Annotated in this window: 42 protein-coding genes (1 of these 42 running past the window's edge); 23 read left to right on the plus strand and 19 right to left on the minus strand. The window is 61.0% G+C overall.

Going from position 1 to position 57,671, the window contains the following annotated elements; all coding sequences use genetic code 11:
• Window positions 1–565 precede the first annotated feature (565 nt).
• Window positions 566–1,195, plus strand: a complete 630-nt coding sequence (locus WG78_RS19255) for an MlaC/ttg2D family ABC transporter substrate-binding protein (protein WP_236692084.1) — start codon at window positions 566–568, stop codon at window positions 1,193–1,195.
• Here WG78_RS19255 and ypfJ read toward each other — a convergent pair whose 3' ends face one another.
• Window positions 1,196–2,113, minus strand: a complete 918-nt coding sequence (ypfJ, locus tag WG78_RS19260) for a KPN_02809 family neutral zinc metallopeptidase (RefSeq protein WP_053939470.1) — start codon at window positions 2,111–2,113, stop codon at window positions 1,196–1,198.
• Window positions 2,114–2,290: 177 nt separating this feature from the next.
• On the opposite strand from ypfJ, the gene WG78_RS19265 reads away from it, so the two are divergent.
• Window positions 2,291–3,166 carry an SDR family oxidoreductase gene (locus tag WG78_RS19265; RefSeq protein ID WP_053939471.1) on the plus strand — a complete coding sequence of 292 codons (876 nt, stop codon included), beginning with the start codon at window positions 2,291–2,293 and terminating at the stop codon, window positions 3,164–3,166.
• A 39-nt stretch (window positions 3,167–3,205) separates the two neighbouring features.
• Here the strand turns inward: WG78_RS19265 and WG78_RS19270 are convergent, their stop codons facing one another.
• The gene (locus tag WG78_RS19270; protein ID WP_053939472.1) at window positions 3,206–4,240 is read right to left on the minus strand and encodes a helix-turn-helix transcriptional regulator; all 1,035 of its coding nucleotides are present in this window, start codon (window positions 4,238–4,240) and stop codon (window positions 3,206–3,208) included.
• A gap of 336 nt (window positions 4,241–4,576) precedes the next feature.
• Between WG78_RS19270 and WG78_RS19275 the strand changes: the two genes are divergently transcribed.
• Entirely contained in the window at window positions 4,577–6,619 is a 2,043-nt protein-coding gene (locus WG78_RS19275; protein ID WP_152969307.1) for a glycoside hydrolase family 3 protein, read from the plus strand.
• 244 nt (window positions 6,620–6,863) lie between these two features.
• Here WG78_RS19275 and WG78_RS19280 read toward each other — a convergent pair whose 3' ends face one another.
• Window positions 6,864–7,067 (minus strand): cold-shock protein, encoded by a 204-nt coding sequence (locus tag WG78_RS19280; RefSeq protein WP_053939474.1) that lies wholly within the window; start codon window positions 7,065–7,067, stop codon window positions 6,864–6,866.
• A 288-nt stretch (window positions 7,068–7,355) separates the two neighbouring features.
• Here WG78_RS19280 and WG78_RS19285 point away from each other — a divergent pair, with 288 nt between their 5' ends.
• Entirely contained in the window at window positions 7,356–8,837 is a 1,482-nt protein-coding gene (locus WG78_RS19285; protein WP_053939629.1) for a carboxypeptidase M32, read from the plus strand.
• Between the two features lie 456 nt (window positions 8,838–9,293).
• Window positions 9,294–9,605 carry an STAS domain-containing protein gene (locus tag WG78_RS19290; protein WP_161805158.1) on the plus strand — a complete coding sequence of 104 codons (312 nt, stop codon included), beginning with the start codon at window positions 9,294–9,296 and terminating at the stop codon, window positions 9,603–9,605.
• A gap of 183 nt (window positions 9,606–9,788) precedes the next feature.
• On the opposite strand, the gene WG78_RS19295 is transcribed toward WG78_RS19290, so the two are convergent.
• The gene (locus WG78_RS19295) at window positions 9,789–10,781 is read right to left on the minus strand and encodes a LysR family transcriptional regulator (RefSeq protein ID WP_053939476.1); all 993 of its coding nucleotides are present in this window, start codon (window positions 10,779–10,781) and stop codon (window positions 9,789–9,791) included.
• Window positions 10,782–11,070: 289 nt separating this feature from the next.
• Here WG78_RS19295 and WG78_RS19300 point away from each other — a divergent pair, with 289 nt between their 5' ends.
• The 4 genes from WG78_RS19300 to WG78_RS19315 all read left to right on the plus strand — a co-directional run bounded on the left by WG78_RS19300 (window position 11,071) and on the right by WG78_RS19315 (window position 18,236).
• Window positions 11,071–12,081 carry a zinc-dependent alcohol dehydrogenase family protein gene (locus tag WG78_RS19300; protein WP_053939477.1) on the plus strand — a complete coding sequence of 337 codons (1,011 nt, stop codon included), beginning with the start codon at window positions 11,071–11,073 and terminating at the stop codon, window positions 12,079–12,081.
• A gap of 138 nt (window positions 12,082–12,219) precedes the next feature.
• On the plus strand, window positions 12,220–13,413 hold the full coding sequence (locus WG78_RS19305; protein ID WP_053939478.1) for an efflux RND transporter periplasmic adaptor subunit: 1,194 nt from the start codon (window positions 12,220–12,222) through the stop codon (window positions 13,411–13,413).
• 207 nt (window positions 13,414–13,620) lie between these two features.
• A complete protein-coding gene (locus WG78_RS19310) occupies window positions 13,621–16,812 on the plus strand; it encodes an efflux RND transporter permease subunit (RefSeq protein WP_083459416.1) in 3,192 nt (1,063 codons plus the stop codon).
• Window positions 16,812–18,236 (plus strand): efflux transporter outer membrane subunit, encoded by a 1,425-nt coding sequence (locus tag WG78_RS19315; RefSeq protein ID WP_053939479.1) that lies wholly within the window; start codon window positions 16,812–16,814, stop codon window positions 18,234–18,236. The genes WG78_RS19310 and WG78_RS19315 overlap by 1 nt, the downstream gene beginning before the upstream one ends.
• 111 nt (window positions 18,237–18,347) lie before the next feature.
• Here the strand turns inward: WG78_RS19315 and WG78_RS19320 are convergent, their stop codons facing one another.
• The 3 genes from WG78_RS19320 to WG78_RS19330 form a co-directional block, all read right to left on the minus strand.
• Window positions 18,348–23,732 carry an autotransporter outer membrane beta-barrel domain-containing protein gene (locus tag WG78_RS19320; RefSeq protein WP_161805159.1) on the minus strand — a complete coding sequence of 1,795 codons (5,385 nt, stop codon included), beginning with the start codon at window positions 23,730–23,732 and terminating at the stop codon, window positions 18,348–18,350.
• Between the two features lie 308 nt (window positions 23,733–24,040).
• Complete coding sequence (locus WG78_RS19325; RefSeq protein WP_053939481.1) at window positions 24,041–24,709, minus strand: response regulator; 669 nt, start codon at window positions 24,707–24,709, stop codon at window positions 24,041–24,043.
• A 329-nt stretch (window positions 24,710–25,038) separates the two neighbouring features.
• A complete protein-coding gene (locus WG78_RS19330; protein ID WP_053939482.1) occupies window positions 25,039–25,287 on the minus strand; it encodes a hypothetical protein in 249 nt (82 codons plus the stop codon).
• Window positions 25,288–25,606: 319 nt separating this feature from the next.
• On the opposite strand from WG78_RS19330, the gene WG78_RS19335 reads away from it, so the two are divergent.
• Entirely contained in the window at window positions 25,607–26,104 is a 498-nt protein-coding gene (locus WG78_RS19335) for a Csu type fimbrial protein (RefSeq protein WP_201782494.1), read from the plus strand.
• Between the two features lie 15 nt (window positions 26,105–26,119).
• Here the strand turns inward: WG78_RS19335 and WG78_RS19340 are convergent, their stop codons facing one another.
• From WG78_RS19340 to WG78_RS19350, 3 genes are all read right to left on the minus strand, one after another.
• Entirely contained in the window at window positions 26,120–26,752 is a 633-nt protein-coding gene (locus WG78_RS19340; protein ID WP_053939484.1) for a peptidylprolyl isomerase, read from the minus strand.
• Between the two features lie 98 nt (window positions 26,753–26,850).
• Window positions 26,851–28,083, minus strand: a complete 1,233-nt coding sequence (locus WG78_RS19345; RefSeq protein ID WP_053939485.1) for a hypothetical protein — start codon at window positions 28,081–28,083, stop codon at window positions 26,851–26,853.
• A 175-nt stretch (window positions 28,084–28,258) separates the two neighbouring features.
• Window positions 28,259–28,546 (minus strand): hypothetical protein, encoded by a 288-nt coding sequence (locus WG78_RS19350; RefSeq protein WP_053939486.1) that lies wholly within the window; start codon window positions 28,544–28,546, stop codon window positions 28,259–28,261.
• Window positions 28,547–28,743: 197 nt separating this feature from the next.
• Here WG78_RS19350 and WG78_RS19355 point away from each other — a divergent pair, with 197 nt between their 5' ends.
• Window positions 28,744–30,108 carry an HdeD family acid-resistance protein gene (locus WG78_RS19355; protein WP_053939487.1) on the plus strand — a complete coding sequence of 455 codons (1,365 nt, stop codon included), beginning with the start codon at window positions 28,744–28,746 and terminating at the stop codon, window positions 30,106–30,108.
• Between the two features lie 44 nt (window positions 30,109–30,152).
• Here the strand turns inward: WG78_RS19355 and WG78_RS19360 are convergent, their stop codons facing one another.
• Complete coding sequence (locus tag WG78_RS19360) at window positions 30,153–30,389, minus strand: hypothetical protein (RefSeq protein WP_053939488.1); 237 nt, start codon at window positions 30,387–30,389, stop codon at window positions 30,153–30,155.
• A 293-nt stretch (window positions 30,390–30,682) separates the two neighbouring features.
• Between WG78_RS19360 and WG78_RS19365 the strand changes: the two genes are divergently transcribed.
• The 5 genes from WG78_RS19365 (at window position 30,683) to WG78_RS19385 (ending at window position 36,395) form a co-directional block, all read left to right on the plus strand.
• On the plus strand, window positions 30,683–32,674 hold the full coding sequence (locus tag WG78_RS19365; RefSeq protein ID WP_053939489.1) for an arylsulfatase: 1,992 nt from the start codon (window positions 30,683–30,685) through the stop codon (window positions 32,672–32,674).
• A 2-nt stretch (window positions 32,675–32,676) separates the two neighbouring features.
• Window positions 32,677–33,702 carry a formylglycine-generating enzyme family protein gene (locus tag WG78_RS19370; RefSeq protein ID WP_053939490.1) on the plus strand — a complete coding sequence of 342 codons (1,026 nt, stop codon included), beginning with the start codon at window positions 32,677–32,679 and terminating at the stop codon, window positions 33,700–33,702.
• Between the two features lie 4 nt (window positions 33,703–33,706).
• Window positions 33,707–34,468 (plus strand): MetQ/NlpA family ABC transporter substrate-binding protein, encoded by a 762-nt coding sequence (locus WG78_RS19375; protein WP_053939491.1) that lies wholly within the window; start codon window positions 33,707–33,709, stop codon window positions 34,466–34,468.
• Window positions 34,462–35,265, plus strand: coding sequence for a YkgJ family cysteine cluster protein (locus tag WG78_RS19380; protein ID WP_161805160.1), 804 nt, complete (start codon window positions 34,462–34,464; stop codon window positions 35,263–35,265). Before WG78_RS19375 ends, WG78_RS19380 begins: the two co-directional genes overlap by 7 nt.
• A gap of 206 nt (window positions 35,266–35,471) precedes the next feature.
• Window positions 35,472–36,395 (plus strand): LysR family transcriptional regulator, encoded by a 924-nt coding sequence (locus WG78_RS19385; protein WP_053939493.1) that lies wholly within the window; start codon window positions 35,472–35,474, stop codon window positions 36,393–36,395.
• Between the two features lie 3 nt (window positions 36,396–36,398).
• Here WG78_RS19385 and WG78_RS19390 read toward each other — a convergent pair whose 3' ends face one another.
• The 4 genes from WG78_RS19390 to WG78_RS19405 form a co-directional block, all read right to left on the minus strand.
• Window positions 36,399–39,236, minus strand: coding sequence for an ImpA family metalloprotease (locus tag WG78_RS19390; RefSeq protein WP_161805161.1), 2,838 nt, complete (start codon window positions 39,234–39,236; stop codon window positions 36,399–36,401).
• Window positions 39,237–39,436: 200 nt separating this feature from the next.
• The gene (locus WG78_RS19395) at window positions 39,437–40,753 is read right to left on the minus strand and encodes a methyl-accepting chemotaxis protein (RefSeq protein ID WP_308417201.1); all 1,317 of its coding nucleotides are present in this window, start codon (window positions 40,751–40,753) and stop codon (window positions 39,437–39,439) included.
• A gap of 160 nt (window positions 40,754–40,913) precedes the next feature.
• The gene (locus WG78_RS19400; RefSeq protein WP_053939496.1) at window positions 40,914–41,183 is read right to left on the minus strand and encodes a hypothetical protein; all 270 of its coding nucleotides are present in this window, start codon (window positions 41,181–41,183) and stop codon (window positions 40,914–40,916) included.
• Between the two features lie 231 nt (window positions 41,184–41,414).
• Complete coding sequence (locus WG78_RS19405) at window positions 41,415–42,548, minus strand: ABC transporter substrate-binding protein (protein ID WP_053939497.1); 1,134 nt, start codon at window positions 42,546–42,548, stop codon at window positions 41,415–41,417.
• A gap of 475 nt (window positions 42,549–43,023) precedes the next feature.
• Here WG78_RS19405 and WG78_RS19410 point away from each other — a divergent pair, with 475 nt between their 5' ends.
• On the plus strand, window positions 43,024–45,138 hold the full coding sequence (locus WG78_RS19410) for an acyltransferase family protein (RefSeq protein WP_053939498.1): 2,115 nt from the start codon (window positions 43,024–43,026) through the stop codon (window positions 45,136–45,138).
• Here WG78_RS19410 and WG78_RS19415 read toward each other — a convergent pair.
• Window positions 45,128–46,324 carry an MFS transporter gene (locus WG78_RS19415; protein WP_053939499.1) on the minus strand — a complete coding sequence of 399 codons (1,197 nt, stop codon included), beginning with the start codon at window positions 46,322–46,324 and terminating at the stop codon, window positions 45,128–45,130. The two genes, WG78_RS19410 and WG78_RS19415, sit on opposite strands and share 11 nt — an antisense overlap.
• 375 nt (window positions 46,325–46,699) lie before the next feature.
• Between WG78_RS19415 and WG78_RS19420 the strand changes: the two genes are divergently transcribed.
• From WG78_RS19420 to WG78_RS19430, 3 genes are all read left to right on the plus strand, one after another.
• Window positions 46,700–47,845 carry a coiled-coil domain-containing protein gene (locus tag WG78_RS19420; protein ID WP_152969311.1) on the plus strand — a complete coding sequence of 382 codons (1,146 nt, stop codon included), beginning with the start codon at window positions 46,700–46,702 and terminating at the stop codon, window positions 47,843–47,845.
• Between the two features lie 101 nt (window positions 47,846–47,946).
• Window positions 47,947–49,533, plus strand: coding sequence for an aspartate:alanine exchanger family transporter (locus WG78_RS19425; protein ID WP_053939501.1), 1,587 nt, complete (start codon window positions 47,947–47,949; stop codon window positions 49,531–49,533).
• A gap of 10 nt (window positions 49,534–49,543) precedes the next feature.
• Window positions 49,544–50,899 (plus strand): TAXI family TRAP transporter solute-binding subunit, encoded by a 1,356-nt coding sequence (locus WG78_RS19430; protein WP_053939502.1) that lies wholly within the window; start codon window positions 49,544–49,546, stop codon window positions 50,897–50,899.
• 25 nt (window positions 50,900–50,924) lie between these two features.
• Here the strand turns inward: WG78_RS19430 and WG78_RS19435 are convergent, their stop codons facing one another.
• Window positions 50,925–51,440 (minus strand): cupin domain-containing protein, encoded by a 516-nt coding sequence (locus WG78_RS19435; RefSeq protein WP_053939503.1) that lies wholly within the window; start codon window positions 51,438–51,440, stop codon window positions 50,925–50,927.
• Window positions 51,441–51,508: 68 nt separating this feature from the next.
• On the opposite strand from WG78_RS19435, the gene WG78_RS19440 reads away from it, so the two are divergent.
• Window positions 51,509–51,778: a hypothetical protein gene (locus tag WG78_RS19440; RefSeq protein ID WP_053939504.1), complete on the plus strand. Its 270-nt coding sequence runs from the start codon at window positions 51,509–51,511 to the stop codon at window positions 51,776–51,778.
• A gap of 23 nt (window positions 51,779–51,801) precedes the next feature.
• Here WG78_RS19440 and WG78_RS19445 read toward each other — a convergent pair whose 3' ends face one another.
• Complete coding sequence (locus WG78_RS19445; RefSeq protein ID WP_083459418.1) at window positions 51,802–52,407, minus strand: FxDxF family PEP-CTERM protein; 606 nt, start codon at window positions 52,405–52,407, stop codon at window positions 51,802–51,804.
• A gap of 48 nt (window positions 52,408–52,455) precedes the next feature.
• Complete coding sequence (locus WG78_RS19450) at window positions 52,456–54,360, minus strand: S53 family peptidase (protein ID WP_053939506.1); 1,905 nt, start codon at window positions 54,358–54,360, stop codon at window positions 52,456–52,458.
• A gap of 466 nt (window positions 54,361–54,826) precedes the next feature.
• Here WG78_RS19450 and WG78_RS19455 point away from each other — a divergent pair, with 466 nt between their 5' ends.
• Window positions 54,827–55,996 (plus strand): efflux RND transporter periplasmic adaptor subunit, encoded by a 1,170-nt coding sequence (locus WG78_RS19455; protein ID WP_053939507.1) that lies wholly within the window; start codon window positions 54,827–54,829, stop codon window positions 55,994–55,996.
• A 10-nt stretch (window positions 55,997–56,006) separates the two neighbouring features.
• Window positions 56,007–57,671 carry the 5' portion of an efflux RND transporter permease subunit gene (locus tag WG78_RS19460; protein WP_053939508.1) on the plus strand. Its footprint extends 1,500 nt past the window's final position, so 1,665 of the gene's 3,165 nt are visible here — the first part of the coding sequence; it begins with the start codon at window positions 56,007–56,009; its stop codon lies beyond the right edge, outside the window.

The raw sequence follows: 57,671 nt of genomic DNA on the forward strand, positions 1-57,671 counted from the left end.
ATACGACCAAGAAGAGTCGTTCCTGGCATGCTACTTTGGTTGGTGGGTCTCGACCCACCCTATGAAGATCTCTCCTCCATGCATAGGGTGGGTCACGAGCCACCTTTCAAAGCCGTAGCCAAAACAGTGTTCCTGGCATGCCACTTCGGTTGGTGGGTCTCGGCCCACCCTATGAAGATCTCATCGCCATGCATAGAGTGGGTCTCGACCCACCTTTCAAAGCCATAGCCAAGAAGAGTGTTCCTGGCATGCTACTTTGGTTGGTGGGTCTCGACCCACCCTATGAAGATCTCTCCTCCATGCATAGGGTGGGTCACGAGCCACCTTTCAAAGCCGTAGCCAAAACAGTGTTCCTGGCATGCCACTTTGGTTGGTGGGTCTCGACCCACCCTATGCGCAAATCGGGCGTAGGTAGATATCACCACCCTGATGTGTTGCTCGTCTCAAATCACGGGTGATTGATTACGCGAGGTAACATACAGTCACGCTTGTTTCATGCTTTTGCTGCACTCTAGCGGTCATAACCATTGCCGATCACCTGATCGCCACCACAAGGACCGCCGTCATGACCCGCATTACCCGCTGGATTGCTGTGACCGTACTTGCCGCGTTGCTACCCACTGCAGCCATGGCGGCGACGTCGGCCGATGCATTGGCCGCCGCCAGCCCGGAAGCCATCGTGCGTGGTGTCAGCAAAGATGTGCTTGATATCATCAGCGCCAATGACAAAGACCAGGCTAAGCAACATCAGTTGGCCGATGCGCGCCTGACGCCGCTGGCCGACTTTACCCGCATGACCGCGCTGGCCGTAGGGCGTTACTGGCGCACTGCCACGCCCGAGCAACAAGCCGCGCTGACCACGCAATTCCGCACCATGCTGGTCCGCACCTGGCTGTCGGTGCTTAGCAACCACAAAGACGCGCAGGTCGACGTCAAAGGCGCGCGCGCCGGTGATACGCCCGACGAGCAATCGGTGCATAGCGTGGTCAACCAGGCGGGGCAAAACCCGATTTCGCTGGATTTGATGTTTGAACAAACCGCGGCGGGCTGGAAGGTCTATGACATTTCGGTGGAGGGCATCAGCTTTATCAACAGTCACCGCAACCAGTTTGGCACTGTCATCCGCAGCGATGGCATTGATGGCCTGATCAAGCAACTGAGCGCCAGCAACGCCAAAGCAGCCAGCGCCCGCTGATTATCGGGCAGCGGCCGGGCCGGTGGCCGGTCTGGACCGCACAAAGGTATTGCAGGCGTCCACGCTGCCGCTGTCAAAACCTACCTGAAACCAGTGCTGCCGTTGCGCCGAAGACCCGTGAGTAAACGAATCCGGCGCAACGCTGCGGCCTGCATTGCGTTGCAGCGTGTCGTCACCAATGGCGTTGGCGGCCACGAGCGCCTGCTGCATTTCCGCGCCGGTGATGATATTGCGCTGCGCCGCTTCGTGGCCCCACACGCCAGCAAAACAATCGGCCTGCAGTTCCAGCCGCACCGACAGCGCATTGCGGCCGGTAGGGTTAAGCTGCTGCATGCGCTGATGCACTTTGTCCGAGATGCCCAGCAGGTTCTGCACGTGATGGCCGACTTCATGCGCCACCACATAGGCCTGGGCAAATTCACCCGGCGCGCCAAAGCGCTGTTTCAGCTCATCAAAAAATCCAAGATCCAGATACACCTTCTGATCGGACGGGCAATAAAACGGGCCGACTTCCGAGCCGGTAAAGCCACAGCCCGAATTGACGCCGCCGCGAAACAGCACCAGCCGCGGCGGCTGATAACTGCGACCGGATGCGGCAAAAATCTGTTTCCAGGTATCTTCAGTATCGCCCAGCACTTTTTTGACTTTGACGGCGGTCTGGTCGTTATCGCTGCTGCCGACCGGTGGCGTAGCGCGATGAGCGGGTGCGTGCTGCTGCGTGGGCGCGCCGTTTTGCAGGTTGGAGACCAACGCCAGCATTTCCATCGGGCTTTTGCCGAACAGCAGGCCGACGACCACCACCACCGCGATGCCGCCAAGACCCAGGCGCACACCGCCGCCGCCAAAGCCACCGCCGCCCCCGCCCTCCGCGCGCCGGTCCTCGACGTTTTGACTTTCCCGCATTTCATCCCAACGCATGGCGGCATTCCGATCTGTCTTGAAGAGTCCGAATCATAGACACCCGCAGTGGATGCCGGAAGTGCGACAGCACATACGCCGCCGTTCTCACGTGCGGCTGCGGCGTGCGCTTATAAACAGCGTGCGGCTGAAGCGCGACCATAGACGCCTTATTCGATCCACCACGAGGACCGCACCATGACCTTGCGCAACCCAGTCGATCTGTTCCCCAAGCCGCCTTTTCCCAAGCAACCGCAACAAGCGCCGGGGCTGGCGCGCGAGATGATCCCCAAGCCGGATCACGGCGAAACCAGCTATGTCGGGCACGGCCGGCTGCAAGGCCGCAAGGCCCTGGTCACCGGCGCGGATTCCGGCATCGGCCGCGCGGCGGCGATTGCCTATGCGCGTGAAGGCGCGGACGTGGTGCTTAACTATCTGCCCGAGGAAGAGCCCGATGCGCAAGAAGTGGTCAAGCTGATTGAAGCCGAGGGCCGCAAAGCCATCTGCATTCCTGGCGACATCAGCAGCGAGGCCTTCTGCCGCGAACTGGTCGGCCAGGCGCATGTGGCGCTGGGCGGGCTGGATATCGTGACCAATGTGGCGGGCAAGCAGGTGTCGGTGGACGACATCGCCGATATCAGCAGCGAGCAGTTTGACGCCACGATGAAAACCAACGTCTACGCCTTGTTCTGGATTTGCCAGGCCGCGGTGCCGCTGCTGCCGCCGGGCGCGACGATTATCAACACCACCTCGATCCAGGCCACCAAGCCGTCCGAGAGCCTGCTGGATTACGCCACCACCAAAGCGGCGATTTTGGCGTTTACCAAGGCGCTGGCCAAACAGGTGATCAGCAAAGGCATCCGCGTGAATGCGGTTGCGCCGGGCCCGATCTGGACCGTGCTGCAACCCAGCGGCGGCCAGTCGCAAGAAAAGGTGGAGCATTTCGGCGAACAATCGGTGTTCGGCCGCCCCGGCCAGCCGGTCGAACTGGCGCCGCTGTATGTACTGCTGGCCTCGGAAGAGTCGAGCTATGTAACGGGCGAGATTTACGGCATCACCGGCGGCACGGGCTAAGCCTTTGCGCCCTTGCGCTCCGGCCTGTTGGCGTGCGCATCATCCGTGCGCACGCTGGCGAAAGGCCAGCGGCGCCAGTTCATGCTGGCTTTTAAAGAAGCGCGTAAAGGCGCTTTGCGATGAAAAACCCAACTGCTCGCTGATCTGGCCCAGACTCCAGCGCGTCTGGCTTAACAGCCGACGCGCTTCGCTGACTTTAACGCGCGTTTCCAGCTCACTGAAATGCACGCCTTCTTGCTGCAATTGCCGATGTAGCGTCCAGCGCGACGTGCCCAATCGCTCGCAGATTTGCGCCAGCAACGATGCCTTGCGCACATCGCCACTGTCGGCATGTAGCAACTCGGCGATCACGTTTTCCACTTGCGCCGAAAACAGATGCAGTCGCTGGATGCGCGCCAGTTCTTGTTGCGCCTGGCCCAGCAAAAACGGCGCGAGCGAGGCGTTGTATTGCGCGAACGGGATATCCAGCTGCGCGCTGGATAAGGTCATGCGGTTAACCGCGGCATCAAAGCGCACCGGTGCGCCAAAACACTCGGCCAGATCGGCCATACCGATCGAGGGCCCGACCAGTTCCACCCGGAACAGCGTGCGCGCGCCCTGATCGTAACTTCGGATGAGTTGCGCCAGCACCAGAAAATTGGACAGCGCCTGAAACCCGGTATTGGGCGCGAATTCGGCGATGTATTCAAAGCTGCTCTGCCCGGCTTGCGGCCGGAACAGCAAAAAATCAAATTCCCCGATCAGCGCGCGGTAGTCCAGAAACGCCACGATGGCTTCGCGCGCGGTGCGGGCGTTCAGACACAAGCTGCCCAGTACCGGAAAATCGGGGAACAGCCCCATGCTTTGCGCAGTGTGCAAATCCAGACGCGGCCGCAGTTCGGCCATCAAATCGGTCATGCGCCGATGGCGTTCGGCGTCGATACGGCCTTTGGGGTCTTGCAGATCGGGGGCACTGATGCCGGTGCGCGCGGCAAACAACTGTGGGCCAACGCCCTGCTGTTCAGCCGCGTGCATGGCGTACAGCGCAATACGGTTGGACACCGTGCGGGCATGGTTGCCGAATCGGGCGGGCATGCGGCCTCCTGGCGTGCGTTGACTGTGTGTGATTTTGTTGTGCCATCGTGCCAGCCCGTAGCGCCGCTGCCATCAGGTAAAGCCTCTAGGATGCTGTCTTACCCTGAAAGATTTGAGAATCGCGCCAGGCCGCATCCAGCAAGGCTTTGCGACCCATACGCCTGTGTAGGCACCCCGTCCGCCTGCTGCGCTGCAGCATCGACGCTGCACCCGAAAGTTAAAAACATGTTGTCGCTGGTAAAGCACTACATAGTGCGCTGAGTACAGTGAGACACGGCTCGACATGAGCCGGACAAAACCAAAAATCGCATCCATCACGTATCAAGGAAAGCACCGATGACGACGACTGCCTCTCACCTCTCCCCGCATTTGCATCGTGCAATGCGCGCGTCTGCCGGCGCCGCAACCATTACCGTCCTGGCCTTCAGCCTGGCCGCCTGCGGTAGTGGCAACGACGATGAAAATATCAGCAATACGCCGCAGCTGGACCTGGGCTATACCTCGCTGAACCTGCTGACTGTCGAAGGCCTCAAGTTCAAGGACTTGAACAAGGACGGCAAGCTGGAACCGTATGAAGACTGGCGTCTGGGCGCCGACGTGCGCGCCAAAGACCTGGTCAGCCGCTTAACGCTGGCTGAGAAAGCCGGCCTGATGATGCATGGCACCGCGCCCGTGCTGAACGACACCACGGGCGTGGGCACCGGCACCTCGTACGATCTGACCACGCTGGGCACGCAGATCAACGACAAAGCCATCTTTACCTACATCACCCGCATGAGCGGCGACGCCACCACCATGGCCGAGCAATACAACAAGATCCAGACGCTGGCCGAGGCTTCACGACTGGGTATTCCGGTGTCGATCTCCACCGACCCGCGCAACCACTTTCAGTACACCGTCGGCGCCAGCGCCACGGGTACCGGTTTCTCGCAATGGCCTGAGACCCTGGGCTTTGCTGCGCTCAATGACGCGACTTTGACACGTAAATTTGGCGATATTGCGCGCCAGGAATATCTGGCCGTCGGCATTACCCAGGCGTTGTCGCCGCAAGCCGATCTGGCCACCGAGCCGCGCTGGGCGCGCATCAACGGCACTTTTGGCGAAGATGCCGATGTCGCCAAAGCGCAGGTCCAGGCGTATATCGAGGGCTTCCAGGGCGGCAGCACCGGCCTGACCAACAAGAGCGTGCTGGCCGTCGTCAAACACTGGGTGGGCTACGGCGCGCAAAAATCGGGCTTTGATAGCCATAACTACTACGGTCGTTATGCCACCTATCCGGGCAACAATTTTGCGTATCACCTCAAGCCGTTTGAAGGCGCATTTGCCGCCAATGCCGCATCGATCATGCCGACGTATTCGGAGCCCGATGCGTCCGTCACTGTCGATGGCATCACGCTGGAACAAGTCGGCGCAGGCTTCGACAAAGCGCTGCTTACCGATCTGCTGCGCGGCAAATATGCGTTTAAAGGCGTGGTGTTGTCGGACTGGGGCATCATGTCTGACTGCGATAACAACTGTCTGAACGGCTGGCCCGGCACGCCAGGCTTTGCGGGCTTCGGCACGCCGTGGGGCATGGAAACCGCCACCAAACTGCAACGCTATGTGAAATCGGTAAACGCCGGCATGGACCAGTTTGGCGGCGCGGAAGAGCCGGAATACCTGGTGCAGGCCGTCAACCAGGGTTTGCTGGCGGAAACGCGGCTGAATGACTCGGTGTATCGCATCCTGCTGCAGAAATTCCAGCAAGGCTTGTTCGACCATCCGTATGTGGATTCGGCCGCCGCTAAAACCGTGGTGGGCAACGCCGACTTCCAGGCCGTCGCGCTCGATACGCAACGTAAAGCCATGGTGCTGCTGCAAAACAGCGGCAATCTGCTGCCGATGAGCGCCACTGGCAAGAAGGTATGGCTGTACGGCATCGACGCCGCCACGGCCGCCAAGTATGGCTACACCGTGGTCGCCACGCCGCAAGAAGCCGACGTCGCCATCGTCCGCGTCAGCACGCCGTTTGAGACGCTACACCCGCACTATGTGTTTGGCTCGATGCAACACGAAGGTAGCCTGGCGTTTGCCGACGGCCAGGCCGACTATGAAGCTATCAAACAAGCCGCGCTGGCGCCCAAATCGGTGGTTGCCGTCTACATGGATCGCCCGGCCATCCTGACCAATGTGGTCGACAAAGTGACTTCGATTGTCGCCAACTTCGGCGCTAACGACACCGCGCTGTTTGACGTGCTGACCGGCGTGGGCAAGCCCCAAGGCAAGCTGCCGTTTGAACTGCCGTCGTCAATGGCCGAAGTGGAAGCGCAACTGGAAGACGTCCCCCACGACACTGCCCACCCGTTGTTTGCTTATGGGTTTGGATTGAGCTACCAGTAACGCACTGCGATGAGGCATTCGCAACGCAAAACGCGGCCGTAATGGCCGCGTTTTTTATTCGCCATCGCACGGCCTTGGCGTCGGCTTGAGAAGTAGCTTTGGTTTTGGCCCTGGCCTTGGGAACAGCCCGGCGCATTGCCAGCATCAACAGCGTCCGGCACCGCCGGGACGCAAGCTGGCCCCCGCAGCAGCCTCCGCGCAAAAAAAAGCCCGCTTCCGCGGGCTTTTCGTCTGGCTAACCGAATTAGTTAGCCTGGATGTTCGAGGCTTGCTTGCCTTTCTGGCCTGTGGTGATCTCGAAGCTCACGCGTTGGCCTTCTTTCAAGGTCTTGAAACCGTTGCCTTGAATCGCGGAGAAGTGTGCGAACAGGTCGTCGCCGCCTTCATCGGGAGTGATAAAGCCAAAGCCTTTGGCGTCGTTGAACCACTTAACTGTACCGGTTGCCATTTCTAACTGATCCTGAAAATAGAGATTTGGGCATGTGCCCGCGTATAGCATAGCCGAACATTTACTCTTTTTGTCAGCCCTTTTTGAAGAAATGTAGCGTCTCCAATACAAAAACATCCAAAAAGGCGGACGCCCGGCGTTGCCACTGCCGCAATTTGCCGAAATAACAGGCAAAACGCCAGCGCTGCGGCCCGCATACGCGGTCTACAATCCAGGACTGTGCCAGCGTTTGGCACGCACAGCGGTATACTGCGGCCCTCCCCATTGCACGCCGGTTTGCCCCTGATCATGACGCCTGCTTATACCCAACTGCATCACACGTTTACCCGCTTGTCCCGCTTCGACCACCTGTCCGCGATTGCCGGTTGGGATAGCGCCGCGATGATGTCGCCGCAAAGCAGCCAGGCGCGCTCCGAGGCGATGGCCGAGCTGGATCTGCTGCGCCACCAGATCCTCACCGATGCGCGCGTGGGCGAGTGGTTTAAAGATGTCGGCCATGAAAATCTGAACGAGCTGGAACGCGCCAATCTGCACGAAATGCATCGCACCTGGCACAACACCGTGGTGCTGCCAGACTGGCTGGTGGAGGCCCGCACGCTGGCTGGCGCGCGTTGCGAGCACGCCTGGCGGACGCAACGGCCCGCCAATGACTGGAATGGCTTTGCCGACAATTTGCGCGAAGTGGTCAAGCTGGCGCGGCAAGAGGCGCAAATCCGCGCCGAGGCAGCGGGCACCTCGCGCTATGACGCGATGCTGGATCTGTATGAGCCCGGCCTGCGCGCGGCGGATCTGGACCGCATCTTTGGTGATCTGAAAACCTGGCTGCCCGGACTGTTGCAACAAGTTGTGGCCAAACAAGCGCAGAGCACGCCAGTCCCTTTGCAGGGCCCGTTTGCCACCGAACGCCAGCGCGCGCTGGGCCTGCAAGTCATGCAGTTGTTAGGCTTTAACTTTGAACAAGGCCGTGTGGACGTTAGTACCCATCCGTTCTGCGGCGGTGTACCGCAAGACGTGCGCATCACCACGCGTTACAAGGACGACGATTTTCTGCCCGCGCTGCTGGGCATCATTCATGAAACCGGCCACGCGCGTTACGAACAGAACCGCCCGGGCGAATGGCTAAGCCAACCGATGGGCCGGGCGCGCTCCATGGGTGTGCATGAGTCGCAAAGCCTGTTGTTTGAGATGCAACTGGCGCGCAGTCCAGCCTTTTTGCGCGTGCTGCATCCGTGGGTGATTGAGCAGTTTGGTCAGCAACCCGCGCTGCAGCTGGATAATTTTATTGCGCTAAACCAACGCGTTAAACCGGGCCACATCCGCGTGGATGCGGACGAGGTCAGCTATCCGCTGCACGTCATCCTGCGTTACGAAATCGAACGCGCGCTGATCGAAGGCGAGATTGAAGTCGACGATATCCCCACGCTGTGGGCCGACAAGATGCAGCAATATCTGGGCATCGATACGCGCGGTGATTATCGCAACGGTTGCATGCAAGACATCCACTGGACCGATGGCTCGTTTGGCTACTTTCCGACCTACACGCTGGGCGCCATGTACGCAGCGCAGTTGTTCCAGGCGGCGCGCAACGCGGTGCCGGGGCTGGATGATGCGATTGCGGCGGGCAATCTGCAGTCATTGTCGGGTTGGCTTAAAGAAAACGTGTGGCAGCATGGCAGCCGCTTCTCCACGGCCGACCTGATTACCCGCGCGACGGGGGAAACGCTGAACCCGGCCTTCTTCCGCAAGCATCTGGAAGCCCGCTATTTATAAGTGAACGGTTGTGTTGCGAAGGGCGCGGCAGTTACCGACAAACTGCCGCGCCACATCACCAGGGGTTGACCGAGGGGGCTTGACAATGGAGAAATCGGCCGTTTTAAACGCTTTTTTGTTGTAATTAACCGTCATCTTTGCGGCCAAAAAAGTTGTAGTCCAACTACGACTACATTTTTCCAGTTTTCTCACGCAGATTTGATGTAGCGCAAAGATTGGCCACTCCAATATGCTAAGGCCGCATAAACACAGCGCTTTTATGCCTATTACGTGGGCTGGATTGGGTAAATGTAGTTGACCGATACTGCGCTGCGGCAAGTAGCGCCGATTACCCGATTACGGGTATTTTTTAAAAATCAACGGTAATTTTTCCTATTTAATTCCGCGACTTGCGAGTGTTGGTAAAATACACGCCATAGAGATACGTGTACCCCAATACTCACAAGGACAGCAGCTTTGGAAACAGCATTGACCCTGAACGGCGATATCGCCCGTCTGACGCTTTCCCGCCATTTCACGTCTGACGCCCTGCAAGATTTCAACCGCAAAGCGCTTGAAGCACTGGCTCATCCGGATCTGAACGAGCTGCATGTCGATTTCGAAAACGTGCAATACATGGACACCGCTGCTGTCGCGCAACTGAAGCGCCTGAATGTGCGCGCCAAGGGCCGTCCGGTTTCGCTGCTCGGCTGCACCCCGCAAGTGCAAGCGGTGCTCAATGCCGCCAAATGCAACAGCCTGTTCGAAATCTGCGCTATCGCTCCTTAAGCGCTCGCAGCCTTCGAATCAAAAAAGCCCGGCTCGCCGGGCTTTTTTGCGTTTTGAGCGTCCATAGGGTGGGTCAAGACCCACCCATCAAAGGCGCCCATAAAAACGTAGGCGCACGCATACGGTACTTTTCGGCGGCTTTGATAGGTGGGTCTTGATCCACCCTATGCGCATTGCATCAAATCAAACCGCAAACACCACCGACTCCGGCATCTCATCCGTCACCGCCTGCCCCATCTCCAGCGGCATGGCCAGCGGGCATTCGCCGCCGCGCGCGCTGCACAGACGCATGCACAGATCGATAATGGTTTCGCGCAACCAGATATGACCGGGGTCGCGGTCGTAGCGCGTGTGCCACACCATGTGCGACTGGAAGATCGGCATTTCAAACGGCACCGGCACCGCATGGATTTCGGCGCGACGCGGATGCGTGCGCACCACGCTTTCGGGCACTACGCTGATCAGGTTGGACGAAGCCAGCAAATCCACCACGCCATAGAACGAGTTCACCGTCATCGCCACACGGCGGCGCAGATTACGTTGCAGCAGCAACTCATCCACCACACCCACCGGATCACCCGAAAGCGACACCAGCAAATGGTCGGCCATCAGATAGCTATCCAGCGTCAGCGGCCGTGCCGCCAGCGGATGGTTACGGCGCATGGCGCAGACAAACGAAATATCGAACATCCATTTCGATTTAATCTCTTCACCCAACGGCGTTTTCATCCCGACCGCCAGATCGATTTCGTTATCCGCCAGTTGCTCGCGGATGGCAGTCACTTTGGGGGGCACGGCCAGGATATCGATGCCCGGCGCGCGCGCATCCAGCAGATTGCGCAACGGCGGCCACAGCGGATAGGTAATGAAATCAGTGGTCGCCAGGCGAAAGCGTCGCGCGGTGGTGGCCGGGTCAAACGGCGCCGGGTTGACGGTTTCGCGGATGGTGGCCAGCGGCAGGCCAATATCGCGCCAGATGGCGCTGGCTTTAGGGGTGGGCCGGATGCCGCGGCCTTCCTTGATAAACAGCGGGTCTTTCCACACCAGCCGCATGCGCGCAACGGCATTACTGACCGCCGATTGCGTCATCGCCAGCTGTTGCGCCGCCTTGGTCACCGAGCCTTCGGTCATGATGGTGTCGAAGATCGACAGCAGGTTCAGGTCTACGTCTCGCATGCGGGCAGCGTCCGGAAGATTGATCACCTAATATGATAGTCTTTTGCCGTAGCATCACGCAAATCAGCAAAACCGCATAAACACTAGGGTTATCGCCGCGCGCAACTTTTACAAATATTTTTGCGCAGCGCAGCAATAACCCTACTGCCAGCAACCCCCGCGCCGTTGCTGGCGCTGCGCCTACTCATCATTTCTGATGATGATATCTGCATAAAACGTCAATTAGACGCTCCAGTCCAACGCCGCCATCCTTGCCGCCATCAACCAAACCGATGAGCCCCGGCCAGCCATGCGCGCCTTTGTTCTCGACCCTTTGCTCAGCGGCAGCGCCGCGCTGCGACTGCAAACCAGCCGCCCGACGCCGCCACTGGGTCCGCGCGATGTGCTGGTGCGTATACGCGCCGCGTCGCTCAATCATCGCGACCTCGAAGTCGCCGATCGCAGCCGCGTCTATCCGGGCAAGCACGCCATCGTGCCGTTGTCGGATGCAGCGGGCGAGATTGTCGAGCTGGGTCGCGAAGTGCGCCATTTGCATCTGGGTCAGCGCGTGGTCAATACGTTTTATCCGGACTGGACCGGCCAGCACGCCACCGCTGACAACACGCGCCGTACCTTTGGCAGCGATAGCGACGGCGTACTCAGCGAATTCGCGGTGTTTTGCGAAAACGCTTTGCTACCACTGCCCGATCTACTCAGTTTTGAAGAAGCCGCCACGCTGCCGTGCGCGGGCGTTGCCGCCTGGCACGCGCTGATGGAAAACACCCCGCTGCGCCCCGGCGACCATGTTGCGATCCTGGGCACCGGCGGCGTGGCGATGATGGCGTTGCAACTGGCCAAAGCAGTGGGTGCGCAAGTGGCCGTGCTGGCGCCCTGCGACGACCAGCTGTGCTATGCCCTGCACACCGGCGCCGACCACACCTTAAACGCGCAACGCACGCCCGAATGGGATGTCGCCTTGCAGGACTGGACCCATGGCCGTGGCGTCGATCATGTGCTCGATCTGACCGGCGAAACACTGCCGCGCTCGATCAACGCCACGCGCGTGGGCGGCCAGATCAGCCTGGTCGGCGTGCGCGGCAAGGCGGCTGATTTTGACGCCACCCATTTGCTGCAACGGCAGATTCATCTGCACGGCATCAGCGTGGGCAGCCGCGCCATGTTCCAGTCATTGCTGGCCGCGCTCAGCGCCAACCGCATCAAGCCCGTAATCGAACAGGTGTACCCGTTTGACCGCACGCCCGATGCCTACAACGCGCTGCGGCGCGGGCGGCATGTCGGAAAACTGGTGGTGGCCTTATAGCGCGCCGCGCCGCGCCGGGCCTTGCCCGAACACGCAGGCAGCAAACACGCAAAACAGAATCCCTCACAAAAACCGCGCAACGCCTGATCCGGATTGCGCAAAAAAAGCCAAGTCATCGAATAGCCAAGGAGAAACACCATGCATAGCCGCATCAAAACTGCCGCCGCATTGTTTGTGCTGGCGCCGCTGGCCGCCGCCGTGTTGTCGGCGTGCCAGGACAGCCGCGCCAACGAGCAACCGCCCGCCCCGCCACCGCCCGCCGTCAGCGTGTCGTCGGTAATCCACAAATCGCTGAACGACTGGGATGAATTCACCGGCCGGCTGGAAGCGCCGCAAACCGTGGAAATCCGCCCGCGCGTTAGCGGTTATGTGCAGTCGGTTAATTTCCGCGAAGGCGCAGTGGTCAAGAAAGGCGATCTGCTGTTCCAGATTGACCCGCGCCCGTTCCAGGCCGAAGTGGACCGCCTGACCGCCGAATACCAGTCGGCCAAAGCGCATATGGCGCAGGCCAAGTCGGATGCCGAGCGCGCCGTACGCCTCAAGTCGCAAGACGCCATCAGCACCGAGGATTTCGATACGCGTAACACCGCGCTGCTGGCGGCGCAGGCCCAAGTGGACGGCACGGCCGCAGCGTTGGCCTCGGCCAAACTGAACCTCGACTACACGCATATCACCGCGCCCATCAACGGCCGCGTCAGCAATGCGCTGATTACGCCGGGCAACCTGGTCAGCAGCAGTTCGGCAGGCGCCAGTTTGCTGACCACGGTGGTGTCTACCGACAAGGTGTATGCGTATTTCGATGCCGATGAGCAGACCTTCCTCAAGTACCAGCAACAGGCGCGCCTGCACAAGGTGGACGCCGCCGACGGCAAGTACCCGATCTTTCTGGGGCTGGCGGATGAGAACGGTTTTCCGCACCAGGGCGCGGTCGATTTTCTGGATAACCAGGTGAACCCGCGCACCGGCACCATCCGGGCACGCGCCGTGTTTGATAACAAGAACGGCGAATTCACGCCGGGCTTGTTTGTGCGGCTCAAGTTGATCGGCGAAGGCCAGCGCGACGGCTTGTTGATCAACGACCGCGCGGTCGGCTCGGATCTGGGCAAGAAATACGTGCTGGTGCTGGGCAAGGACAACAAGGTGGAGTACCGCACCGTCACACTCGGCAGCGACGTCGATGATCTGCGCCTGGTGCGCAGCGGCCTTAAAGCCGGTGACGTGATTGTGGTGAACGGCTTGCAGAAGGTACGCCCCGGCATGGCCGTCAGCCCCACCACCGTGCCGATGAGCGCGCCGAGCGAACTCGATAAACAATTCCCGGCGGGAGGCTGACGCATAGGGTGGGTCACGACCCACCACTCAAAGCCAAAGGCTCGTGCCACGGCTGTTCGCGTTGCAGCGCCTTGTTGCACGGCTTTGGATGGTGGGTCACGACGGGGACGCCGAGTCCCGCCCTATGCATCACGTCATGCCGAATGAAGCGGCACAGAAAACGTACTTTGAACGGTGGGTCTTGACCCACCCTATGGGACACATTCCATGAATTTCTCTCAATACTTCATCCAGCGGCCGATCTTCGCGGCGGTGCTGTCGATGATCATCTTTATCGCCGGGGCATTGGCGTTAAAGATATTGCCGATCAGCGAATACCCCGAAGTGGTGCCGCCTACCGTGGTGGTGCATGCCACCTATCCGGGCGCAAACCCGCAAACCATCGCCGAAACCGTGGCATCGCCGCTGGAGCAGCGCATCAACGGCGTCGAGGGCATGCTGTACCAGTCTTCGCAAGCCACCTCGGATGGCGCGATGACGCTGACGGTCACCTTTGCCTTGGGCACCGACGTCGACAAGGCGCAAGTGCAAGTGCAAAACCGTGTGGCGCAAGCGCTGCCGCAACTGCCGCAAGACGTACAACGGCTGGGCGTCACCACGGAAAAAAGCTCGCCCGACCTGACCATGGTTGTGCACTTGACCTCGCCCAATAACCGCTACGACATGCTGTATCTGTCCAACTACGCCAACCTGCAGGTCAAAGACGCACTGGCGCGGATTGACGGCGTGGGTGACGTCAAGATGTTTGGCGCGGGTGATTACTCGATGCGCCTGTGGCTGGACCCGGAAAAAATCGCCAGCCGTAACCTGACCGCATCCGACGTGGTCAAGGCCGTGCGCGAGCAAAACATCCAGGTGGCCGCCGGCGCACTGGGCACATCGCCCACATCCAACGCCGCCAACTACCAGCTCAACGTCAATACGCAAGGTCGTCTGGTTACCGAGCAGGAGTTTGGCAACATCATTATCCGCAGCGGTGCGGATGGCGAAATCGTGCGCCTGCGCGACATTGCCCGCGTTGAACTGGGCGCCAACAACTACGCGCTGCGTTCGCTGCTGGACAACAAACCCGCGGTGGCGATCCCGATCTTTGCGCGGCCTGGCTCCAACGCACTCGATATCTCGAAAAACGTGCGCGCCACCATGGCCAGCCTGAAGAAGGATTTTCCGCAAGGCGTGGATTATTCGATCGTGTATGACCCGACCGTGTTCGTGAAGAGCTCGATCGAAGCCGTGGTGCATACGCTGTTTGAAGCCGTTTTGCTGGTGGTGCTGGTCGTTATTCTGTTCCTGCAAACCTGGCGCGCTTCGATCATCCCGTTGGTGGCGGTGCCGGTGTCATTGGTGGGCACGTTTGCGCTGATGCATCTGTTCGGCTTTTCGCTCAACGCGCTGTCGCTGTTCGGGCTGGTGTTGGCGATCGGCATTGTGGTGGATGACGCCATCGTCGTGGTCGAGAACGTCGAGCGCAATATCGAGCTGGGCTTGAGCCCGATGGACGCCACCCGCCGCGCCATGCGCGAAGTGACCGGCCCTATCGTCGCCACCGCGCTGGTACTGTGCGCCGTGTTTATCCCGACTGCGTTTATCTCGGGCCTGACCGGCCAGTTCTATCGCCAGTTTGCGTTGACGATTGCGATTTCCACCGTGATTTCGGCCTTTAACTCGCTGACCTTGTCGCCCGCCCTGGCCGCTGTATTGCTCAAAGGCCATGACGCGCCCAAAGACGCGCTGACACGCTGGATGGACCGGGCGCTGGGCTGGTTCTTCCGTCCGTTCAACCGCTTTTTTGTGCGCACTTCGCACGGCTATGTGGGTGGCGTGCACAGCATTCTGCGTCGCTCCGCCATTGCCATGCTGGTGTACGGCGGTTTGCTGGGCCTGACGGTGCTGGGCTTTAACAGCGTGCCCAGTGGCTTTGTGCCGCAGCAAGACAAGCAATATCTGGTGTCGTTTGCGCAACTGCCCGGTGCGGCCACGCTGGACCGTACCGAAAGCGTGATCAAGGCGATGAGCGCCATTGCGCTGAAAGAACCGGGTGTAGAAAGTGCAGTGGCTTTCCCTGGTTTGTCGATCAACGGCTTTACCAATAGTCCGTCGGCCGGGGTGTTGTTTGTCACGCTCAAGCCGTTTGAAGAACGCAAGTCGGCAGATCTGTCGGCGGGCGCCATCGCGGGCAAGCTCAACGCCAAATACGCCGGACTGCAGGATGCGTTTGTCGCCATCTTCCCGCCGCCGCCGGTACAAGGTCTGGGCACGATTGGTGGCTTCCGTATGCAGATCGAAGACCGCAGCGGGCTGGGCTTTAACGAGATGTACACGCAGGTGCAGAACCTGATCGCCAAGGGCAGCAAAACGCCGGAACTGGCGGGCATGTTCAGCGGTTACGAAGTGAATGTGCCGCAGATCGACGCGCATATCGACCGCGACAAAGCCAAAACCCACGGCGTGGCGCTGACCGATGCGTTTGACACCATGCAGATTTATCTGGGCTCGCTGTACGTCAACGACTTCAACCGCTTTGGCCGTACCTATCAGGTGAATGCCCAGGCCGACCAGTCGTTCCGCCTGCGCCCCGATGACATTGCGCGGCTTAAAACCCGCAACGCCAATGGCGACATGGTGCCGCTGGGTGCCTTCATGAACGTGCGGGAAACCAGTGGTCCGGATCGGGTACAGCATTACAACGGCTATGTGACCGCAGAAATCAACGGCGGCGCGGCTCCCGGCTTTAGTACCGGTCAGGCGCAAGCCGCAATGGAAAAGCTGGCGCGTACCGAGCTGCCCAATGGCATGACGTTTGAGTGGACCGAGCTGACTTATCAGCAAATCCTGGCTGGCAATACTGCGGTGTTTGTGTTCCCGCTGTGCGTGCTGCTGGTGTTTCTGGTGCTGGCCGCGTTGTACGAAAGCTGGACCATGCCGCTGGCGGTCATCCTGATCGTGCCGATGGGTTTGTTGTCGGCGATTGCCGGGCTGTGGCTCACGCATGGCGATAACAACGTGTTTACACAAATTGGTTTGATTGTGCTGGTGGGGCTGGCGTGCAAGAACGCGATTCTGATCGTCGAATTTGCGCGCGAAAAAGAAGAGCTGGAAGGCATGGACCCGGTGGCCGCGGTACTGGAAGCTTGCCGCTTGCGTCTGCGCCCGATTCTGATGACGTCGATGGCGTTCATCATGGGCGTGGTGCCGCTGGTGACCTCCACCGGCGCTGGCGCCGAAATGCGTCGCGCCATGGGCACGGCCGTGTTCTCGGGCATGTTGGGCGTGACCTTCTTTGGCTTGCTGCTGACGCCGGTGTTTTATGTGCTGCTGCGCAAGCTGGTGCATGCCGACAAGAAGCCGCACATTGCGCACACCCCCGTCGCCCCACTGCCGCAACTGGAGGGCAAATAATGGACATCGTTAAACATCTGACGCTGCCGACCATCAAGCTGCTGAGCGCGTTCATGCTCAGCGGCGGGCTGGCCGCCTGCGCGGTCGGGCCGCAGTACCAGACGCCAGCGCAAGCCGATATCCATCTGCAAAACGCAGTGAAGGCCGACTTTGCCGCCACCCGCGTCGAGCAACAATGGTGGGCGCAACTGGATGACCCGACGTTAAGCAAACTGATCGATCAGGGCCTGAACGCCAACCACGATTTGCGCATTGCGTTGGCGCGCGTGAATGCGGCGCGGGCGCAATTCAATATCACCGAGATTGATCGGTGGCCGACGGTGACGCTGGGTGCCCAGGCCACGCGCCAGATGGCGCAGCAACCGGGCATCACCACCGACCGCGTGCTGACCAATTCATGGCAAGCGGGCTTTGACGCCGGTTGGGAACTCGATTTGTGGGGCCGTCTGGCCAATCTGGAAACCGCCGCCAAAGCGCGCGCTGATGCCGCCGTGTATGGGCTGGACCAGGCCCGCGTGTCGGTAGTGGCCGAAATCGGGCGTAACTACTATCTGATGCGCGGCGCGCAGCAACGCTACGCCGTGGCCGAACGCAACCTGAAGAACCTGCAATCCACGCTGGATATCACGCAGGCCCGCGTTGACGGCGGCCAGGGTACGCAACTGGATGTGGCGCGCGCCAAGGCCAACCTGGCCAATGTGCAAGCCACGCTGCCGCCGCTGGAAACCACGATCAAGGTGGCGCAATACCGCCTGGCCGTGTTGACCGGTGTGATGCCCGGCAGCCTGGATGCGCAACTGGTGCCGGTGGCGCTGGCGCCGATCTCGCGGCCGATCCCGATTGGCGATGCGGCTGATCTGATCAAGCGCCGGCCTGATATCGCAGCGGCCGAACGTAACCTGGTGGCATCCAATGCCGATATCGGCTCCGCCATGGCGGACCGCTTTCCGCGCGTTTCGCTGGGTGGCTTCTTTGGCTTTATCGCCAGCCGCGGCGGCGATCTGGGTCAGGCCAGCAGCAAGGCCTGGAGCATTACGCCCTCGGTGGACTGGCCGGCGTTTCGCTTAGGCGCGGTTAATGCGCAAGTGCGCGCCAACCAGGCCGCCAACGATGCCAATGTGGCGCGTTACGAGCAGACAGTGCTGCAAGCGGTGGAAGAAACCGAAGGCGCATTGCTGAGCTACAACCGCACGCAACAGCGTTTGTCGCGCCTGGTGGAATCGGCGCAGCAAAGCAAACGCGCCGCCGATATCGCCCGCGTACAGTACAAGGAAGGCGCGGTCGATTTCCTGACCTTGCTGGATGCCGAACGTACGCAACTGTCGGCGGAAGATGCGATGGCGCAGGCCGAATCCGATTCGTATGTCGAGCTGGTGGCCGTGTACAAAGCATTGGGCGGCGGCTGGAACGTCCAGGCCGGTTAAGCGGACCAAGTGTTGCAGTGGTTGTTTGATTGATTGATGTACCGACATGGACAAGGCCCACTCCGGCCAAACCGGGGTGGGCCTCTTTTTTGTCAGCGCAATCCAGCACCGTTACCAGTACAGCCGCCCGGACAATTGCCCGGTCAGGCTCAGATAGTCGGCATGGCCCGCCTGGATGCCGCCTTGCGCCGACCAGGACCAACCCCGTGGATGGCCGGATTCAACGCCCAACTGCCATTCCAGCCGCTGCGGCGGCGTCGCACCACTCAGTGCCACGCCATCAAACGCCACGCCGCCCTGCGCGTGCTGCAGCCACCATTGCAATCCGGTATACGGACGGCTGACGCGGCCGCTGTCGTGCAGCACTTGCGCATAGGCTTGCACGCCCAGCCGCCCCGACCAGCCCGGCTGCTGCAGACTGCGCACTTGCGTGCCGTTGCGCTCGATATGCGCGGGTTGGCGCAGGCTGGAATAGAACAACTGCGCTTGCGGCACCAGATGCCCATCTTCCGCCGTGCCCAGCGCCAGGTCGTAACCCGCCTCAATGCTGCCGATGCGGCTGTTGCTGCGTAAACGCTCGGTGGCCAGGCCGCGCGGCGTGATGCGCTGGTTAAAGCGCCCGGCATGCAGCCAGGTATCGATATACGCCCCACCCCACGGATCTTGCCAACCTGCCAGCAAGCCTGCGCCAAGGCCGGTCATCTGGCCGTGCGCGGCGGGCACGGCGGCGCTGACAAAACTATGACTGTTTACCCGCGCATGGCTGGCCATCACGCCGAAACGCCAACTGGCATCGGCGCTGCGCCAGAGATCCGTGCCCAACTGCAGCAAGCTGGCGTCGTTGCGCAGGCTGAACAGGCCATTGCCCGCCGTACCGCGCGTGCGTTGCTGCTGCAGCCGCGCCCATTGCGCCGGGTTGGCTGCGCCGCTGACGCTATTGCGCTGCGCGTGCGTGGAAAGCCAGAGCGTATTGGCCATTTGTTGCTGGGCCAGATAGATGCCGGGCTCGGCGCGCCACTGCGGCGGCAGCGGCTGCGGTGGAAGGGGCGCAGGCGTTGGGGCGGGTGTCGGCGACGGCGACGGCGACGGCGTCGGCGCGGGTGTCGGCGCGGGTGTCGGCGCGGGTGTCGGCGCGGGTGTCGGCACTGGTGTCGGCACTGGTGTTGGGACCGGTGTCGGCACCGGCGTCGGCGCGGGCGTCGGTGCTGGCGTCGGTGCTGGCGTCGGTGCTGGCGTCGGTACTGGCGTCGGTGCGGGTGTCGGTACTGGCGTCGGCACTGGTGTTGGCACCGGCGTTGGCACCGGCGTTGGCACCGGCGTTGGCACCGGCGTTGGCACCGGCGTTGGCACCGGCGTTGGCACCGGCGTCGGAGCTGGCGTCGGCGCGGGCGTTGGAACCGGCGTTGGAACCGGCGTTGGGGCCGGTGTCGGGACCGGTGTCGGGACCGGTGTCGGCGCGGGCGTTGGAGCCGGTGTCGGGACCGATGTCGGCGCGGGCGTTGGAGCCGGTGTCGGTGCAGGCGTTGGAACCGGCGTTGGAGCGGGTGTCGGCACCGGCGTCGGGGGCGGCGTCGGCGTGGTGTCCACCGAACGCAGATACCAGTTGCCGTTTTGCTGCGTCGGCGTGCCCTGGTGCAGGCTGTATTCGTATGGCCCGGCCACCACGCGGTTCTGCAGCGCAAATGTGCCCGCCGAGACGCCATCAACCTGCACCAGCGCGATGCCCTCCTGCGTCAGCCCGCCCTTGCCACCCTTGTTGTTCACCAACAGTGTGGTTTTGCCGCTGGTATTGCCGCGCACGATCAGCCGGTCAGTGGCTGATTGATCGTCGCCCAGCGCCGTCTGCAGCGTCATGCGGCCATTATTGCTGCCGTAGTCGCCCAGGATTTCCAGCATATTGCCTGGCGTACCCACGCCCAGATCGATCGTGCCGCTGTGTTGCAGATTCTGGCGCAGCGTGAGATGCGATTGCGGTTGTACGCGGATCAAGCCCAGGTTTTGCACATTGGGCCCGACATAGCCAAAACCGCTCAATGTAGCCGGCGCGTCCACCTGCAGCAGGCCACTGCCGCCAAAGCCGTGACTGGCACTGTCGCCTGCAATCAACACGCCGGAGCGCAAGCGCGTATTGCCCGTAAACGCGTCGCCAATATTGGCGGTCACGCTGCCGTTGCCACTGATATTCACTGTGCCGGTGCCCGACAACGGCGCGTTCCAGCCATGCGCGGTGGATAGCGCCATATTCAGCGTGCCTTGCAACAGCAAACTGCCGCGCCCCAGCGCTTCGGGCTGGCTGTAATTCAGCACCGCAGCACGCGCCACACGCGTGGTGATGTTCAGCGCGGGCGCGCTGCCGAGCACATCGAGCACACCACCGGCCAGGTCAAGCTGGCCGCTGCCGCCCAGCGTCCCTGCCAGGGTGCCGCCGTTAGCCAGTTGCAACTGGCCGCCGCTGCCGAAATCGAGCCGGGCTTGCGGCTGCAGCAAAATGGTCGGCAGGCGCTGGCTGTAGCCATTCAGATTAAAACCGCTGCCCGCACGCACCTCCAGCTGGCTGGTTGCGGCCAGCGCCTGGCTCGCGCCCAGGCGCAAGTCGCCCGTGGTGACGGTGGTACTGCCGCTGTAATTGCTGAGCGCGTTGGCCAGCGTCACTTCGCCGGTCGCGTCGATAATCAGGCCGCCCGAGCCAGTGATTTGCGCCGTCAAGGTACGATCCCGGCCGCGGGTATTTGCCAGCACCAGATACTGCCCGGCTTCCAGATCAAGCTGCGACAAGCCGTAGCCCAGCCACAAGCCGTCCGGGTGCGCCGAAAGCCGGTAATGATGCGTGGCGGTGGCCACTTTCTGGCCGCTGCTGGCCGAAATCGACACCAGAAACGGGTCGGCATAGGGCAGCAAATCAAGCTGCGTCAGCTTGAGGCGATCGCCATTGCCCAGCACGCGGCCGCTGGCGCGGATCAGTTGCTCCGACGTCGGGTCATCCTGATCAAAAAATGACACGCCTTGCGTGGCGGTCGGCACCGCGCTGGCATTGCTGGTTTTGAGCGCCACCGTGCCAGTGCCGCGGGCATCGAGCGAGCCCACGGTCAGGCGCGGCCGCGTGCCATCCGCGTTCTCTTCCAGCATCAGATTGCCGCCCGCCAGCGCCAGCCCGCCCAGACTGGCGTCGCGCGCCAGGCGCAACCAGGCGCTCGGGCCCAACTCCAGCGTGGCTTTTGCCATCACACTTTCTGCGGTGGCGTCCAGATTGAATTGCCCGCGCGCGAGGGCCAGCGTACCGGCAAATTGAGTGCCCACGCTGCTGGCCAGATTGAATTTGTCCAGCGCGTCGCCAGTGCGGGTGACTTGCAAGCGGCCGTCGCCGGTTAACACGCGCGACCAGGTTTCGGTATCGCGGTCCATATCGAGCACGCTGCCCGGCCCATCCAGCCAGATCTTGCTGTATTGCCCCAGGCTGGCAGATTGCGCCCCCACGCGGGCCGAGCCCTGCAGATGCCACAGGCCATTGAAACCCGAATGCGCGCCAGTCAGCGCCACATCGCGCCCGGTGATCAACACCTCGCCCGCGCCCGCCACTGTGTTGGCAAAGGCGGCATTGTTAAATGGCAGGATCAACACCGCGCCGGGTTTGATTTCGATATCGCCGGCGCCCGCCGCCTTGGCGTTGAACAGTTGAAGCCGGCCGGCCTCCAGGGCGGTGCCGCCGGTCCAGACATTGTCTTCGGTCAGCCGCAGCACGCCCACGCCGGTTTTACGCAAGCGCCCCTTGCCACTGAGCACAGCGCCGTATTCAAACGACCCGGCCAGATCAAAGATCAGCGTGTCGTTGTTTTCGATATTCGATGCGAGGCCCACGCCATCCACCAGCCGCAGCGTGCCACTGTCGATGCGCGTCAGGCCGCGATAGCTGTTCTGCCCGCTTAGCGTATACACGGCGCTTTTTGAAGCGAGCGCCAACACCAGTTTGCCGTCGCCCGTGATCATGCCGCCGTATTGCTGATCGGCCGCCTGCACCAGCTTGAGCGTGGCTGCCTTGCTGAGCAGCACCGCTCCGCTGCCGGTCAGCCCATAGACAATCTGGTCATAGCCGTTCAGATCGAGCGTGCCGTCCGCCGCAATCAGCAGGCCTTTGGTGTTGCTGGAGGCGCTGAGCATATTGGCCACGCCAGCGCGCAAGGTGCCCGCGTCGATGCGGGTCAGGCCCAGATAATCGGCGGGTTGCAGCAACATCAGCGTGCCTTGGCCCAGCTTGGTGACATTCACGTCGCGCCGCGCCTGGCCCGCACCGAGCACCGCATCAATGCGCGCGATGGCATGGGCGCCTTCAATCAAAAAAAGATGCGGCTCATCCGGCGACAGGTCGATATCAAGGCCTTGCCACAGCAGGTCGGCATTGCTGGCGCGATTAGCGATGGTGGCGTCATTCCATAACGCCACACGATTGGCCGTGCCCGCCCCCTTGAGCACGCTGCCCACGCGCAATTGCGCGCCTTTGCTCAGGCTGAGTGTGCTGTAGACCTGGCTGCTGCCGCGCTGGTCGCCGACAGTGATGGCGCCCGCCGACATACGCGTGCCGGAGAGGGACAGATCGGCGCTGGCGCGACCTTGTGCGCCGACGCCATCGCCCCCCAGCAACAGCTTATCGACCACAAACTCACCCGCGCCCAGCTTGAGCTGGCTAATGGCGCTGGCCGTGCCGGCACGCAGCAAACCCATCTGCGCCTCGTCCGCGAGGATATCGACATAACCGCTGGCCAGATTGCTGGCGCTGCGCGAAGTCTGATCGTCCGTGCCTTCGCCCACGCCCATGTGCAACAGCGCTACGGCGGTGACGCCATCGGCCCCGCGCACGTACAAGCGATCGGTGGCGGCGGTCGCGGCGGTATTGAATGCCAGCTCGGCATAGTTACCCGCGTTGACGCCGACGTTGAATTTGTCGGTATTGATGGTGTTGTGCTGGCCCAGTGTAACGTAGCCGCTGTTGTGGCCGACCGAACCCGCCTGGTCAGCCACGCCAAACACAGCCGCGGTGATCTTGGTATTGCGCGCCAGCGCCACATGCGCAGCCGGGCTGGCGGACTGGCCGTCGTCCAGCCGGTCAATGCGCTGGTTGGGCGCGGTGCGCTGGCCGCCCAGGTGCACCTCGTGCTGCGGGTCGTTATATACAAACTGCCCCAGCGAATTCATCACCAGAAACTGGAAATTGCGCCCGGTGCTGGCGCCCAGCAGCCAGGATTCGCCGGGCAGATAATTGATCGCACCGTTCAGGCCGGTAATGCTGGCAAACACGCCATCCTTGAGTACCAGACGATCGATATCACGCGTGTCATAGCCGACGTCGTAGACCTCGCGGCTATGTAGTTCGAGAGTGCCCGCCAGCGCACGGCTGCTGCCGAGCATCAGCAACAGCGCATAGCGCGGCCAGCGGCCGATGCGGCGAAAATACCGTCGCCGTTGGCGGCCGCCGGTATTGGTTTTTTTGGGATGTGTACACATGGCAAATGCCCGCTTGGTTGGGCGCATAGGGCGCCGCAGACTTCAACAGGATGCAACGCGCCAGGTCCAGGCGCAGGGGGTCAATCCACGCGTCGCAGGCAGCCGCATCCAACAAACCGGGGCTGCTGGATAGAGCCTCCGGAGGCGGTAGACTGGCTGAAATTTTTGCGGGTTTGGATAAGTGGATTCTTAATTTTTAAAAACAGGTAACCGGGCAGAACTGCCGGTCGGGCTGGACGCAAAAACGCCGCACAGGATAACCGGCGCGGCGTTGTGAGGGGTGTGAATCAGGCGATGGCGGACGCGCTTTAGCTTGCGCTTTCACTGGGCCCGAGCTTGATATCGCTCATATTGAAATCAAACTTGTAGATATCGGCATCTTTGCTCACGCCCAATTTGTGCATGGCCGTGCGCTTTTGGGTACTGATGGTTTTGATGCTGCGATGCAGTTTCTCGGCGATTTCGGTAATGGTGAAACCTTCGACTATCATGCGCATCACTTCGCATTCACGACTGCTTAATACCTTGGTAATGGTCTCATTGCCGCGCGCTTCGCTTTCGACTTTATCAAATAGCGCCTGCATGGCGGGCGAGCGATAGCGTTTGCCCACATAAGCCGCATCAATCGCCGGAATCAAAACATCCAGTTTGTCCAGTTTGCTAACCAGCGCTGAAACGCCCGATTTCTCCGCGGCCGTCAGGCTGAGCGGATTGGCAATCATGGTTAACAAAACAATTTTGGTGGCAGGATAACGACGCGCAATAAAGCGCAAATAGCTCAGGCCATCGCCCTGACTGCTGCCGGGCATCGAATAATCTGTCACCAGCACGTCACACGACACTTTATCGAGCTGGACAAATACCTGATCCGGATCGTTGCAGGTGGCCACAATTGAAATATGCCGAGAGCCCGAAATAATGGCCTCGGCGCCACCGATTGCCAATGGGTGATCATCAGCCAGAATTACTCTTATCATTACTCAGGTCCTTTCTATTTCAGGCTTTCATTTACCTGCTTGTTGGCCGGCCATCATTACGCCACCTTGTCGAGTATGCGCAAGTCGGGTCGGCAGCCAGCCGGGGATCAGTCCGCCGCCAGTGGGGCTACCAAAACCAGGCAATCCGGGGTGTCTGAGCGGGGTGCACGCCGTTGTCTCTCTGTATACTGCGGAGTTGGGCGCGTCAATCAAACTGCCTTGCAGCGGCAGACACGTGGCCTGTTTGATCGCAAAAGCAGCAGAAACCATAACAATTACAGACGCAATCATGCAGATCGCAAACATTACGTCTGTAACATTAAAAACAGCTATTTTATTTTGTCGCGCATTAACCGTTGCCGGACGGCAGAAGCCATGATGTATTCATTCATCCAGGCGATAAACTTCTGCTGTTTTTCATGCGGCAATTTGGCGAAAATATATTTAAGTGCGCCAATCTCGGGATCATGCAGGTAATCATCGTGTTCTTTCACCCCTCTAGCCTCCTGAGCTAAATCGCCGGCTTTATCCGTATGTTCGTGTTGATTGTTTTCGGTCAAGCCGGTGCGGTTGCACATCGATAGATCACGAATCATAAAAAAACAGAATATGCGCCAGCGCTCAAATATCGAATTTAATTCGTCTCCTGACCCCGGGTGCACAGTGCTGGGAATTCTTGCTTTAATCAGAATTCGCAACCATCAGAGACATCTGAAAAGGCCGATTGTGTTGGCCAGGATTAATCCGCTCGATCTGATAAACCGCCTTTACCCCGGACCGCTCCTGGCCAGGGGCGTACCTGGCTTTGTAACGCCTTTGCGCTACGCATAATGCAAGCTCGCCCGTATCCCTGAATGGCACGGTGCGCGCATAAGAATGATTTGAGGAGGCCCGCAAATGAGACTTTCAACTGTGGTGGCCGGCATCAGCTGCGTGTTGATTGCCCGGGCTGGGCAGGCTGCGTCCGGCATGGCCGCGGACACCAGCTTGTTCCGCGTGGCGCTCACGCTGCAGGCAGATTGCAGCATTACGTCGGGCGTGCTTAATTTTGGCTCGCAAAGCAACTTTACCAACGGCATCAACCAGTCCGCGCAGCTAAGCGTCACTTGCAGCAACAACGCGCCCTACAGCATTGGTCTTGATGCTGGCAACGTAAACGGCTCCACCATCAACGGCCGCTTATTGCAAAGTAGCAGCGGCGATACCGTGCAATATCAGCTGTATAAAGATGCCTCGCGCTCCGAGGTCTGGGGCAATACGGCAGGCACCGATGCGCTGACCGGTGTGGGCAATGGCGCGGCGCAAATGGTGCCCATTTATGGCCAGATCGGCGCGCGGCAACAGCCTGCCGAAGGCGCTTATTCGGCCACCGTCACCGCCACCGTGTCATTCTGATTTGCCCGCCGCGGCTTACTTCTGCACCGCGCAGGTATTGATGTAATCCAGCTGCGGAAAATCCCGCTTTAAATAGGCCGCACCATCCAGCGTGCCGATCTTCTGCGCATCCGGGCCCTTGCCCCACGGCGCCATATCGCCGTAGCCGGTGTAAAAATGGCTGACCGTCTTTTGCATCGATTCCGCTTCCACCACGCCGAACGGCGTTTCCCACGGATTGGCGCCAAGGCTATCCACCTTGTCGCCCAAGGTAATAAACAGATAGGTGGAACGCGTATTCGGCCCCGCACCGGCAAAGCTGAGATAACCCCGTTTAAAGTGGCGCAATTCCGGCTGCGGCGGGTCATCGGCAAAGGCCGGATAGTTTTTAAGGCCTTTATGCGGCAGCGCCGCGCCCATCTGGCAAATAAAGCCCTCCACGCAGCGAAACAGCGGCATGCGGGTAAAAAAGCCATCATCCACCAATTGCAGAAAGCGCCGGGCGGCCAGTGGCGACCAGTCCGGATTGACCTTGATCGCCATGTCGCCTTGCGTGGTCTGGCATAGCACCCGCACCGGCTCGGCCGCTTGCGCCGCCGGCAATGCCACCACCCAGGCGGCCGACACCAGCGCGCCTACCGTCATCCATTGCTTCAAACCGCCCGCCATAACAAAGACTCCGCTTGCGTGATCAGAACGGCGATCACGCTAGCAGAGTCTGGCCATGGCGGGTAGCGCAGCCGCAGCCAGCGGCGCGCATGCAACGATCATGCGGCGACGTTAACGCTGCCGCCGCTGGTATCGATACCAAAGCGCGCCGTTAGATATGGATTGCTGGCCTGCGCTTGTTGATAGGCCGCGCGGTTTTGCTGCAGCGTGGAAAACGCGTCGCGCGCCGCAGTCAGGTCGCCCGAATTCAATGCGCTGGCCAGCGTGCTGAAATCGCTGTTCAGACTATCGCTGGCAGTGGCGGCGGCGCTGGCGTAATCGCTGTCGTCGGTGTCATCCACCTCGGTATAACCCAGCGTATCCAGCAGCGAACCAAATGCGCTTTGCGCTTTGCTGCTGTCCTTGCTGGTCAGCGCCGTCGACAACGCCGACAAGGCATCGCTGACGCTGCTGTCGCTGCTGCTATCGGTGCTATCGCTGCCGGCATTGGCCTGGCCCGTGGTCAGGCCTTGCTGGATTTGCGCGAACAGCGATTGCGCGGTGCTCAAGTCGCCGCTGTCGATGGCGTTGGCCAGCGTGGTCAGATCGTCGCCCAGCGGATCATCGCCGCTGTCATTATCAGCACCCGGCGGCGGGGGCGGCGGGCCCATCGGGCGTTGCGCCTGCTGCGTTTGTGCGGCGCTGCTGATATCGGTCATCAAGGTGGAAAACGCCGATTGCGCGGTGCTCAGATCATTGCCGGAAAGCGCATTTTGCAAGGCAGTGAAATCATTCGAAATGGTATCGGTACTGCCCGACGCCGCCGCCGTGGCGCTGCTGGTGGAACCCGACGCGGCGTCGCTGGCGCTGCTGCCACCCATGGCCGCTTGCAAATCTTTCAGCAAGGTGGAAAACGTGGTTTTGGCGCTAGACAAATCGCTGCTCGACAACGCGCTTTGCACGGCATTCAGATCGGACGCCACTTGCTGGATGGCCCCGCCGTTCTGGTCACCGGGGGGCGGGCCTTTGGGGCGATCGGATTGCAGCGTGGCAAAGGCGCTTTGTGCCGACGAGATATCGCCTGACGACAACGCCTTGCCCAAGGCGGCAAAGTCGGTCTGGAATTGCTGTTGCGGACTATTGCTGGTGCTACCCGACGCCGTGCTGGACGCACTGCTGGCGCTGCCGGACTGCGCTTGCAGCGCCGCATACGCACTTTGCGAGGCACTGAGGTCGCCCGAGTTCAATGCACTTTCCAGCGCCTTGTAGTTTTGCCGCCGCTGTTTAAGCTCGTCAGAACCGGTACTGGAATACGAGTAATTGCTGGAAGACAACCCCGAGATGCTGGACATTTTGCGCTCCTGATCAAATGGCAGCCGGGCGCAGAGCCACCCGACAATGTGCCTTGATACCGATTGAACAGGAGCGCTGTATCGGCAATATGTCGCGCACTTGCCGATGTGTAGCCGCGGGTATCGCCGCGCGCCATATTTGTAAATCGATGTATCCGCGGGCGATCAGCGGCAATCAGACCGGGTTGACGGCGTCCAGACCCACCCACGAACGGTTGCCGCCCTCAGTCACAAACATGCGGAACTTGCCGCCAGTTTGTTTGGCTGCCCATTCGGCATTGGCGCACACGTCGATGATGCTCAGTTCGCCATGACTGAAATATTCGCCCGTGGGCAGCGTGTATTTCTGATTCTGGTCATCGACGATGAAATCAACAAAACCCGCTTGCTGCATAAAGCCAGTCAAAGCGGTGTAGTCGGCGGCAGCGTCAAGCAATTCAACACGAGTGGTATAAGCGGGCATGGCAGTTCCTGGCATTCAGACAAGCCGCCGATCATAGCGGCCACGCGCGCCACAAACAATCGCTGCCGCAGTGCAACGCGCGCCTGTTGCAATCGCGCCACCCAAGCCGACGTCTGTAGCTTGCACCGCGCAACGCCTGTGGTTTTCACCTACATTTTGCAGACACGCGCGTGTGCGCCACCCTCACCGGATACCCCATGGTCAAACTGGTTCTGACGCTGCTGGGCGTCGATTATCTGCGCAAACGCTGGAAAGCCATCTGCATCGCCGGCTGGCTGTGGGCGATTGCGGGTGTGGTGATCTTTATCGATGCGCTGGATAACGCCATCTATTTTCCGATCAATTTCTTTGCCGCCCTGCTGATGCTGGATGGCGTGGCCACACTGGCGGTGGCGTGGACCGGCATGGGTGGCCAGCGCGCGTTGCGGCTATTAAAAGGCGTGGCGTTTGTGCTGGCCGCCGTGCTGATTCTGGCCGGACATCATCACGGCAATTTCATCCTGTCGATGATTTTTGGCACGCTGTTTTTGCTGGATGGCGCACTGCAGGCGGCATCGGCGTGGGTGGTGCGCTATCCACGCTGGCGCGCGGCGCTGGTGGGCGCGGGCATCGAAATCCTGCTGGCCGTTTTCTTTTACCAGCCCTACCCCACGCACTATGTGGGCACGGTGCCGTATTGCCTGGGTCTGGGTTTGATGTTTAGCGGCTGGAGCCTGTTATTGCTGGGCTATCGCGTGCGGCGTCTTCCGCAACGCGCCTTGTTAAGCACGATGCTGGAACGCCCCACCGCGCTATTCTGGGCCGACCAGAACACCGATCTGGACGCCAACGCGCCGCTGGTGTGGGACGGCCCGCCCGCCGCCAGCGAACGCGCGCTCACCGTGCATGTCTGGACGCCGGTGGGTTCGGCGCGCAGCAAGGCGCTGCGCCGGCCCTTGATCGACCGCTACATCGCGGCCGTGGATGCCGAGGGCGTGATCTCCACCGGCCATGCTGCGCTGGAATCGCCGGAAGGCATTTATATCAGCCTGTATCCCGCCGTCGAAATTGATCGCTCGCCCGACGACTTTGCCCGCTTGCTGCGCGCCACGCGCGAGAACGATGTACCGGGCTTGTTTCAGCCTGATTACGCCTATGAATCCAAAGCCTGGTGCGAATCGACGGTTAAAGTGCGCATCCGCAATTACAGCCCCGAGCGCCTGCGTTTGTTCTGGGAGCAATATCGGCAAGACACCACCTACAACCTGACCTGGCGCAATTGCTCCAGCACCGTGGCGCGGGCGCTGGAAGCGGCAGTGGAAGGTTCGGTCGGCCATTTCTACGGCCGGGATCGGGGCTGGAGCGCGTTTTTTCGCATGCTGCTAACACCCGAACTGTGGGTGGCCGCGCAAATCCGCAAGCGCGCCAAAACCATGGCGTGGACGCCCGGCTTGACACTGGATTACGCGCGCGCCGTCAGCATGCTGGTTGATCCGCGCCCGTTTGGCTGGTTCAAGATGGCCAAACTGGCGGTACGCAAGATGGTACGCAACCGGCGCGAACAGGCCAGCCGCACGACCTGATCGGCGCGGGGCCGGCGCGGCCAGCGGCGTCTCGTCGGCGCCGCTTACTTGTGAAACCGCGCCGTCAACTTGCGCGCAAAGATGTCGATGCGTTCGCGCACCGAGACCTCGGTCTTCAGCGCCTCGTAATAGCGATCCAGCGCCAGGCGCAGCTCGGGGCTTTCGATGCCGTCCGGCGTCTGGCCCGCCACCTGGTACAGCACTTTGCGCGCGTCGATCACATCCAGGCTGGCGCGTTCTGCCATGTTCAGCGTGGCGAGTTCGTCTTCCGGAATCAGCATGATGGTTCTCCTTGTGCGCGGCGCGCGTGGACGTATAAGTCAGATAGCCGCATGGTGCATCGCAACGTATCGGCGCGGCAGCGCAGCGCGGATTAAAGCGTTGCCAGACAGCCACTGACGGCGCTGTCATCACCGCTGTCCAACTGGTTATGGCTAAGACCTCTTAGCATTGATTCTGCTAAACAATGCGAACATCAGTTACAAAACGCATATGGCTAGCTACATTTATTCTTTCGGTTTTTTATAACCGGCTCATACCATCGCTGCCGTCCCTTATAACGCGAAGCGCAATCATGAGCCAACGGCCACCGCATTCCCTCCGCCATACCCGCCGCATTCTGCTAAGCGCCACGCTCGTCGGCAGCGCCCTGCTGGCCGCTTGCGGCACTGGCAACGATGGCAGCACCGCCACCACCTCGCCTGCCGTCACCAGCACGCCCACCGCCACACCCACCCCGGCACCGGTGGCGCAAAAGAAACCCAACATTCTGTACATCATGGCGGATGACCTGGGCTATTCGGACATCCATGCCATGGGCGGCGAGATCGATACGCCTAATCTGGATGCATTGGTGGCTCAAGGCCGTATCCTCACCAACCATCACACCGGCACCGTGTGCGCGATTACGCGTTCGATGCTGATTTCCGGCACCGATCACCATCTGGTGGGCGAAGGCACCATGGGCGCGCCCAGCGATGAGCGCAAAGGCTTGCCCGGCTACGAGGGCTATCTGAACGACCGCGCCCTGTCGGTGGCGCAATTGCTGCAAGACGCCGGTTATCACACCTATATCGCCGGCAAATGGCATATCGGTTCGGGCATCGTCGGCGCGGCCAGCGGCTCGGGCCAGACGCCAGATCAATGGGGCTTTGAACACAGCTATGTGTTGCTGGGCGGCGCAGCCACCAACCACTATGCGCATGAGGCAGCCGGTTCCAAAAACTACACGGAAGACGGCGTGTATGTGCAGCCAGGCCAGCCGGGCCAACCCGGCGGCACCGGCGGATCGCCGGCCACGTTCTATTCCACCGATTTTTATACGCAAAAGCTGATCAGCTATATCGACGCCAATCACGCCGACGGCAAGCCGTTTTTTGCCTATGCCGCGTACACCTCGCCGCACTGGCCGCTGCAAGTGCCGGAACCCTATCTGCACCAGTATGCAGGCAAGTACGACGCTGGTTATGACGTCATCCGTGACGCCCGCATTGCGCGCCTTAAAACGCTGGGTCTGATTCCGGCTGACTTTACCCCCAGCGCCGGTTTTGCCCGCAATCTGACGCGCAGCCCGGCCACCACCAATAACGGCACCTCAGCCGCGAAATACACCAACGCCATCCACAGCCCGGCCGATGGTTATGTGGATTACGGCGCCGGTTACGTCAACAAAAAATGGGCCGATCTGACGCCGCTGGAGCAAAAAGCCCAAGCGCGTTATATGGAAATCTACGCCGGCATGGTGTCCAACCTGGACCACAACATCGGCCTGCTGATCCAGCACCTTAAAGACATTGGCGAGTACGACAACACCTTCATCATGTTCCAGTCCGACAACGGTGCCGAAGGCTGGCCAATTGATTCCGGCGCGGACCCCAAAGCCACCGATGAAGCCAATGCGCAAGAACCGATCTACTCAACGCTGGGCACCGACAATGGCTTGGTCAGCGCACGCCGTCTGCAATACGGCCTGCGTTGGGGCGAAGTCAGCGCCACCCCGTTGAGCCAGCTCAAGGGCTATATGGGCGAAGGCGGCGTCTCGGTGCCTGCCATCATCCATCTGCCCGGCCAGACCACTACCTTGCCCACGCTCAGCGCGTTTACCCACGTCACTGACAATACCGCCACGTTCCTCGCGCTGGCCGGCGTTACCCCGCCGTCCACGCCTGCGCCGGCGCTGATCGACCCCGCTACCGGCGTCGATAAAAACAAGGGCAAGGTGGTGTACAACAATCGCTACGTGTACCCGGTGACGGGGGTATCGCTGCTGGGCGTGCTGCAAGGCAACGCCACCGGCGCGGTACACACGCAAGCCTTTGGCGATGAATCGTACGGCCGTGCTTATCTGCGCAGCGCCGACGGCAAATGGAAAGCGCGCTGGACCGAACCGCCATCAGGCCCGGTCGATGGCCATTGGGAGCTGTTTGATATCGGCGCGGACCGTGGCGAGACCAACGATCTGGCCGCCGCCAACCCCACCATCGTCAATGGCCTGGTGCAGCAGTGGCAGCAATACCTGAGCAATGTGGGCGGCGTGGAACCGCTGCAGCCCAAGGGTTATTACTAAGCATGAAACGCGCCTACACCGTAGTAATCGCCAGCGTGGTTTTGGCCGCGCTGGCGGGTGGCGCGGCCTGGCGCGCCCAGGCGCAGTCGGTGGCGGAGCATCCACCGCTGGCCGCCCTGGGCACGCCGCAGCAATGCAGCCAGTATTCCGGGCTGCCTGCGGGCTGGGGCAAACAGAACAATGCCGGCATGGTGCACGTGGCTGCTGGCAGTTTTACGTTTGGCACCACGCTGGGTTATGCCGATGAACGCCCGGCGGGCGATGGCAAAACCCATGTCGAGGGTTTCTGGATCGACCAGACCGAAGTCACCAACGCGCAATTCGCCAGTTTTGTGGCGCAAACGCATTACGTGACGGATGCCGAACGCCAAGGCGGCGCGGTGGTCTTCCACGTGCCCACCGACACCGAGCTGCACGCGCGGCCGTATGCGTGGTGGAGCTGGGTGAAAGGCGCGGACTGGCGTCATCCCACCGGCCCCGACAGCACGCTGGAAACCGCGCAAAACAACCACCCGGTTACGCTGGTCACGCAAGCCGACGCGCTGGCCTACGCGCATTGGCTGGGCCGCGATCTGCCTACCGAGGCGGAATGGGAATACGCCGGTAAAGCCGGCCACGATGGCGCGAAGCTGGAAGTGGCGCCGCGTTACGCCAACGGCAAACCATCGGCCAATTACTGGCAAGGCGTGTTTCCGCAAGTCAACAGCGCGGAAGACGGCAACGCCGGTCTGGCCGCCGTGGGTTGTTACACCGCCAGCGATTTCAAGCTGTACGACATGATCGGCAATGCCTGGGAATGGACGCGCGACGCCTACAGCGGCGTGCATCAATATCACAGCAACGGCGATACCGCGGCAGTGGCCAATCAGGCCACGACGCGCAAATCCGATACGCCGATGGTGATCAAAGGCGGCTCTTTTCTGTGCTCACCCGATTATTGCGTGCGTTACCGCGCGTCTTCCCGCGAGGCGCAAGAGGCTGATTTGCCCGCGTCGCATATCGGTTTTCGTACCATTTTGCGAGGGTGATGCGATGCATGGTTTGAAGCTACTGGCGGGTGTGGGCCTGGCCGTGCTGGCCAGTTGGGCCAACGCGCAAGCCGTGCGGATCGGCGTGCTGGCTGGCATCGATGCCGAGGTGATGCAACACGCCGCGCAAGTGGCCGCGGCCAAGGGGCTGACGCTGCAAATCCAGGCCTATCCGGATATCAGCCAACTGCGTGCCGCGGTGGCGCAAGGCGCGGTTGATGGTGCCAGCGTGCCGGATGCGCAAACCCTGGCGCGCTGGCAGCAACCGGCGCTCAAGGAAGTCGGCACCAGCATTACCTTGCCGATGGGTTTGTATTCCCGCCAGTTGCCCAATCTGCGCGCCCTGCGCAACGGCGCACGCATTGGCATTCCGGCGGAATCCGGCGCGCAAAGCCGGGCGCTGATCCTGTTGCAGAACTACGGCCTGATCCAGTTGCGCGACAGCGCCGGCATCCAGGCGCGCATCGCCGATGTGACGGTCAATCCGCGTGGCTACCAGTTGGTGGCGCTGCCGGAAGCACGTTTGCTGGCCGCATTGCCCAAACTGCCGCTGGTGGCGCTGCCGGGCGACTTTGCGCTGCAACACCAGCTGTATCCGGCACGCGACGCGCTGGGCATGGAAGATGCGCGTTCGCCATGGGCCGGTGTGCTGGCCGCAGTCACGCCAGGCGCATGGACCACGCAATGGCGCGCCGCCTACCAATCGCCCGCCGTGGCGGCGTTTGTGCTGACGCGCTATCAGGATTCGGTGCGGCGGCCATGGTAAGAGAAGACTGGTCGCTCCATTGCACCGCCTGCGGCCGCTGCTGTAACTCGCCGCCGTTGCTGTCGCTGGACGAACTGTGGCAGCACCGTCACACCTTTATTGGCTGCATCAGCGTGCGGCGTTTGCCGCGCAATGCGTCGGCCGGCCAACGCACACTGGCCACGCAATTGCTGCCCGGTGGCGCGGCCGATGATCTGGTGTTGCTGCTGCAAGGTTATCAATGGGCCAGCCAGCCCTCCTGTCCAGCGTTGCAAAGCGACCAGCGCTGTGGCGTGCACGGCGAACATAAACCGGCCACCTGCCGCGTGGTGCCGCTGGATGCGTTGTTGCCGGATGCTGAACAAGCGATCTTGCTGCAGCAACGCGCCGATAGCGCGGCATTTATTGGCGCGGATTGTTTGCAGCCCAGCGTGGCTGGCGCGGGCCAGATTCTGCTGCGCCGGCTTGAGGTGGTTGAGCCGGACTATCTCAGCGCGCTGCAACAACGCCGTGATGATCTGGCGCGGGATCGCACGGTGTGGGGCGACGCGCTGCATGCCGTGTTACGCCCGGAAATCGCCCGTTCCGGGCGCACCCTGCAGGACGGTTATCTGTCGCTGCCGCTGGTGCCGCTGCTGGCGCATCTGGCCTTGCACGATGCGGTCTGGCGCGAGCGCGTGCACGAACTACTCGATGCGCAAATCGCTTTGATCGAAACCGGCATCGCCACCGCGCTGCAACGCAAAGACCCGCGCGACCGCCCCGCCACGCAAGAAATGCGCCAATTCTTAACGGCCTATCAAAAGCTCCGGGCATAGGGTGGGTCGAGACCCACCACGCAAAGCCGTCGCCAAGGACGAGAAACTCGCGGGTCATATCGTCGGCCGTGACTGGATTGAGCCATCGCATTCCGAATCACCGACTTTGACAGGTGGGTCTAGACCCACCCTATGTCGTGGGATCGGGCAAGCCGGGGCCGACCCAATGCGCTACCATCCCTGCGCATTGATTCCGGAATAATCCGATGAGCTCCATCCTCGATCTTGAAGTGCTGTTGCGCACCGCCGACAGCGGCAGCATCTCGGCCGCCGCGCGGGCGCTGGATATCACGCCCGCCGCAGCCAGCGTGGCGCTGAAGCGGCTGGAACAGCGGCTGGGCACGCGTTTGTTTGTGCGCTCCACCCGCAGCATGCGTCTCACCGAAGACGGCGCGCGTTATCTGGAAAGCGTGCGGCTGGCTTTGGGCGCATTGCATGAGGGCGCAGAAGCATTGCGGCATAAAACCACCGGCTGGAGCGGCGTGTTGCAGCTGTCCGCGCCATCCGATCTGGGCCGCAACCGGCTACTGGGCTGGCTGGATGAACTCAAGCTGCAGCATCCGGCCTTGCGTATCCAGTTGCAGGTGGGCGATCGGCAGAGCGACCTGTACCGCGAGCCGGTGGACCTGGCCTTGCGCTACGGCATTCCGGCCGATTCGGCGATGGTGGGATTGCCTATCCTGGAGAGCAACCGGCGCGTGCTGTGCGCCAGCCCGGCCTGGCTGCAACGGCACGGCCCGATCAGCCATCCCACGCACATCGCCGCACACAAAGCCGTGCTGTTTTATCTGGGCGGCCGCCCTTATAGCAGTTGGCGTTTTAGCCGGGGCGACGAGACCATCGAAGTGGAAGTGACGGGCGATTATGTGGTCGACGATGGCGACGTGGCGCGGCGTTGGGCCGTGGCCGGACACGGCCTGGCCTACAAATCGCGGCTGGATGTGGCGGCCGATCTGGCGGCCGGGCGGCTGGTCGACGTCATGCCGGATTGGGACGGCGAGCGCAGCCCGCTCTACCTGGTGTGTCCGCACCGCGCCAGCGCCTCAGGCCGCGCGGGTTTGTTGCAGGCGTTCTTGCGCGAAAAATGCGCGGCCGCAGTCGCAGAGACCACGGCCACAGCGCAACGTTAAGCGTTACAGCGGATACGGCGGCGTGCTGCTGTCGATATCCATCCAGACGCCGGTTTGCAGCTGGTTATGCTTGAGCGCCGGCAAGGCATAGAACTGCATCGGCGCCACCGCCAGGCCCAGATCGGCAATCGAACCCAATGCATCGGCGCTAAGCGGAATGCCATACATGGCAAACAGCTTGCGCACATCTTTGCCGATGATCTTCGAGCTAAGCACATACAGCAGATCCGAATTGCCGATGGTGTTGTTGGCGTAACGGCCCATGCCATAGCTGGCCGCGTTGCTGGTGCTGAAGTTTTTGGCCACCAGCCGGTCACCCTTGGTCAGCAGGCTGAAGAAATCCAGCGTGGTTTCCATGGTGGGTTGCGCAAGGCCGCTGCGATACCGCGTAAACAGATAGGCCAACTGAAAATGCACCGGCCGCATCACGTCCTGGCTGGGGTTGCTCCAAACGCGCGTTTCCATATCGGCAATCTGCGCATCACCACTCAGACCCGTATTGCGGTTGGCCACAATCAGGCTATACAGGCCCGGGTTATCCAGCGGATGGCCGCCGCTGATTTCAATGCCCAGCGTTTTGTACACGCGCAAGGCAGTGGTGCTGGAAAGAATGTTGTTATCGCATTCCACCACGCAGCCATGCGTGCCGTCCGGCACGATATGCATCACGCGCTGCACGGTGTTGTGGCCCATTTCATGCGCGTAGCCCCAGCCGATATCGATGCCCGCGTAGCCATCAATCGGATTGCCCGAACACAGATAACCGCACGCCGCCAGCCAGCCGACAAAGTGCTGCACCACTGGCGCATTGTGGATCGGACCATCGCAAGTCCAGCCCAGCGTGGCGCACAGATTGGCTACTTCGGTGGTCATGCCGGCGTCGTTGTAGCCATTGGCGATGTGGTTGCTCATAAACAAGCCATCGCGGATGCGCTGGTTAACGTACACGGCCGGATCGGTGTTGCCGATCACCGCTTGCGCCAGCTTGGTGGTTTGTTCGATTTCGCCACCGATCAGCTTGGTGGTCTGCCAGCCAAACGTGCCGGCTTTCAGCGCGGCCAAGGCATCCGCCGTGTCGGCCGCGCTCATGCTGCGGGTGAAATCAAAGTGCGCGTATTTAGCGCCACCCTTAACGCGCAATTTGACCACGCTGTTGGCGGTAGCGCCGCTATACGACAACACCAGCGGCCCACCAAACGGCGTTACAAAATTAACCGGCGCGGTGCCCAGCGGCAGGTTAAACGAGTTGGGCCGACGCGGGCGCAGATAAGTGGCGTCGCTGTCCGTCAGCGGGTTGCCCCAGGTGCGGATGTAGCTGGTCTGGATGCCCAGGCTGCTTGCGCCCGCCGCATCCACCACCTGAATCTGCAACGGCTTGCCTGGCACCGCCGCGCGGCCGATCAGCGTATTGCCGCTGGTTTGCGCGATGGTGACGTCGATGTCTTCCCAATCGCTGGCCACCGCCATGCTTTGCGCCGAGGCGGGCATAAAGTCGCCCTGCCCCGTGGGTGAAACGCGCGTGCTGACGCGGTTGTAATCGACCCACGAATCGGAAGCATAGGCGCGCAGGAAATTGGCGGCATCGCTGCGCGGCACCTTGCCGTAGACGATATTGGGCCGCCACAAATCGGCCCACAGCACCAGCAAGCGCTGCAACGCGTAATGCGGGTCGGCCGCGAAAATATCCACGCTCGCGCTTTGCAGCGTTTGCAGTTCGTTCATCGTGCGCGTAATCGCGCTGGGCGAACTGGTGTCGGTGGTCAGATCGACGTTTACGCTGGTCTGTTTGAGCTGATTAAGCGTGTTAACCAGCGGACTGAGCGTGTCCAGCGCCGTCAGCGACGCCGCGATAGTGCGGCCGCTGCCCACCGACACGGCGCTGGTGCCGGCAAAATAATTGCCCGGATAGCCGCCCAGGGTCATGCCCATGGCGGCCAATACCTGGCGGCCACCCGCCGAATCGCCCCAGCCCGGTTGCATGTACACCACGGCTTTACCGGCATTCAGGTATTGCGTCACCGTGGATTGCAGCGCGGCATTGCTGGCCACACTGCCGCCGAAGACCAGCACGTCGGCGTTGTTCCAGCACGTGTTGCTCGGGCTGGTCAGATCGCAGGTGATGGCGGTGGCGGTGCTGCCGGTGCGCTCAATCAAGGTTTTGACATTGGCGGCGGTGTACCCGGCCGTGGCATAGCGCACATTGGCGGGCAGCGTGCTGTTGGCGTTGCCGGTCAGCAGCCAGCCCCAGGCGCGACGGAAAAACGGATAGTGCTGTTGTTCTTTGGTGGTGCCCGCCATCCAGACCAGCACGTCTGCGCCATAAGCCAGCGCGCGGCCGTTGCCCACATTGGAAATCGCCGCCAGGCTGCTGCCGTCATCGGCGCTGACCAGCGTCATGGCGGTCGTGGACGCACGCGGCGTGATGTCGCTGCTGTTGGTGCCCAGGTTAAACGCCAGTGAGGGCACCACGCTGCTGTTGCCGTAGATATTGGCCAGGATGCTGGCTTGCGCATCGCGCGCGCTGGTGGCGCTGGCGATGGCCATATCGAGCAAAGTGGCGCTGTCGCTCGCCAACAGACCGGAGGAGTCGCCGCTGGCCGCGGCCACCGCGATGCGATCCGCGCTGGTGGGCGCCGGCGTTGGCGTTACGCCGTTGCTGCCGCCATTGCCCGCGTTGCCGCCATTGCCTGTATCGGCGCCACCGCTGGCGCCGCCACTCGCACCCGCGCCCGCGCTGGTATTGCCGCCACCGGCGCTGGCGCCATCCGACCCGCCCCCGCCACCACACGCACTTAACCCCGCTGCCAGGCTAATTGCCAGCAGCCACCCACTCAACCGCATCGATCGCACTCCCCGTATTTTGTTTTGTAGTGATCTGCCTCATTGCTACAAAGCAGATACTCAGGGCGGCAATAGTAATGGCGAACCTCGGCAAAACCGTATGGCGACGCCAGGCGGTGATCTAGACGTTCGGTCTAGATCAGCAGGGTTTGCTGATGCAATTCGGGGCAGTCAAAACCCATCAATGCACCCGTGCTGGCTTAATAAAACGACGCTTCGCTCATGGAAAACTGCCCGATCATGCTAGCCACTTTTTGATTGCTGGCCAGGATTTCGCGGATAGCCGCACCGGCATCGGTGGCGTGTACCAGGCCTTGCTCGGCCTGCGCCAGCATCTCGTTCATGCTGCTGATGGCCGAGGCCGTGCCGTTATCAATACTGGCGATCATGCTGGCGACTTCAGCGGTGGATTGGGTCGTGCGTTCAGCCAGCTTGCGCACTTCGTCCGCCACCACCGCAAAGCCGCGCCCCGCCTCTCCGGCCCGCGCGGCCTCGATTGCTGCATTAAGCGCCAACAGATTGGTCTGATCTGCAATGGCGCGGATGGTGGCGACGATGCTGTTGATGCGCGACGTCTGCGTGCCCAGAGCTTCAATCACCCCGGCCGCGTTTTTGGCGCTGGCGGCAATCGAGCCCATTTCTTCAAAGGTTTTCTGGATGACCACGCCGCCATCGCGCGAGACATTTTCGGTTTCGCTGGACAAGCTGCGCACCGTGCCCACCAGTTGCATGTCTTTGCGGATGCTGGCCTCGCGCGCCGTCACGTCGGTGGCAAATTTGATGATCTTGTACAGCTTGCCGTCTTCGTCATACATCGGGTTGTACGAGGCCTCCAGCCAGATCACCTTGCCCTGTTTGCCCCGGCGCTCAAACAGGCCCGAAATATATTCGCCGTTATCCAGCCGCCGCCAGAACGTGGCATAGGCGGCGCTGGCGGTGTATTCGGGCTCGCATAAAAACCGGTGATGTTTGCCCACCAGTTCGGCCTCGGTGTAGCCGACGGTATTCTGGAAATTACGATTGGCCGCGAGGATGGTGCCATCGGGCGCAAATTCAATCACCGCCATCGAGCGATCCATCGCCTTCATCTTGTTTTCGTATTCGTGCTCTTCTTCCGTCACGGCGGTGACGTCCTGGGCAAACTTGACCACCTTGATCACCTGCCCGGCTTCGTCGCGGATCGGGTTGTAGCTGGCCTCCAGCCAGATGCTGCGACCGCCTTTGGCCACGCGGCGGAACTTGCCCGAGACAAAGTCGCCCTGGCGCAGCCGTTGCCACAATTGCTGGTATTCGGGGCTGTTGGCATAGGCCGGTTCGCACAGCACGCGATGGTGTTGCCCGGCCAGCTCGGGCAACGAATAGCCCACCACCTGCAGAAAGTTGGAATTGGCGTCGAGAATGACCCCATCCAGATTGAATTCAATCACCGCCATGGAGCGATTGATGGCGTCGAGCAAACCCTTTTGCTGCGCCAACGCATTGCCTTGCTGCTGCATGTGCGCTTTTTGCTTCTGCATGAACATCCCCGCACCCCTTTTTGACCGACTTGTTGGAATGGTGTGTAAGGCAGGCGCGCCCGTGGTCGGCGCAGGTTCAGTCTAGTGCACGCAAACAGCGCCGCAAGCGGCGCTGTTGAGGGAGATAACACATCGTTCGGCAAGCGGATCCGGCGCTGCGTCAATACGGCTGTTTGCCTTCGGCGCGCAGGGTTTCACCGATGGCTTTGGTCAGTTGTGCATGTGCCGCGGCCACGTCGGCCGGATTGTGGCTGTTGGCCGCTTCGGCCAGCACATTGAACGTGACTTGCCACGTCTCGGGGTTAGGTGTGTGTTCGCTTTCTTTTTTAACCAGCGCGTAATCCAGCGCGGCTTCCAGTGTGGTCAGGGTACGGTGCAAACCACCGGTTTCACCGGTTTCTACAGCAGGGTTCAACGCAATCGAAGACATGGTTGGCACTCCGGGGATGAACAAGGTTGGGGGCGTCTGGGGACGACGGGTACCGCAAAGGCGCCATCCTTAATATAGCGCGCTTGGCGATACTAACGGTTTGCGCCGCCGCCCGGTTTACTTGCGCTGTCAGCCAGACTGGGGCACGCCCGCCAACCGGGCACAAAAAAACCCGGCCATCTGTGGGATGTGCCGGGTTGTGCGAGCGGATGTGTGAGCCCGCGGGCAGGCTTAACGCGCCAGGGCGCCCGTCGGCGAAATCATGGTCATATCCACAAAGCGCGAACCAATGCGGCTGTCGCTGAAATCAAGCACATAACCGCCCAGATCCACTTTCTGCATATTGCTCAGCGCCTTGTACACCAGCGGCCGCGTCGGGCGCTTGCCCGCTTGCCGAAGCGCATCGGCCAGCACATGCGCCGCGACATAGCCTTCCAGCAGCGCGTATTCCGGCACGCCCTGGTTCAGGTACGGTTTGGCGTCATTCTGGAATTCGCGGATCAACTTGCCCGAATAACTGCCCGGCGACGGAAATACCTGCGAAATGCCCAGGCCCGATGCCGAAGACGCGCCCGCCAGCCGCACGACTTCGCTGGACTGGATTTGCGACAGACCATACAGCTGCGCCGTGCCGCCCAGGCTCTTGAATTGTTTGATAAAGGTGGCGGCCGGAGCAGACGGCACCATCAGAATGACGGCCTCGGGCTGCACTTTGTACAAGGCGTTGGCGGCGGTTTGCGTGTCGTTGGCGGTCTTGTCGAAATAACCCTCGCCCACCAGCTGCAACTTGCGCTTGGCTAGCTCGGCCTTCAGCGTGGCTACATTGGCGTCGCCCACGCCGTCTTTCTGCGCCAGCACGCCAAACTTGCGCATGCCCAGCTTGCCATTAAGCAAAGCCACCAGTTTTTCGATTTCCTGGTTGTAACCCGCCCGCAGATGGAACAGATACGGACTGCCCGGCTTGCGAATGTTCTCAGCGCCCGAATCCACGCCCACCAGCGGCACACCCGCGTTTTCCAGCGTCTTGCCGTCCAGCAACTTGCGCACCGCATCACCGTTTTGATAGCCGACCAGCGCAACCACGTCGTTCTTGTTAACCAGATCCAGCGTGTTGCTGACGGTGCGGGCGGGCTCGCCGCCGTCGTCCAGCGTGGTTAGCTTGATCTCTTGCCCACCGATGCCGCCGTCGGCATTCACGTGCGAAAAATAAATCGAAGCGCCCAGCGCAATGGCTTTGCCCGTAGGCGCGTCCGGCCCGGACGTGGCCACCGACTGGCCGACATTGATATCTGCGTGAACCAGGGAAGATGCCGCCAGCGCGGCCACCGTCAGTGCGGTCTTGAATAGATGTTTTGTTGTGAGCATGCCGGAAGAAGACTTCTGCAGGGGCGACACAAGCCGATGGGTAAACCGGACTGTATTTGCGCCGTTAATCAAACGAAGTGCCGCTCGTGGACGGAACTCAGGGGCGCCATGATAAATGCATATCACGCGGGCGCCGCTAGTCGCGGGTTTGCGGTGTCGCGCCCACGGTACAACCGCTGTTGCGCTGCAACAATGGCTTGACCAGATTGTCAGCTATTTAGCGTGGTGCAGCGCACCATCGCGGCCTGATTTTGAATCTTGTAAAGCATCTTCTGACAAACGATGCGACTTGCACGGCTTGACAAGTTTTTTAATTGACATCGTCACGTAAGGTATCTTGTCTTTAGTTTAAGGTTTTGGCATAGTGGCCCGACAAGCCAGAGTCACGCCCGCGCCCGCTAGTTTTAGCTGCGCGTCGCGTCGCGGTTCATCCGCATGGCTGGCAAGCCCTTGCAATATGGAGTGATAGACAGGCATGAATCCCGGACGTAAAGCACATATCGCCGCAATCGATGGTCTGCGCGCGGTGGCCGTACTGGCCATTATCCTGTTTCACATTCAGGCTGCCTGGTTGCCCGGTGGCTTTATCGGCGTTGATATCTTTTATGTGATTTCGGGCTTTGTGGTGGCCAAATCAGTGGCTTCGGCCCCCACGGATGGCTTGCTGTCGTATTTTCAGTGGTTCTACCGTCGCCGCCTGCTGCGCATTGTGCCCGCGCTGGCCGTCTTCATCATGCTGATGTCACTGCTGTCGACGCTGTTTATTCCGCCCTACAGTCGGTTTATCGAGGTCACCGGCATCTCGGCCTTGTTTGGGCTCAGCAACTTTGTGCTGATGTGGACCTCCGGCGATTATTTTGCTGCCGCCAGTTCATTCAATCCGTTTACCCACACCTGGTCATTGGCGGTGGAAGAGCAGTACTACCTGCTGTTTCCGTTCTTCTCCTACCTGATCCTGATCAGCCCCAAAACCAGCCCGCAACGACGCAGACACTGGCTTTGGGGCTTGGGCCTCGTCACGCTGGCGTCCATGGTGTTTTGCGCATGGCTAACGCCGCGCAACGGCACGGTGGCGTTTTATATGCTGCCTACGCGTTTCTGGGAGCTGGGGGCTGGCTTTTTCGCCTACGTGCTGTGCAAAAACCCGGAGACCCGCACCGGCCATATGCTGCAGCGCCTTAACCAGCACGGCGTGTTCAGCCTGCTGGCGCTGGTTACACTGGGCGTGGGCTTGTGGATTGCCAACGAACGTCTGTTTCCATGGCCGTGGGCCCTGCTGCCCTGCGTGGCCACCACCGTACTGGTGATTGGCACCGTGTATGGCGGTGATAACCTGGTCAACCGCGTGCTGGCCAATCCGCTGTTTACCGCCATCGGCAAGATTTCTTACTCTTTGTACCTGTGGCACTGGGGCATCATCGTGTTGATGCGCTGGACCACCGGCATCGACACCCCCGCCCTGCAGGCGTTGTCGATGCTGCTGATGACCGTATTGGCCATCGCAAGCTATGTGCTTGTGGAAAAACCACTGCGCTTTAATCCGTGGCTGGGCCAACGCGGCTATCGCCAGTTTTACGCGGTAGTGGCCAGCGCGCTGGTGGTGCTGGCTGCATTCAGTGGCACCCTGTACCTCAGCAAACCCGAGATTGGTCTGTTTGCCGCACGCGATGAACAGGTCTGGGCCGCCAACGCCTATGCGCCCTTCCAGGCCGGCGATTGCACCGCGCCCAAAGAGTTTTCGCACTGGGGCCCAGGCATGATCATCGCGTTCAACGCCACCGATTGCGCCCAGGAAAAGCCACAGCATGTATTTATCGTGGGCGATTCGCATGCCAGCGCGTACGAGCGCATGGCGCAACGGCTGGCCGCCAAAGACGGCTATCAGGTGCAGATTGTGACCATGGGCGGCTGCAAATTGATTGTCTATCTGGAAACGCAGTCGCTGCCGGGGTGCCCGCAGTTTCGGGTGCAGGCGCTTGACCGCATCAAAGCTCAGGCGCGGCCCGGGGATTACGTACTACTGGCGGGCCTGTACACGGCGCGCTACCGCGATATCTGGAGCGAGACTTCGCTGCCGACCGACAAGATCGATCTGACGATCAAACCGGAAGATCATGTATCAGCCGCGCGCGCCGAAGCACTGTTGCAGCCACTCGTGGATAACGGTGTTCACGTGATCCTCGAAGCACCCAAGCCAGTGGCGCAGGTAGCCCAGTTCCGCTGCGCCGACTGGTTTAATCGTATCAATTCGTATTGCCAGTCAGCCACCGAAACCACACGCAATGAGATGTTGCTGCGCCGTTCACGCGCCGAGGCCTACTTGAGCGAGGTGGCCGCCAACGCCGGCGCCAGCTTATGGGACCCATTTGACGCCCTGTGCCCAGGCGCTGTGTGTAAAGGGTATGTAGATGGCAAGCCGGTGTTTGCCGACACCGACCACCTCAGCGCGTTTGGCAACGACCTGCTATATCCAGGCTTCAAGCGCGCCATGCAAGGCGGCAGCGCCACGGCAAGTACACGCCCCCATGCGCTGGACGACCGGGCTGCGCGCCCGCTCAATACCAGCGCCGCACCCGGCTCTACTGGCTGACCGTAACGCTGGCTGGCGCTTCTTTGTTGGCCGGATGCGCCGTATGACGCACGCGCCAGGCATTGGCGGTAATCAGCAACATCAGCAGACTGATGCCGCCAAAGGCCAGTGGCAGCGACGTGGCATGCGCCACATATCCCACCAACGCCGGGCCCAGCAGAATGCCGGTGTAGCCCATCATCACCGCCGTCGGCAACGCCACACTGGCGGGCACGCCCGGCATGCGGCTGGCCGCGCCAAACAACACCGGCACAATGTTGGACGCGCCCAGCCCCACCAACACAAAGCCCGCCACGCTGAGCGCCGGCAAGGGCGCCAGCACTATGGTCAGCACGCCCGCAGCGGCAATCAGGCTGCCGCCCAGCACCACGCGGAACGGACCGAAAGCCTTGATGATGCGGTCGCCCGTCAAACGCCCGACTGCCATCGCCACCGAAAACACCGAGAAGCCAATGCCGGCCGAGGCTTCATTGACGCCGCGCTCGAAGCGCAAAAACACCGCGCCCCAGTCCAGCATGGCGCCTTCGGTCAAAAACGCGCAAAAACACAGCGCGCCGATGATCACCACACCGCGGTGATTAAAAGCCAGATGGGTTTTGTGTTCTTCGGCGTCCGCCGGGCCGTGCGGAATCAACGCGGCGTAGCTCCATACGCAGGCGATCGCGCACAAAAGCCCGACCGCCACTGCGCAAACGCCCAAGGACAAACCTGATTTGAGCAAGGCCGCCAGCACTGCGCCGCCCACCAGACCTCCCGCCGAATACAAACCGTGAAACGATGACATTAGCGGCCGTGCGGCCAGGTTTTCGACCGCCACGGCCTGACTATTAACCGTGATATCGAGCACGCCATGTTGCGCCCCGAAAATAAACAGCAATACCGCCAGCGCCCATGGTGTGGGGGCCAAGGCCAGCGCCGGAATCGACACCACCAGCAACGCTCCCGCCACCCGGATCAGCTGGGCGCTGCCCCAACGTTTGATCAGATGTCCGGTCAGCGGCATCGCCACCATCGCACCGCCTCCCAGCGCCAGCAAAATGCTGCCCAGTTGCGCGTCATCAAGCTGCAGCCGGATTTTGGCGTACGGCACCATCACCGCCCAACATGCGGTGGCCACGCCGATGACCAGAAACACCAGCCGGGTGGACAGACATGCGGGCTTCCAGGCTACAGATTCAGCACTCATCAACGGACTCCACCTAAACGTAACGCGCAATTTTGACGTGTGAATAGTGCCGATTTGCCGCAACAACAAAGTTTGCTTATGGACCGAATTTCTCCACTATCGGCTCAAGCAAGATCGGACTCGCAAGCCGATCCGCGGATTTCTTGCCCGAATCATAGCGGGTGGCACCTGCTCGACGACATCTGCCACGCTCCGGATTACTGCAGGCAATGATGCCCGCAGAAAGACGCTGTCGGGTTATCGAATCTATTGATTTCTTTGACAAATCTGATAAATCCGCAGCTTGATCCAGCTCAAGTTTTCGCAGGCAAAATCCTTTGCCGACGACAAATAATCGGCGCAAGATCCGTTCATCAAATTCCTATGGATCGCACCATGCCTTTACCTGTTGGCCCCGCATTAGAAGACCCTGAAAACGATCGGCGCACGCTGGTGCTGTATCCGGGCAACAGCCCGGACTGCCGCGCGTGTGAGCCCGCCTGGGCTGGACTGCAAGATTCCGTCGCATCCATCCGGGCCGATGTCACGGCATTACAGATCGACAACGCCGCGCAAAAAGCGCATCTGGACCACATTGGCCACAACACGCAGCTGGTTCGCTATCACACGCATGTGCTAACCCGCGATGTGGCGCAGCTCAAACAGGACGTGCAGAACACCCGGCAAACCGCCGCCGGCGTTGCGCAAACCGCGAGGGGCATCGAAGCCAACATCGGCACGCTGAAACAGGACGCGGCGGGGCTGAAAGCCGGCGTCACCGGGCTGGGGAGCGATGTGATGGCGCTCAGGCGAGATCTAGGAGAAATGAAAACCGGTCTGACCGCAGTGGGCACCGATTGCGCATTACTGAAAGCGGGCCAGACACGGCTGGAAAACGAAATCAGCGCACTGCGCACCGACATGAAAATGGGGGACAGCGGACTGACTGAAGAGATAAAAGCGGGGAACAGTACGCTGCGTGACGAGATTCGTACCGTCGACATCCGGCTTCACGCTGTGGGGACCGGACTGCGCCACGAGATGATCGCGGGGGACACCCGCCTGCGCATCGAAATGAACGCAGGCTTCACGCAGCTGCGCGGCGAGATGCAGGCCGGGTTCAAAGCGGTTCGCGACGAGGTCCGCACAGAAATGCAGGAACTGCGCGGCGAGGTCCGCACGGAAATCCAGGAACTGCGCGGCGATGTCCACACGGAAATCCAGGCGCTCCGCAACGAGCTCCGCAACGAATTCCACACGGAAATCCACGAACTGCGCGGCGAGGTCCGCACGGAAATCCAGGAGCTCCGCGGCGAATTCCGCACGGAATTTCAGGACGTGCGCGACGAGTTTCGCGGCGAATTCGGGGGTGTCCGCGCTGAGCACAAATCTTTCCGCACCGAAGTGCGCGAACATTTTGCCGCCGCACGCCAGGACAGCAAAACTGATTTCCGCATCCTGTTTGGCGCACTGATTACGTTGGCCGTGGGGTTCAGCGCCGCGATGTATCAGTTTATGCAAGCCATCATGACCCGGCTCTAGCCAGGCCCGCAGCCCTCCCCGCGGCACTTGTCCGGTTTTATCAAATTCCGCCCGCTATATTGAGAGGCGAGCGCTGCGGCGTGCATCGGATAAGGACGGCTATGGAAGTCATCAAAGCATTTCTGGAACAGCAACCGTTGATGGTGATGTTCTTGACCATCGCGCTGGGCCACCTTGCGGGCGAGCTAAACATCAAAGGCTTTTCGCTGGGCGTGGGTGCCGTGCTGTTTGTGGCCCTGGCCGTGGGTTGGCTCGTGCCCAAGGCCGCACCCGCGCCCATGATCGGCACGCTGGGTCTCGCGTTGTTCTTATATACGGTGGGTATCCAGTACGGTGGACAGTTTTTGCTGGGCTTAACCAGCGTGGCCGGGCGCCGCGCCAATTTGCTGGCGATTATCGGTGTGGCCTGCGCGGCGCTGGTGACCTTGCTGATCCAGAAACTCACTGGCATCAAACTCGGTTACGCCCTGGGTTTGTTTGCCGGCGCGGGCACCAGCACGGCCTCATTGCAGGCCACCATCGCTACCTTGGGCAATGATGATGCGGCGGTCGGTTATTCGATCTCATATCCATTTGGCGTGGCAGGGCCGATCTTGCTGCTGTATATCGCGTTTTTATGGCTCAAGCCGCGCATTGAAAGCGGTGCAGCCGCTGGCGCGCGTGCCTTGGAAGTCACTTTGCGCAACCCCGATCTCATCGGTAAAAGCCTGGCCGAGATCACCGCCGCGCTGCCGTCCGATGCGCAGATCGTGGCACTGCGCACTGGCCACCACAACAAACCCGCCGCACCTGAGCTGGTGGCCCAGGAGGGCGACGGCGTATTACTGGTGGTCAGCAATGCCACCGTGTTGCAGCAAGTGAGCGACATCCTTGGCGAGCTCACGCCCGGGCGTTTGATTCGTGACCGCGCCGACCTGGATTATCTGCGGGTATTTGCCTCGCGCCCCGGCATCATCGGGCGCGCGCTGGGTGATCTTGATCTGCCGGGCGGACCCAATGTGGTGGTGACCCAGCTACGTCGCGGTGACACCAACATCATGCCCAACCCCGATGCCGTCATCGAATTCGGCGACCGCATTGGCATGCTGGCGCGCCGCGATGACTTTGCCACCCTGCGCAAATATTTTGGCGATTCAATCAAAGGCACCGCCGAGTTCAGCTATATCTCCATCGGCCTGGGCATGGCGCTGGGGTTTTTACTGGGCGCAATTCAGATTCCGATGCCGGTAATCGGCAAACTGGCGGTTGGCGTCTGCGGCGTGTTGATCGTGGCGCTGATCCTGGGCATCGTGCGGCGCACGCGCGGCATTAACTGGACGATGCCGCTATCGGCCAATATGGTGCTGCGTAACCTGGGTTTGACGTTGTTTCTGGCGCAAGTGGGCATGTCGTCAGGCCCCAAGTTTGCCGCCACCATCGCCGACACCGGTTTGTTGATGCTGGTGTTGGGCGCCATTGTGCTGCTGGCTTTGGCGCTGCCGGTGATGTTGCTGGGCATCTTTGTGTATAAGCTGCCGTACGACGAACTGGCCGGCATAGTGGCGGGCGCGTGTGGCAACCCCGCCATCCTGGCGTATTGCAACAAGCTCACGCCCACCGACCAGCCCGATGTGCGTTACGCGATGATTTTTCCGGCCATGACCATCGTCAAGATATTGATCGTCGACGTCATCGGCTCAATGCTTTAACTGGAGCACCATGCAGCAACCTTCGCGGCCGCGGCCGTTTCTTGATCATGGCCGTTGGGTGATCCCACGGCGCGAACTCTGGCTGCTGTGGGGCAGCATCGTCGTCGTGGTGCTGCTGGCGTTGGCGGTGTTGTTCTGGCTGGTTGAACCCGCGCCGCCGCGCACCATCATCATGAGCGCGGGGCCGCAAGACAGCTCGTTTCTGCCCGCCGCCGAGGCCTATCGCAAGATTCTGGCGCGCAATGGCATCACGCTCAAAATCCTGCCTTCCGATGGTTCGCTGCAAAACCTCAACCGCCTGCTGGACCCCAAACAGCATGTCGATATCGCGCTGGTGCAAGGCGGCGTGGCGCAAGGCGTTGATACCTCGCGCCTGATGTCGTTGGGCAGCATGTTTTATGCGCCGGTGATTGTGCTGTATCGCGGCGAAGGCATGTCGCGCCTGTCGCAATTCGAGGGCAAGCGCATCGCCGTGGGCCAGATCGGCAGCGGCACGCGCGTGCTTGCGCTCGATCTCCTCAAAGCCAATGGCATTACCCCTGGCAGGACCACCACGCTGGTCGCCATGGATGGCGAAGATGCGGCCAGACAGTTGGCCGACGGCGGCGTGGACGTGGCCATCCTGAATGGCGATTCCACCGCGCGTAACACCATGGTGCGGCTGTTTAAAACGCCCGGTATATCGATGCTCGATTTCGGCCAGGCGGCGGCTTATACACGGCGCTTTCGTTATCTGAATGAAATCGACCTGCCCGCAGGCGTGCTTGATCTGGGCCAGAACATTCCGCCCGAAACGGTGCACCTGGTCAGCCCGATGGTAGAACTGGTCGCACGCACCAGCCTGCATCCTGCGGTGTCCGATCTGCTGATCGAAGCGGCGCAAGAGGTGCACGGCAAATCCGGCCTGTTGCAACACGCTGGCGAATTTCCCAACCCGGTGGCGCACGAATATCGCATCAGCGAAGACGCGGCGCGCTATTACAAATCCGGCAAAGGCTTTTTTTATCGCGCGCTGCCGTTCTGGCTGGCGAGCCTGGCCGATCGCATGCTGGTATTGCTGCTGCCCTTGGCGGTGCTGATTATCCCCACGCTACGTGCCCTGCCCGCGCTGTACCGCTGGCGCGTGCGCTCGCGCATTTATCGCTGGTACGGCGCGTTGATTGCGATCGAGCGCGGTGCGATGGCCAACGCGGTGGGCGCGGAACGTGATGAATTACTGCGCCAGCTCGACCAGATCGAAAACGCAGTCAACCGGCTGAAGATGCCGCTGGCGCATGCCGATGCGTTTTACGTGCTGCGCGAGCACGTCAACTTTGTGCGCACGCGGCTGCAACATGGCACGGCACAGCACGACCCCAACGTTTAAGCGCTCATCCGCGGCCGCGACGTGTTCAAGGTGCTGGCGAGTCCACCTCTTCGCCGTCCCAATACCCCGGCGTTACGCTATCGGCATAACCGCGCCCGGTTAGTTTGACCTGCACATAGCCAGTGTCGGTATGGATAGCGACGTCGTGCGGATGCGGGCTGCCCCACACCAGATAGCGACAAGGTTGATCGGTGTGGTTGATCAGCGCGTGCCCCGCGGTTTGCCCCGCCGGGAAACACACGTACTGGTCAGCCGTCATCACATAGCGCGCATCGCCCAGCCGCAGCGTCAGGCTGCCTTCGAGGATCAGCACATGTTCTTCTTCCAGCAGGTGATAATGCGCGGGATTCGCCTGCAAGCCAGGGGGCAGCGTTTCCAGCGACACGCTGATGCGACTGCCGCCGCCATAGCTGCTGAGATGCCGATAATCCATGCCGAAACGCGTGCCGTGGCGATGCTGCACCAAGGGCACTTGCGTGACATCAAACGGTTCGTAAATGCCTTGCGCATTGCGCGAGGAGGGTTCGGTGGCTTCGCTCATGCCAGGCTCCGCGGAGGGATAAAGTGATCCTCCATACTATGAATTAACCCGCCCGGAATGCTATTGCCATGTTTGCTGCTTTTGTTCTGTTTGCCGCTGTGACTGCGGCCGATGCCAGCGCGCCGCCCGCCGTCACGCCCGCCAAGGCGCCAGCCGGCACGATGAGCGCGCCTGCCGGCACGATAAGCCCGCCAGCCTGCACTGCCACCACGCCCGCGCCGCGCCTGTACACGCCCGTCACCAACAAACGTCGCCACATTGCAAACGAGGACAGCGCGTGCGCTGTCCTCGTTCATCCCACTGCCAGTGCGTCGGCCAGTCAGCCGCCAGGCCACTGACGGCCGCGCACTTCAGCCACCACTCACGCCAGCGCCATCGCCGTCGTTTGCGTTGACTTTGCTGCACGCCGACGGCGCGTGGCCGCCCACGCACCCAGGCCACCCATGGCCATCAACGCCCATGTTTCCGGCTCCGGCACCGGTGCAGTCACCCCCGCAGGCTGGATGGCAGCCAGAATGCCCGAGTACGTCGCGCCGGTTTTCAGATAGGTGCCGGTCAGCTCGAAATAGTACGTACCGCTATCGAGCGTCACGCCGCCGCCGTTGATAAAAAAGCCCACGCTGGAACCGCTGCTGAAAGTAGGCGAAGTGCCATCACCCCACGGCGCCAGATACAGATAGTTATCAAACGTCACGCCCAGGCTGTCGGCAAACGCGGTAAAGCTGATCTGGCGTGTATCCGGCGTGTTAAAGATAAAGATGTCATCAAACGTATCGCCTTTCAGCCGGTCGCCGCCGCCCGCGATATTGTTGGTGAAATTCCACGACAAATCGGTATCGCCAGCGGTGTCGACATCGCTGGGTGGCAAAAAGAACACATTGGTTTCAACCGCGGCATGCGCAGCGCTGGCCGCGCCAAAGCTGGCGGCAGCCACCAAAGAGAGTGCGAGTGTTTTAAAGCGGATCATGGCAAGTCCTGAAGGGTTTCGATATTCAATGGGGTGGATCGCAGGCGCTTATTTGCCGCCCAACGCCGCGCTCAGCGCCGTCACATCCAGCGAGCCCAGGCCGCTGGCCGGGTTGTAGCTGGCGCTGGCTTTGTAGTACTCGTTGTCGCCATAGGTGATGGCCTTGAACGGCGAACCGCTGGCGTAGCCCTTGGCTTTAAACAGCGAATACAGCTGCGGGTTGATCGGCCCGATCCGGCCCGGCGTGCCCGATGCAATCAGCGTCAGAATGCCGTTGAGTTGCGGTGATACAAAGCTGGTGCCGCCGTTTCCGCTGCCCCATTCGCCATCCTGCAGCACGGTGTAGCCGCTATACGGATCAGCGTTCAGAGACACATCGGGCAAATTGCGGCCGGCATATTTGGCGGGCATATCCACCAGATCGCTCCATGCCGTCAGGCCAGCCCCTTCCAGCGCCGGGCCGCAAAACATCGATTGCGCCGACGCCGAGGCTTGCACGCCCGGCAGGCCGGACTGATAGCCTGGCACCGGATAGGTGACGCTCACGCCGCCACCGCCGCCCACCGTGTAGTAGTTGCCGTAGTACGTGGCCGTGCCGTAGTACTTGACGATGTAATCCTGCAGATAATTCCAGCCCCACGGCCGCTCATACAGTTCGGTCACCGGGCCCAGCTTGTGCTGGAAGGTGTTCGGCAAGGTGGTGCCGCCCGCGGCCAGCACATACGGATCAGCCGCCGGGAAATCCACCGTCAACAACGTGGTGCACGCCGGATAGTTGTAGCTGCGGTTGATATCAAACGCGCCCGCATCGCCAGCAGCGGCAATCACCGGAATGCCCTGGGCCGCAGCCTGGGCAAATACCGCGTGATAGGCATCCAGCGCAGCGCCGTCATAGAAGATTTCCGGCGAGCCCCAGCTCACCGACAGCGTATCCACCAGGTTCTCATCGACGGCCTGGGCAAATACATCAAGGAAGCCGGCATCGGTATTCGGTGCGATATACACGCGGATTTTGGCGCCCGGCGCTACGCCGCCCGATTGCTGCACGTCCAGCGTGGTTTCGCCCGCGCCTGCGGTGCCGGGGCCTGCATCGGCATCGGGGCCACCATCCACCCAGATATCCACGATGCGGTTTTTGTCGACATTCAGGCCTACCGCTTCCCAATAGCCATACGCATCCGACTGGTTATAACCGGCCAGCGTCGCGATACCGATAGTGCGGCCCGCGCCGGTCAAGCCTTTGGCATACAGCGGGTTGATATTGTATTTGGCGGCCAGATCGGCCACGGTCCAGTCGCCAAAGGCATTGCCTGCAGCGGCTTTCGGTTTGGCATTGCTCAAGCCCACGGCATCACCCGCCAGCTTGCCGCTATTGGGCACGCGCGCGGCGTGGTTGCCCAGGCGTGGCTTGGTGCTCAAACCCGCCACGGTAGTCACTACACCGCCAATCGCACTCGGAATAACCGCTGCGGTGGCGGGCGCTTGCCATGTATGCACGTTATCGGTGTAGCTATGGATACTCGTGCCAAACACCGCTGCAAATTGCGCGTTGGTGCCGGTCACCGAAACCAGCAGGTTGTTGGCAAAAACCTTGTTGATCTTGAAGCCTTGCGCCGCCAGGTATTTGGTCACTTGCGCCACGGTGGCCGGGCTTTGGCCGTACTGCGCGGCAAATTGCGCCGGCGTTAAAAAGTGCCGGTAGTTGGCGCTGGTGGGGTCGGCCAGGCTGGTAATAAAGGTATCCAGCGCGGCCTTGTTCCGCAGACCCAACGCCAGCGTGACGGTTTTGACATCGCCCGCGCGCGCCACACCCAGATCCTTGATGCGCGAGTCGGCCGAGATACGCACTGCCGCTTGCGCCGGGGCGGTGGCGACAAACGTGGTGGCTAGCAGCATAGCCATTGCCGTCAGCCGCAAAGGCGTGGCGACGTGAGCCAGGTTCAGTTTTTTCATGGAATAGAAACTCACTCTTCTGTTTGAAAAGACGTTGAGATCAAGCCGCAGTCGCACGGGTCTACGTGTCAGTCGCGGCCGGGTGCCTGAACCTATCAACAGCCCCGATATTCCTGTCGAGACTATTTGTAAGGCGCTTTATTACAATTGCAAGGCAATATCTACCATATAGCGTAAAAACGCTAAATCAAACTTTCATAGATATGACTGTTGCAGAATGTTTACAGCAGGAAATGTGCCAGTTACGTTTGCAACCACCACCAACACATTGCGCACAATGCATGCACCACGATCGCCCCGATTGCCTTGAGCAAGCCGGTTTTCGCCCCACACTGGACCATTTGGTCCAATAAAACCAAAGGTTTGCGCACCTTGGGCAAAGTTGCGCCGTCCAGCGGGAACAGTCTTACATCTGCTTACCCTGCACCTATAACGAACCCACCGCGCAGACCCTTGAAGGGCAACCATGACCGCTCGCCACTGTTTTGTTGCAGGAGTCATCGCCACCAGCCTGTTGGCCGCGTGCAATAAGCCCGCCGCCCCCGCCGCGCCACCGCCGCCCAAAGTGGTGGTATTGCAACTGAAGAAACAAGACACCCCGTTAGAACTGGAAGCCGTCGGTGAAACCGCCGGTTATCGCGCCATTGAAGTGCGCGCCCGCGTCGAAGGCATCTTGCTGCGGCGCACGTATACCGAGGGCAAGCCGGTCAAGGCTGGCCAGTTGCTGTTCCAGATTGACCCCAAGCCGTACAAGGCCGCGCTGGATCAGGCGCTGGGCGCGCAAGCGCAATCGCAAGCCGCACTCAACAAGGCGCGCGCCGACCGCGACCGCATCATCCCGCTGTACCAGGAAAACGCGGTGTCGCGCAAAGACTATGACGACGCGATGTCCGCCTATGATTCCGCCGTCGCCAACCTGGCCACCGCGCAAGCGCATTCCGAAGAAGCGCGCATCAACCTCGGCTACACCGATGTGGTCGCGCCGATTGGCGGCATGGCCAGCAAGATCAATTTCTCGGAGGGCACGCTGGTTTCGCCCAGCGCCAATGCCGGTTTGCTGACCACCATCAACCAGCTCGATCCGCTCTACGTCAATTTTTCGGTATCCGAATCCGACAAGCTCAATCTGGAAAACCTGCGCGCCAGCGGCAAGGTGGTGCTGCCCGAAAAACGCCTGCCGGTCACGCTGCGCTTATCCGATGGCACGCTGTACAAGCATTCCGGGCTGATTGATTTTGCCGACAGCAAAGTCGACCCCACCACCGGCACCATTCAGCTACGCGCCGTCATCCCCAACCCCAACAACGCCTTGTTGCCGGGCCAGTTTGTGCGTGTGATTGCCGGCGGCATCGTGCGCAAGAATGCGGTGGTGGTGCCACAGCGCGCGGTGGTGCAAATCCAGGCCGACAAAGCCGTGCTGGTGGTCAACGACAAAAACGTGATCGAGACGCGCGTGGTGCAACTGGGTGACGCGCACGGCACGGATTTTGTGGTGGATAGCGGCCTGCAAGGCAATGAGCGCATCGTGGTCGAAGGCGTGCTTAAAGCGCGGCCCGGCGCGCCGGTTGACCCCGTCAGCGCCAGCGCCGTCGCTGCCGACAGCGCGCCCGCCCTGCCCGCGCACACGCAACAATAAGGAGGCCGCCATGTTCAGCCGCTTCTTTATTGAGCGCCCGGTATTTGCCAGCGTCATTTCCATCATCATCGTGCTGGCTGGGCTGGTGTCGATGAAGTCATTGCCGATCGAGCAATATCCGCAGATCGTGCCGCCCGTGGTGTCGGTCACCACCAACTACCCCGGCGCGTCGCCGCAAGTGATTGCCGAAACCGTGGCCGCGCCGATCGAGCAGCAGGTCAACGGCGTCGAAAACATGCTGTACATGCAATCGGCCGCCGCATCGAATGGCGCGATGACGCTCAATGTGTATTTCGCCATCGGCACCGACCCCGATCAGGCCACCATCAACACCAATAACCGCGTGCAGGCGGCGATGGCGCAGTTGCCGCAAGAGGTGCAGCGCCAGGGCGTTACCGTCAAAAAGAAATCCACCTCCATCCTGGCGTTTGTGTCGCTGGATAGCGCCGACGGCGCGCAAGACGCGCTGTTCTTATCCAATTACGCCACGCTCAATGTGGTGGATGAACTTAAACGTTTGCCCGGCATAGGCGATATCTCGATTATCGGCAGCGGCGACTACGCCATGCGCGTGTGGCTGCGGCCCGACAAGGTGGCGCAACTGGGGCTGACGCCCACCGACGTGCTCAACGCCATCCAGGAACAGAACAAACAGTTCTCGGCCGGCAAGATTGGCGCGGAACCGAGCGACCCCCAGCGCCCGCTCGAATTTACTTATACGGCTACCGCCAAAGGCCGTCTTTCCAGCGTCAAAGAGTTTGAAAACATCATCGTGCGCGCCACCGCCACGGGCTCGCAAACGCGCATCAAAGACATCGCCAAGGTGGAGCTCGGCTCCAATTCTTATGACGTGGTGGCGCGGCATAACGGCAAGCCCACGGTGGGCATTGCGCTGTATCTGCAGCCGGGCGCCAATGCGCTGGATGTGATCAAGAATGTGCGCGTCAAAATGGACCAGTTGCAGACGCGCTTTCCGCACGGCATGCGCTACAACATCCCGTACGACACCACGCGCTTCGTCAAAGTCTCGATCGAGGAAGTGGTGCACACGCTGTTCGAGGCCATCCTGCTGGTGTTTGTGGTGGTGTACGTGTTTTTGCAGAACGCACGCGCCACGCTGATCCCCTGTCTGGCGGTGCCGGTGTCATTGATCGGGACGTTTGCCGGGATGATGGCGCTCGGTTTTTCCATCAACCTGCTGACGCTGTTTGGCATGGTGCTGGCCATCGGCATCGTGGTGGATGACGCCATCGTGGTGCTCGAAAACGTCGAGCGCATCATGAGCACCGAGCATTGCACGCCCACGGAGGCCGCCATCAAGGCAATGGACGAGGTATCCGGCCCGGTGATCGCGATTGTGCTGGTGCTGTGCTCGGTGTTCTTGCCGGTGGCGTTTATGGGCGGCATGACCGGCGTGATGTACAAACAGTTTGCCGTGACCATTGCGGTGTCGGTGGTCATCTCCGGCGTGGTGGCGCTGACGCTCACGCCCGCGCTGTGTGCACTGATCCTCAAGCCCACGCACAAAGAACCCAACCGCTTTTTCCGCGCGTTTAACCATGGTTTTGATCGCATGACCAAGGGCTACGTCGGCGGCGTGGCGTTTCTTAACCGCCGCGTCGGCATCGCCATGCTGGTGTTTGCCGCGATGGTGGCGTGCCTGCTGTTGCTGTTC

Origin of the sequence: Amantichitinum ursilacus (assembly GCF_001294205.1) — a bacterium.
Classification (GTDB): Bacteria; Pseudomonadota; Gammaproteobacteria; order Burkholderiales; family Chitinibacteraceae; genus Amantichitinum; species Amantichitinum ursilacus.

Bases quoted from the DNA above. Each gene is read 5' to 3' on its own strand.
- WG78_RS19320 (WP_161805159.1), bottom strand. From the start codon at position 23,732: ATGTGTACACATCCCAAAAAAACCAATACCGGCGGCCGCCAACGGCGA.
- WG78_RS19365 (WP_053939489.1), top strand. From the start codon at position 30,683: ATGAGCCAACGGCCACCGCATTCCCTCCGCCATACCCGCCGCATTCTG.
- WG78_RS19450 (WP_053939506.1), bottom strand. From the start codon at position 54,360: ATGAAAAAACTGAACCTGGCTCACGTCGCCACGCCTTTGCGGCTGACG.
- WG78_RS19345 (WP_053939485.1), bottom strand. From the start codon at position 28,083: ATGTCCAGCATCTCGGGGTTGTCTTCCAGCAATTACTCGTATTCCAGT.
- WG78_RS19330 (WP_053939482.1), bottom strand. From the start codon at position 25,287: ATGTGCAACCGCACCGGCTTGACCGAAAACAATCAACACGAACATACG.
- WG78_RS19305 (WP_053939478.1), top strand. From the start codon at position 12,220: ATGCATAGCCGCATCAAAACTGCCGCCGCATTGTTTGTGCTGGCGCCG.
- WG78_RS19310 (WP_083459416.1), top strand. From the start codon at position 13,621: ATGAATTTCTCTCAATACTTCATCCAGCGGCCGATCTTCGCGGCGGTG.
- WG78_RS19340 (WP_053939484.1), bottom strand. From the start codon at position 26,752: ATGGCGGGCGGTTTGAAGCAATGGATGACGGTAGGCGCGCTGGTGTCG.
- WG78_RS19255 (WP_236692084.1), top strand. From the start codon at position 566: ATGACCCGCATTACCCGCTGGATTGCTGTGACCGTACTTGCCGCGTTG.
- WG78_RS19375 (WP_053939491.1), top strand. From the start codon at position 33,707: ATGCATGGTTTGAAGCTACTGGCGGGTGTGGGCCTGGCCGTGCTGGCC.
- WG78_RS19265 (WP_053939471.1), top strand. From the start codon at position 2,291: ATGACCTTGCGCAACCCAGTCGATCTGTTCCCCAAGCCGCCTTTTCCC.
- WG78_RS19355 (WP_053939487.1), top strand. From the start codon at position 28,744: ATGGTCAAACTGGTTCTGACGCTGCTGGGCGTCGATTATCTGCGCAAA.
- WG78_RS19455 (WP_053939507.1), top strand. From the start codon at position 54,827: ATGACCGCTCGCCACTGTTTTGTTGCAGGAGTCATCGCCACCAGCCTG.
- WG78_RS19420 (WP_152969311.1), top strand. From the start codon at position 46,700: ATGCCTTTACCTGTTGGCCCCGCATTAGAAGACCCTGAAAACGATCGG.
- WG78_RS19435 (WP_053939503.1), bottom strand. From the start codon at position 51,440: ATGAGCGAAGCCACCGAACCCTCCTCGCGCAATGCGCAAGGCATTTAC.
- WG78_RS19415 (WP_053939499.1), bottom strand. From the start codon at position 46,324: ATGAGTGCTGAATCTGTAGCCTGGAAGCCCGCATGTCTGTCCACCCGG.
- WG78_RS19270 (WP_053939472.1), bottom strand. From the start codon at position 4,240: ATGCCCGCCCGATTCGGCAACCATGCCCGCACGGTGTCCAACCGTATT.
- WG78_RS19390 (WP_161805161.1), bottom strand. From the start codon at position 39,236: ATGCGGTTGAGTGGGTGGCTGCTGGCAATTAGCCTGGCAGCGGGGTTA.
- ypfJ (WP_053939470.1), bottom strand. From the start codon at position 2,113: ATGCGTTGGGATGAAATGCGGGAAAGTCAAAACGTCGAGGACCGGCGC.
- WG78_RS19385 (WP_053939493.1), top strand. From the start codon at position 35,472: ATGAGCTCCATCCTCGATCTTGAAGTGCTGTTGCGCACCGCCGACAGC.
- WG78_RS19275 (WP_152969307.1), top strand. From the start codon at position 4,577: ATGACGACGACTGCCTCTCACCTCTCCCCGCATTTGCATCGTGCAATG.
- WG78_RS19430 (WP_053939502.1), top strand. From the start codon at position 49,544: ATGCAGCAACCTTCGCGGCCGCGGCCGTTTCTTGATCATGGCCGTTGG.
- WG78_RS19425 (WP_053939501.1), top strand. From the start codon at position 47,947: ATGGAAGTCATCAAAGCATTTCTGGAACAGCAACCGTTGATGGTGATG.
- WG78_RS19380 (WP_161805160.1), top strand. From the start codon at position 34,462: ATGGTAAGAGAAGACTGGTCGCTCCATTGCACCGCCTGCGGCCGCTGC.
- WG78_RS19325 (WP_053939481.1), bottom strand. From the start codon at position 24,709: ATGATAAGAGTAATTCTGGCTGATGATCACCCATTGGCAATCGGTGGC.
- WG78_RS19315 (WP_053939479.1), top strand. From the start codon at position 16,812: ATGGACATCGTTAAACATCTGACGCTGCCGACCATCAAGCTGCTGAGC.
- WG78_RS19295 (WP_053939476.1), bottom strand. From the start codon at position 10,781: ATGCGAGACGTAGACCTGAACCTGCTGTCGATCTTCGACACCATCATG.
- WG78_RS19440 (WP_053939504.1), top strand. From the start codon at position 51,509: ATGTTTGCTGCTTTTGTTCTGTTTGCCGCTGTGACTGCGGCCGATGCC.
- WG78_RS19400 (WP_053939496.1), bottom strand. From the start codon at position 41,183: ATGTCTTCGATTGCGTTGAACCCTGCTGTAGAAACCGGTGAAACCGGT.
- WG78_RS19370 (WP_053939490.1), top strand. From the start codon at position 32,677: ATGAAACGCGCCTACACCGTAGTAATCGCCAGCGTGGTTTTGGCCGCG.
- WG78_RS19280 (WP_053939474.1), bottom strand. From the start codon at position 7,067: ATGGCAACCGGTACAGTTAAGTGGTTCAACGACGCCAAAGGCTTTGGC.
- WG78_RS19405 (WP_053939497.1), bottom strand. From the start codon at position 42,548: ATGCTCACAACAAAACATCTATTCAAGACCGCACTGACGGTGGCCGCG.
- WG78_RS19410 (WP_053939498.1), top strand. From the start codon at position 43,024: ATGAATCCCGGACGTAAAGCACATATCGCCGCAATCGATGGTCTGCGC.
- WG78_RS19300 (WP_053939477.1), top strand. From the start codon at position 11,071: ATGCGCGCCTTTGTTCTCGACCCTTTGCTCAGCGGCAGCGCCGCGCTG.
- WG78_RS19285 (WP_053939629.1), top strand. From the start codon at position 7,356: ATGACGCCTGCTTATACCCAACTGCATCACACGTTTACCCGCTTGTCC.
- WG78_RS19335 (WP_201782494.1), top strand. From the start codon at position 25,607: ATGAGACTTTCAACTGTGGTGGCCGGCATCAGCTGCGTGTTGATTGCC.
- WG78_RS19445 (WP_083459418.1), bottom strand. From the start codon at position 52,407: ATGATCCGCTTTAAAACACTCGCACTCTCTTTGGTGGCTGCCGCCAGC.
- WG78_RS19360 (WP_053939488.1), bottom strand. From the start codon at position 30,389: ATGCTGATTCCGGAAGACGAACTCGCCACGCTGAACATGGCAGAACGC.
- WG78_RS19350 (WP_053939486.1), bottom strand. From the start codon at position 28,546: ATGCCCGCTTATACCACTCGTGTTGAATTGCTTGACGCTGCCGCCGAC.
- WG78_RS19395 (WP_308417201.1), bottom strand. From the start codon at position 40,753: ATGCAGAAGCAAAAAGCGCACATGCAGCAGCAAGGCAATGCGTTGGCG.